Raw genomic sequence first — 42,286 nt, 5'->3', positions numbered from 1 at the left:
CCCACACGGTTCGGCTCAGGAGCGGCCAACGATGTTCTCGAACGACCTGATTTGTCAGTAAGGTCATCGCGTGTCCGGCACGTAGAAGGATCTGTCCCGCAATGCGATCCGAAAATCCCGCTGGTAGCGCATCAGCCACCGCGTCGATAGCAGGCAGATCGACCGGGGCTTCCGGATAGAAGCCATTGTCTTGTTTGCCTCCTTGGGAGGCAGAAAATGAGCTCATTGGGTTTTATGTGTATACACAAGACATTCGCGTTCCGTTTCGGATTTGCGGTAAAGGAGGGGGGCAAAAACACAAACCTCCCATTCACCGCCGTTTACCTGTCTCCATGCTCGGGGGCCTAGACGACGACATTTCCTGTGTACTAACTGTGCAACATGGCCGCACGAAACCAGTTCGTGGACCATAGGAGACTTAAGAATGCCCAATAACGCAGCCACCGCGGCAGCGCGCCTCTCTTCTGCGCCTATGATGGATTGGACCGACCGTCATTGTCGGTACTTCCATCGGCAAATCAGTCGGCAGGCGCTGCTCTATACCGAGATGGTGACGGCTCCGGCGTTGGTACGTGGGGGGGCGGTTCACTTGCTTGATCACAATGCGGCAGAGCATCCGGTTGCGTTGCAATTGGGTGGGTCGGATCCGCAGGAACTGGCTGAGGCGGCGCGGATGGGGGCTGCGGCGGGGTATGACGAGATCAACCTGAATGTGGGATGTCCGTCCGACCGTGTGCAATCGGGCACGTTTGGTGCGGTGCTGATGAAGACGCCCGATCTTGTCGCCGACTGCGTGCGGGCGATGAAAGCTGCTGTTGCTGTGCCGGTGACGGTGAAATGTCGGATCGGGGTGGATGATCAGAACCCGGAGCAGGTGCTGCCCGATTTCATCTCGCGCGTACAAGATGCTGGGTGCGATTACCTGATCATTCATGCCCGCAAGGCCTGGCTTCAGGGGTTGTCACCAAAGGAGAACCGGGACATTCCGCCGCTCGACTATGATCTCGTGCTGCGTATGTCCGAGCGGTTTGGTGATTTGCCGATGTCGATCAATGGCGGGGTTGAAACGCTTGATGATGCAGTGGATTTGATTGCGCGGGGCATGACGGGTGTGATGATCGGGCGGGCCGCTTATCACCGCCCTTGGGACATTCTATCCGATGTCGATGCCCGGATTTTCGATATGCCTCCGCCAGTGCGTACGCGGGTTGCGGTGATAGATGAGATGCGTCCCTATATTGCAGCGCATCTTGCAGATGGCGGGAAATTGCACCAGATCACACGGCACATGCTTGGGCTCTTCTCGGGTCAGCCTGGCGCGCGGATGTGGCGGCGTGTCCTGTCGGAACAGGCGAACCGGCCCGGCGCAGATGTCTCGCTTTTGGATGAGGCTCTGGAGCGGATGCAACAGCCGGATACGGTCACAGGCTGAGCGATGATAGGCAACTGGCCGGACTGCGGATTCATTCGTTTCGCGTGGCATCCCGAAATCTTCCGCTGGGCGCAAGCGGCCCGTGACATTGGGCGCAGTGTGGCCAGTGACCTGTCCATGCGGGCGACGTGGCTTCAATGCGAAGGCACGTGGTTTGTTGGTGTCGATGCGTTGCCCAGCGATCCGTTCGGTTCAGTGAGCGCGGTGCCGTTGCCGGAACCTGTCAAGTCGTGGATCGGTGCACGAGTGGACCTGCATCCGGCGCAGCTGTCCATCACCTATCCGGGGTATCCGCGTCCGCGCGCTGGTGAAAGCGAGGCAGCATTCCGCTACCGACGATACCGCGATGCGGCACATATGGATGGGTTGATTGCGGAAGGCACACCCAAGTGGCGCTTTCTACGCGAGCGTCATGACTGGATCTTGGGATTGCCGTTGACCGAAACAACATCTGGCGCCAGCCCGCTCGTGGTTTGGCCGGGAAGCCATCATATCCTGCAGCAGGCGATGATTGACGCCCTTGGCGGCGTGCCAGACGCAGAATGGTCCGGTGTTGACGTGACCGATGTCTATCAAGCCGCCCGTAAGCGGGTGTTTTCCGAATGCACTCGAACTCCGCTCTTTACACGACCGGGAGAGGGCGTTTTGCTCAACCCTTTCATGCTGCATGGCGTTGCGCCGTGGCAGCCTACGGCACAGGCGTCTGGTGACGGCAGGATGGTGGCGTATCTGCGCCCGGCATCGTGTGAATCAGGCCCCACCTGGTTGCGGCAATAATAAGGCACCGCCATATTCAGTAAGCCGACCTGCGACAATGACAGGCGCACGGACAAAACTGTTGCGAATTTCCTAACAGTTTCGTTCAAAATGTCGATTTTGTTATGAGGCATCGCCGCGTCAGGGGTAGTTTGAATGCCGATCGGTAATCTTGGGATTAACGTAACATGGAATACGCAGCACTTCTTGCATTGACGCTTATCGGCCTGTCGGCTGGCATCTTTGTTGATTTAGAGGACGACGAAGATGATGCGGATAGCCCTGCAGGCGCCGAGAGCGAAACCGATGCTGCCGACACCGAAACTTCTGGAACAGATACGGTCGATACGGATGCTGATGGCGTGGACACCAGTGTAACCACCAATGGATCAGATGATGGTACGACAGTGGACGGCGTGACGTTCGGGACTGAAACCGGCGACACTCTCACAGCTTCAGAAGGGGCCGAAACCGTAGTTGGCGCTGGTGGTGATGATCAGATCACAGGAAATTCCAGCAATAACATTCTTGATGGGCAGATTGGCGACGACAGCGTCTTCGGTGGTGACGGTGCCGATCAGGTTTTCGGCAGCGAGGGTAATGATTCCCTTGATGGCAATTCTGGTGATGACCTCGCTGCAGGTGGCACGGGTAATGACATCATCGCTGGCGGGCTTGGCAACGACACGCTCTTTGGTGATACCGGTGACGATCTTCTGGATGGCCAAGAAGACGATGACGAACTCAATGGTGGCGAAGGCAATGACACGCTGTTCGGCGGTCCAGGCAATGACGTTATTTTCGGTGGCGACGGGAATGACAGCATCCTCGATGGTTTTGGTGACGACTCCCTTTTCGGGGGTGCCGGGGCAGACACGCTTGATGGTGGTGAAGGCGATGACCAGATTTTCGGTGTTTGGGATGGCGATACGGACGATGTGATTTCGGCCCGCGATTTGGACGACCCCGACGTTCTATTGGGCGGGCAGGGTGCCGACGAGATCCAGATGGGCTCTGGCGATGTTGCCTTTGGGGAAGAAGGGACTGACCTCTTCATCACTGGAACGTGGGTCGACCCTGAGAACGCCCCGGAAATCATCGACCTTGAAGAGAGCGAAGTTGTTCTGGTCTCGGTGCCCGAGGGAACTTCGAGTGACGCGTCGATCACCATCGAAACTGACGAACTTACGGGCGACAGCATTGTCCAGTTCAATGGTCAGACTGTGGTTACCGTATCGTCAGGGTCCGGCCCGGTGTCGCTAGACCAGATCCTTGTTGTCGAAGTTGCGGCGCTAGCACAGGCGACTTGACTACATTGAAAACCTTTGTGTCCAAAACTGTGATTGGGCTTGGGCACAAAAAGCTGATATCCACTGCCGCATGAGTAAGCGGTTTTTAAAGGGAAAAGATATGAGACTTGCCCTCGTTTTGTTTTTGGCTTTGCTGAGCGCGCCTGCCTACGCATGCGACCCAGGCGAAGATTGTGATCCGGCACCGGAGCCTCCGACTGTTGAAGAACCGGAGAAGCCGGAAGAACCGGAGAAGCCGGAAGAGCCGGAAGTTCCTCCGCAGCCGCCGGAGAGGCCGCAGACACCGGACGAGCCACGCGAACCGCGTGAAGTCAGAAGCACGCCCAAGCCCGCGCCAGTGTCCTGTCCAAAGGTAAAATGCGTGACGGACGCAAACGGACACCGTCGCGCGATGTTCACTGCTGATGTGCAACCGGATATGTACTATCTCGGTCGCAACTTCTGCGCCGCAGCGCCAAAGGATGTTGAAGTGACGGCGTGCTGCCTTGCGAAACCGGATCACACATATCAGATCCAGTACAACGTGAAGGTCAGCTCGAAGGCGCACAGCAAGGCCAAAGAGTTCTGTATCTGCGTGCTTGGTCTCGACTAAGCCTCACGCATCGACACAAAAACCAAAAAACCGGAGCTGACGCTCCGGTTTTTTTAATTTGGATGTGTTGTTCTAGGCGTGTCTCAGCGTTTGAGCCGCGCCGCCCGTCCGCCGCGCCGTTTGCTCAACTGACCGGCGCGAGACGGGAGCTCTGCCATCACCTGTCGCCGCGCCTCGGGTGCCATTTTCGACCATGCCCCGATTTCGTCTATGGTCCGCAGACAGCCGGTACATAGACGGCTTTCAGGATGCACCACGCATATCTTCACGCAGGGGCTTTCAATCTCGTCGCGGGCCCAGATGTCATCTTTCATCGGCGCAAATTCCTTCATGCCTCGGCTTGGATATGGCGCAGTCGGTCCAGCGCTCCTTGCAGGATATAGCTTGCCGCGACATGATCGATCACCTCTGCGCGACGTTTTCGGGTCGTATCCGCCTCAAGCAGTGCTCTTTCTGCCGCAACGGTCGACAACCGCTCGTCCCAGAACGTGATCGGACGATCCCAAAGCGCCGAAAAGTTCCGTGCAAAGGCACGGGTGGACTGGCATCGCGGCCCTTCGGACCCATCCATGTTGCGAGGCAGCCCCAGCACCAGACCGGCAATGTCACGTTTGGCAAGAATTGCCAGCAAAGCTTCGGCATCCTTGCCAAATTTTGTGCGCTTGATGGTCTCAAGGGGCGTTGCAACGCTGCGCATGCCGTCTGAAACTGCAACCCCGATGGTCTTGGTCCCTAGGTCCAGACCCGCAATCGCGCGCATGGGGGGCAGGATTGCCGCGAACTCGGAGATATCGTCAAGAATCAATGGTCTATAACACCAAGCCTGCGGCGCGCGCGCCTTCGCGGACGATCTCAAGAGCGTCCGGATTGTCGGCGAACACCTCTTGTGCGTTGTTCCAAATGGCAATCGCCTGTGCCTCGTCGCCCAGAATTGCAAGCGAAGAAATCAAACGCGCCCACTCCTCGGGGGTGCCGCCTTCGGTGGCAAGCCTGTCGGACAGACGAGCAACCATACCCCGGATCATGTCCTGCCGATCTTCGGCGTTCATTTCGCCCGCAGCTTCCACATCTTCCGCGCTCGGCCCGGGTATGCCCGCGATCGCTGGCACTTGATAATCCGCAACCCCGGCTCGGAATGCCATCTCTTCGATCTGTGTCAGGATCGGCGGCAGCCAAGCCGCGTTGGGGGGGCTTTGCCGCAGCAAACGATCCCAGAGCCGGAACGCGACATCAGGGCGTCCGGTCTGTGCCATCATCAACCCCATATAGTATAACGCCACACCGTTTTCGGGATCTCGCGTCAACGCCGCTTCCAGCACGCGTTCCGCTTCGGGGGACACATAGCCGCCAGCGGCCAACACCATCATATCGGCAAGATCGGCGTAATCTTTGCCGTTTGCATCATCCCCCTTGATCGACAGAACCTGTTGCTGCGCCTCATAGGCGGCAAGGTAATTGCCCATGGCCGCTTCGGACCGCGCCAGCAGGATATGGCCCTGAAGATCGCCCGGGCGTTCGGCGACCGCCCCGCGCAACCGTTGCACAAGTGCCGCATATTCCGGCTGGATTTCGGTCTCGGAGGTGGCAGGCATTTCTGCTTCCGCTTCGGCCTGCGACGGACGGTTTGCTCGCGCGCTCTCGGCCATTTCCATACGTGCGGCCAGACCCAGATCCCCGTATCCGGGCGCGCCGATCTGCGCGTAAATCCAATAGCTTCCGCCAACAAGAACACCTGCCATCAGCGCAGCAACGACGCTTCCCAGAACCGGCGATTGCGCCCCCGCATCACCATGTGCCTGCGCTTTGGCATCGGCTGTCAGAATGCGCCGGGAAATCTCTGTGCGCAGCCGTTCGGCATCTTCCTCAGAGATCACGCCGCGTGCCAGATCCCGGTCTACTTCTGTCAACTGGTCGCGATACACCTGCAAATCGAAGGCTTCCGCCGGGCCCGTCTGCCGGTGTCCTCTCAAAAGGGCCAGCGCCAACAGGCCCGCCATCGCTGTGGCCAAAAGAAGGGTCGCAGTCCAGAAAAGCGTCATCGTGAGCAATATCCACAAGCTGTTTCAAGGACATCTATAGTCGGAGGCCGCTTGAAAAAAGGGCAAAACCCCGTGACAAAGCGCCATGTCGCAAAATCACGTCAAAAGGGCGCTGTGAGTATCCGCATTATGCTCTGTTCGGTCCACATATCCGTCAAATCACATCAAGCTTCGAGTCGCGCCATATGAAACGCTATTCCGCCTTTGCTGTTGCCCGTGAAGCCCTCCGTTACCAGACCGGATGGGAACGCGCATGGCGCAAGCCCGAGCCGAAAAAGAAATACGATGTGATCATCGTGGGGGCAGGGGGCCACGGCCTTGCAACCGCCTATTACCTTGGCAAGAATTTCGGCATCACCAATGTGGCCGTGATCGAAAAGGGCTGGCTGGGCGGCGGCAACACGGGCCGCAACACCACCATCATCCGCTCCAACTACCTGCAGGATCCGTCGGCCGCGATCTACGAGAAGGCCCGCTCGCTCTACGAGACGCTGTCGCAGGACCTGAACTACAACATCATGTTCTCCCCCCGCGGCGTGATGATGCTGGCCCAGACCGAACACGAGATCCGCGGCTACCAGCGCACCGCGCATGCCAACAACCTGCAGGGCGTCGAGACCCAGTTCATCAGCCCCGCCCGGGTCAAGGAACTGTGCCCGATCATCGAACTCAAAGGCCCGCGCTACCCCGTGCTCGGTGCGCTCTGGCAGCCCCGTGGCGGCACCGCGCGCCATGATGCGGTTGCCTGGGGCTATGCCCGCGCCTGTTCGGACATGGGCATGGACATCATCCAGCAATGCGAAGTCACCGCTGTGCGCCAAGAGGGCGGTCGCGTCACAGGCGTGACCACCACCAAGGGCGAGATCGACTGCGATAAGCTGGGCATCGTCGTTGCCGGGCATTCCGGCGTTCTGGCCGAAATGGCGGGCTTCCGTCTGCCGATTGAATCCGTGGCGCTGCAAGCGCTTGTCTCCGAGCCGATCAAACCCTGCATGGACGTGGTCGTGATGGCCAACACCGTGCACGGCTACATGTCGCAATCCGACAAGGGCGAAATGGTCATCGGCGGTGGTGCCGACGGCTACAACAACTACACCCAGCGCGGGTCCTTCCACCATGTCGAGGAAACCGTCCGCGCGCTGGTCGAGACCTTCCCGATGATCTCGCGCCTCAAGATGCTGCGCTGGTGGGGCGGCATCGTCGACATGACTGGCGACCGCTCACCCATCCTGTCAAAGACGCCGCTCGACGGCTGCTTTATCAACTGCGGCTGGGGCACTGGCGGCTTCAAGGCCATCCCCGGCTCCGGATGGGGCATGGCCGAGCTGATCGCCAAGGGCTACTCGCCGCTGACCGCCGAGTTCGGCCTCAACCGTTTCCGCGAGGGCCGGTTCATTGATGAGAGCGTAGCTGCGGGGGTGGCGCATTGATGAAGACCTCAGTGCCACCAATCGCCGGGCCGGTGCGATCCACCGGCACCTATATCGCCTTTGTCATGAGGCTTTTGTCGCGATCCACGCCGGATCATCCAAATCGCCAGCACAATCAGAATCGCAAGTGGCGCGATCTGAATAATCGGCGTGATGTCGAAATTCTGCTCCATAACCAACAGCCTAGTCTGTGGTTGGGCTGCGTGTCAAAAGGACCAACTCCATGCTCCTGATAACCTGCCCCTATTGCGGCGTGGCTGCCGAAGAAACCGAACTGCATGCCGGCGGCGAAGCGCACCTGACACGCTTCGGCCCCGACAGCTCGGACGAGGATTTCACCGGCTACCTGTTCCACCGCGAAAACCCAAAAGGGGTGCATTTCGAACGCTGGCGGCATGTGAACGGCTGCGGCAAGTGGTTCCACGCGGCGCGCTGCACCAACACGCTCGAAGTGTTCGGCACCTACAGCGCCCAGACGACCGAGCCGCCGAAAGACATCCTCGACACCATCCGCGCCAAACGCCCCGGCTTCACATGGAGGACCATCGCGTGATCCTTCATCTTGCCCAGAAAACTCCCGCCGGAGGCTCCGACGCTTCCGCCAGCGCCAAGGTCTGACTTATGAGCACCCGCGTTCAAACCCAGGGCCGCCTGATCAACCGCGACCGTCCCGTGTCGTTCAAGTTCAACGGCACGCTCCTGAACGGCTATCAGGGCGACACGCTCGCCTCCGCGCTTCTGGCCAATGACCAGATGCTGATGGGCCGCAGCTTCAAATACCACCGCCCGCGCGGCGTTGTGGCCTCCGGTTCCGAAGAGCCCAACGCGATTGTCGGCCTGGGCACCGGCAACCGGTTCGAGCCGAACCAGCGCGCCACAACGACCGAGATTTTCCACGGTCTGACCGCCATCAGCCAGAACCACTGGCCGTCGCTGAACTACGATGTGGGCATCGTGAACAACCTGTTGTCGCGCTTCCTCAGCGCCGGCTTCTACTACAAGATGTTCATCCATCCGCGCCCGTTCTGGAAACACATCTACGAGCCGTTCATCCGCCATTCTGCCGGTCTGGGCAAAGCCCCGGATGCCAAGTCGCGCGATGAAGACCGGTACGAGCATTTCTACGCCTTCACCGATGTGCTGGTGATCGGCGGCGGCGTGGCTGGTCTGCAATCCGCACTGACCGCTGCCCGTGCCGGGGCCAAGGTTCTGCTACTCGAACAGACCGCCCACCTGGGGGGGCGCGCGCCAGTTGACGGTGGCACCATCGACGGGATGGAACCAGACGCCTGGATCGCAAAGGCCCGCGAGGAACTCAATGCACTGCCCAACGCACAGATCCGGACCCGCACCATGGGGGCAGGGGTCTATGACCACGGATATGTTCTTGGCTACGAACGCCTGACCGATCACGCGCCCGAAGCGGCCGGTCCACGCCACCGTCTGTGGCGCATTCGTGCAGCGCAAATCATCACCGCAACCGGCGCCATCGAACGCCCGCTCTCCTTTGCCGGCAACGACATCCCCGGCGTGATGCTGGCCTCTGCCGTGCGCGACTACCTCGTGAACTTCGGCGTCAGCCCCGGCGACCGCACCGTGGTCGTCACCAACAACGACGACGCCTACCGCACCGCTATTGCTCTGGTGCAGGCCGGTCTCAAGGTGCCCGCGATCCTCGACGCCCGTCCCGAAGGTGGAGGCGCTCTGATGGACGAAGCCAAGGCGCTTGGCATCCGCGTCGAAACCGGCGCGGCGGCGGTCAAGGTCAAGGGCGCGAAACGTGTGCATTCCGTTTGCCGCGGTGTTCAGGCGGGCGAAGGTGAAGTGCTCGAGGAGATCTTCTGCGATGCGGTCGCCATGTCCGGCGGCTGGTCTCCGGTGGTGCACCTCTGGTCCCATTGCGGTGGCAAGCTGATTTGGGACGCGTCCCAAGCCGCGTTCCGCCCCGATCATGACCGCGCGCCCACCAGCCATGATGGCAACCCGTTCGTCGTGACCTCCGGTGCCGCCGATGGCGCGTTCCACCTGAACGACGTGCTGCAAAACGCGGCAAACGCAGGCAAAACCGCCGCCGCGCGTGTCGGTGCTGAAAAGGGCGATGCCGCCGCGTCCAGCGGCGAAGCGCCCGATGAAGCCCCGTTGGTTCCGGTTTGGATGATGCCGCAAGGTGCAAAAAAGCAACTGCGCATGAAAGCGTGGCTGGATTACCAGAACGATGTCAAAGTGGCCGATGTGCAACTGGCCGCGCAGGAAGGCTTTGAATCGGTCGAACACACCAAGCGTTACACCACGCTTGGCATGGCCACAGATCAGGGAAAACTGAGCAACATCAACGGCCTTGCAACCCTTGCGAATGCATTGGGTGCAGATATTCCACAGGTCGGCACCACCACCTTCCGCCCGCCCTATACCCCCATTTCGATGGGTGCGATTGCGGGCGAAGCACGCGGCGACATCTTCCAGCCGATCCGCAAGACGCCGATGCATGACCGGCACGAAGCGAACGGCGCGCATTGGGAACCGGTCGGCCATTGGCGCCGCGCCTATGCTTTCCCGCGCAAGGGCGAAAGCGTGCATGATGCGGTCAAACGCGAAGTGCTGGCCACCCGCAACAGCCTCGGCCTGCTCGACGCGTCCACACTGGGCAAGATCATCGTCAAAGGCCCCGACGCGGGCCGCTTCCTCGACATGCTCTACACCAACATGATGAGCACGTTGAAACCGGGCAAATGTCGCTACGGCCTGATGTGCAGCGAAAACGGCTTTCTGTCGGATGACGGCGTGGTCGCGCGCATCGACGAGGACACATTCCTTTGCCACACCACCACCGGCGGCGCGGATCGCATCCACGCCCACATGGAAGAGTGGCTTCAGACCGAATTGTGGGACTGGAAAGTCTGGACCGTCAACGCGACCGAGCAATTCGCGCAGGTCGCCGTGGTTGGCCCGAATGCCCGTAAGCTACTGGAAAAGCTGGGTGGCATGGATGTCAGCAAAGAGGCGCTGGCCTTCATGGAGTGGAAAGACGGCGAATTGGCGGGCTTCCCCGTGCGAGCCTATCGTATCTCGTTCTCGGGCGAACTGAGCTACGAAATCGCCGTACCTGCCAATCTGGGGCGCGCCTTCTGGGACAAACTGATCGAGGCTGGCAAGGAGTGGGACATCACGCCTTACGGCACCGAGGCGCTGCACATCATGCGGGCCGAAAAGGGCTTCATCATGATCGGCGATGAAACCGATGGCACGGTAATCCCTCAGGACCTTGGTCTCGATTGGGCGATTTCCAAGAAGAAAGAGGACTATATCGGCAAGCGTGCGCAGGCACGGTCGCACATGACCGATCCCAAGCGCTGGAAGCTGGTGGGTCTCGAAACGCTGGACGGCTCGGTCCTTCAGGATGGCGCTTATGCCATCGCGGACGGTGTGAACGAGAATGGCCAGACCAATACCGAAGGCCGTGTGACCTCGACATACCATAGCCCAACTCTGAACAAGGGCATCGCCATGGGGCTGGTCCTGAACGGGCCTGACCGTATGGGCGACGTGATCACCTTCACCAATGGCGGCAACCCGCCCAAGAAAGCCCGGATTGTGAACCCGGTGTTCTTTGATCCCGAGGGGGAGAAGCAGAATGTCTGACGTGGCTCTGGCGCTGGGTGGCGCAAATTTTGACGGTCTGGTCGAAATCACCGAATTGGCCGGGCAGGGTATGGTGACCCTGCGTGGCGATCTGACGGATAACACCATCGTCACCGCAGTGAATGACGTTTTCGGTGTCACGCTGCCGGGCACGCGCGAAACCGCATTTTCTGGGGACACTGGCGCTCTCTGGATGTCGCCGGACGAGGCCATGCTGCTATGTTCCTATGACAAGGCGCAAGATCTTGCAGATGATTTGGCGGCCAAATTGGCAGACGCCCATGCGCTGGTGGTTAATGTTTCTGACGCCCGCGCCGTGTTCCAGTTGAAAGGCACTATGTTGCGCGAAGTGATCGCCAAACTGGCACCCGTCGACATGCGCGCAGACGCATTCACCCCCGGTATGGTCCGACGCACGCGCATGGCACAGGTCGCCGCCGCTTTCTGGATGGACGATGCCAGCACGGCACGTGTGGTCTGCTTCCGGTCGGTCGCCGCGTACATGTTCGGTATTCTGTCCATGTCAGCGGATGACTCTTCGGCAGTGAACCATTTCACCCGCTGACGCGTTTATCCCTTGAGAGGCAGGATTATTCCCGGATTGGCGCAGCCGCAGGGCTTGACCTTGGCGGTGCGTCACATCAGGTATGCCTGTGTAATTTGACGCACCAACGAGGGGACACCACCATGGCTTTCGAACTTCCTGATCTGCCCTACGCCCACGACGCGCTGGCCAGCAAAGGCATGTCCAAAGAGACACTCGAGTACCACCACGACCTGCACCACAAGGCCTATGTCGACAACGGCAACAAGCTTATCGCCGGCACCGAATGGGACGGCAAGTCGATGGAAGAGATCATCAAGGGCACCTACAACGCCTCTGCCGTTGCACAGAACGGGATCTTCAACAACATCAGCCAGCTGTGGAACCACAACCAGTTCTGGGAAATGATGGGTCCCGGCGACAACAAAATGCCGGGCGATCTGGAATCCCGCATCGCTGACGCGTTCGGTACAGTCGACAAATTCAAGGAAGAATTCTCAGCCGCTGGTGCAGGCCAATTCGGCTCTGGTTGGGCTTGGCTGGTCGTAGACACCGACGGCACCCTGAAAATCACCAAGACCGAAAACGGCGTGAACCCGGTCTGCTTCGACCAGACAGCGTTGCTGGGTTGCGACGTGTGGGAGCATTCCTATTACATCGACTTCCGCAACAAGCGGCCCGCGTATCTTGCCAACTTCTTGGACAATCTCGTCAACTGGGAAAACGTGGCCGAGCGTTTGTCGAACGCCTGATCGGTTGACATTGATCTTGAAAAGCCCTGTCAGATTGGCAGGGCTTTTTGCATTTCGGACACTCTGATCATGCTGCGCGTCATCACCTCGGATCATTCGCTATACTGTGCCAAGCTCCGCATCCTGTTGCGGCACAAGGGGCTCGCGTTTGAAGAGATGCCGCCCCCCGGTGGCGGTGGGTCGCCGGAATACATGTCCATCGTGCCTTCCGGCAACATCCCGGCGCTGTTGGATGGCGATTTGGTGCTGACCGACAGCGAGGCGATTGCAGAATACCTCGAAGAAAAGCACCCCGACCGCCCAATGCTGCCCAACACAATGATCGGCAGGGCCCTGTCACGCGAGCGGTCGCGGTTTTCCGACACGCGGCTGGAACCGGCGTTGCGATTGACGTTTCCCCATGTCGCTCCGGCGACCCGCGATCCAAAGGCCATCACCGAAGCGCATGCGATGATCACCAAACGTCTCAACGCACTGGCTGTGATGCTCGAGCGGTCGCAGTTGCCCCGCGATCAGCTTTGGATGGGGGATTGCGGTACCATTGTCACTTTGGAATGGATCGCGCTGTTCGAAGGCCCGGTCATTCCCGTGCTGGACTGGCCCAAAGCAGTGATCGCCTATCGTGCGCAGATGCTGGCGCATCCCGCAGTTGCAGACGAAATGACCGCCTACCGTCCTGAAATGCTGCGCTACATGCACGAAAAAGGTGCGCTCTGAGCTGATCTTGACCGGCACATCAGACCCTTGCGCATCCCGGTGCCGCCGGATACCGCTGACGGTGGAGGCCCATCATGACAGACACTCAGAAAGGCGTTGTCGCGCTGATCGCCGCCTGCTGTATCTGGGGGCTGTCCGGCTTGTTCTACAAGGCGTTGAGCGACGTTCCCTCGCACGAAGTGCTGGCGCATCGCACCGTGTGGTCGCTGGTATTCTTCGGGATCGTCATCGGGGTGCAAGGCCGCCTTCATGTTCTCTGGAGTGCCGTGCAGAACCCTGCGTCGCTCAAGGTCATCGTGGCTGCCGCACTTCTGATCTCGGTGAACTGGTTTCTGTTCATCTGGTCGATTCACGCCGGACGCGCGACCGAAGCATCCATGGGCTACTATATCTTCCCGCTCGTTGCCGTTCTGATCGGCCGCTTAGTGCTCAGCGAACGCCTGAGCCGCACGCAATGGGTGGCTATCACGCTGGCTGCAACGGGTGTGATGTCGTTGACCATCGGTCTTCACATCCTGCCGTGGATCTCACTCGTTCTGGCAAGCACCTTTGGCTTGTACGGGTTACTTAAGAAACGTCTTGATCTTGGGCCGGTCATTTCGGTCTCTGCCGAAGTGCTGATCCTCTGCCCGCTTGGACTGGGATGGCTGATCTACCTGCATATGGGGCAGGGCGGCGCATTTGGGCAAGAACTGACGCAATCGCTGTTGCTCATGGCGTCAGGTCCTATCACCGCCATGCCGCTGATCCTGTTTTCTTTTGGCGCGAGGCGGCTGACCATGTCGACGGTGGGGATCGTGCAATACATCAATCCCACGCTTCAGTTCCTTGTGGCCGTGCTGATCTTTGGGGAACCGTTTGGCGTGGTCCACCTGATCGCGTTTGCCCTGATCTGGTCGGCGCTCGCGATCTATTCCAGCAGCGCTTTCACTCAGGACAGGGCGCGGCGCAGGGCGGTGATGGTGTCCGAAGCTGAAGTGGTGGTCTCCACGAACCCCAGTAGCGACGCATCGGCAAAACCCTGATCGACCACATGGTCCAGCAGTGCGGTAAGCGGTGCCCAGTAATCATCGACACTGAGCAATATGATAGGCTTGCCATGCAGGCCCAATTGCCGCCATGTGAGCACTTCGAAAAACTCATCAAGCGATCCGGCGCCACCCGGCAGCACGACGATGGCGTCCGCGTTCATCACCATCACCTTTTTGCGTTCATGCATGGTTTCAGTGATGATAAAGCGGGTGAGATCGGTTTTGCCCACCTCCAGATCCATCAGGTGCGTCGGGATCACCCCGAACGTGTCGCCCCCCGCGTCCTGTGCCGCGCGTGCCACGGTGCCCATCAGCCCGACATCCCCCGCGCCATAGACCAGCCGCCAATGTTCGCCCGCAATCGCACGACCAAGCGCATCTGCTGCATCGGCATAGGCCGGGTTCTGGCCGGGACGTGAGCCGCAATAGACACAGATGGACTTCTTGATCATGGGGGCACATCCTTGACTCTAGGCGAAAAGTTGCCTCGTGATACCTGTGTTGATAGACACGCTCAACTGCGGGATAGGCATATTGCCATTCTGTCACGGACACTTGGGGTAAGATGAGCAAATTCGCTTTGGCAAACGGCAGGTCCGGGCTTGTGCTTGGAGGCGTGGCCGCCGCGGGTGCGGTGGCATTGGCGCTTTATGCCAGTGGCTCGTTGTTTCCCTCAACCACAACTGATGCCCCAAGCGCGCAAGTCGCGCCTCAGCCCGATGCCACCTCGGCGCCTGCACAAGCTGTCGTGGCACCGCAACAAGAGGTGTCTGAACAGGACACGTCCAACACCGATGACGTCGCTGCGTTGGCGCCTGAACCCGACGCGCCAACCGATGTCGCCGAGAGTGCGGCAGACGACACTTCACCGGTCTTGGACGAGGCGGAAGACGTCACAATCGCAGCAGCAGAGCCGCAAGCCACGCCCGCGCCCGAGGCGCCAGCCTTTGACATCGTCCGCGTCGCCCCGGATGGGCAAACGCTGGTCGCAGGACGTGCACCAGGCGCACGCGATGTAACCGTTCTGATCGACGGAGTTGAAGCCGGCCGGGCTGAGGTGGATGGGTCGGGCAAGTTTGTGGCATTCCTCGATCTTCCTCTCAACGACGCACCACGCGTTGTCAGTTTGCTGTCGGATGGCGAACTGGGTCAGGCAGAAAGTTTGGATCAGGTGATCTTGGCCCCCGTAGTGCGCACTGCTGAAGCTCCGGAAGCACAACCAGAGCCAGTGGCCGAAAGCGCGCAAGTCGAGATCGCCGCGCTGCCGGAACAGCCGGACGACGAAAGCGCACAGGTCTCCGAGACACAAGAGCCGCCTAACCCCGCGCAGCAAGACGCCACGGCTCGTGTCGAGACAGCAGAGAGCACCCAAGTCACAGAGATCGCAAACGGGGCCGAAACCGCTGTAGCCAACGTGCCGCCCCCCCCGGTAGAGGACGCCGCAGCGTCAGAGCAGGTCGCAACCGTCACCAACGACCCGGTCGCCCCCCCAACGGTGGCAACCACCGCCAGCGAAGAAACACCCCCGGCGGCAAGCGCGCCAGCGGTGATCCTGTCGACCGAAGCGGGTGTGAATATCCTTCAGACCGGTGGTAGCGCGCCCGAAGCGCTCGACCAGATTGCGCTCGACGCAATCACCTATGAAGACGCGGGCGCAGTGGCGCTCACCGGGCGTGGATCAGCAGAGGAATTCGTTCGGGTCTATCTCGACAACCAGCCGGTGCTGACGACTGACATCGGAACCGACGGCCAATGGCGCGCCGAACTGCCTGACGTAGACACAGGTACCTACACATTGCGGGTCGATGCGGTGGATGCAGCGGGTGAGGTGACATCACGGGTCGAAAGCCCGTTCCGCCGCGAAGATCCGGTCGTTTTGGCGCAAGCGGCAGACCGCGCTGGCGGGCCTTCAGTGATCAAGGTCGTGACGGTTCAGCCGGGCAACACGCTCTGGGCGATTGCGCGGGATCGCTACGGCGAAGGCCCGGCTTATGTCAAACTCTTTGAAGCCAACCGCGACCGCATCCGCGACCCTGATCTGATATACCCCGGACAGGTCTTTTCCATCCCTGACTGACGTGGGTGTCACGCAGCTGTGATTTTATTGCGCTAGCCCTGCGACCATACCGCATATTGCGGGGGTTGTCCGTTGGCGTCCGCGATATATAGTATTGATTATAGATCGGGGCGGGGCTCCCGTCCTGAGGCTGGAACAGGCAGACAGGGCAGGAGACGAGTCCCGCGATGGATGGTAATTTCAGAACGGCTTTTGTACGCGAACCGGGTGCGCTGCGACACCATCCGGCACTTGTGCTGAATGCGGATTACAGGCCTTTGTCCTATTATCCGCTGTCACTTTGGCCGTGGCAGGACGCGGTGAAAGCGGCGTTTCTCGACAGGGTGGACATTGTCGCAGAATACGATGAGGTGGTCCGTAGCCCGTCGATGACGCTTCGAATACCGAGCGTCGTGGTGCTTAAAGATTATGTCAAACCGCAAAAGCGCGTGGCGTTCACGCGCTTTAATCTTTTTCTACGGGATGAATTCCGCTGCCAGTATTGCGGAGCAAAGGGTGAACTGACCTTTGACCACGTCGTGCCGCGTGCCTCTGGCGGTATAACGTCCTGGGAAAATGTGGTCGCGGCATGTGCGCCGTGTAACCTGCGCAAAGGATCCAAAAGCCTTCGTCAGGCGGGTTTGGCGCTGCGCAAGCCGCCCCGACAGCCGGGGGCTCAGGAGTTGTTGAACATGGGGCGTAAGTTTCCGCCCAACCACTTGCATGACAGCTGGATGGACTTTCTGTACTGGGACGCCGAGCTACAGGCGTGACGCAATCGAGCCTACGGGCGGCAAGGCTTGGTTAAACGCCTTGATAAACGGCTTACAAGGCGCTTCCCGGTGCTTACCTCGAAAGCTGCGCCGCCTCGCGCGCCAGCTCTTCAATGGCCTTCCAGTCGCCCTTGGTGACAAGGTCTTTTGGAGCCACCCAGCTTCCCCCGGCGCAGAGCACGTTCGACAGGCCCAAATAATCCGGCGCGTTCTTGAGCGAGACGCCCCCTGTTGGACAGAACCGTACCTGCGGGATCGGTGCGCCAATAGCCTTGAGCGCGGGCGCGCCGCCATTCGCTTCGGCTGGAAAGAATTTCTGAACGGTATAACCGCGCTCCAGCAACGCCATCGCCTCAGACGCGGTGGCAGCCCCTGGCAGAAGCGGCAGATCCGCCGCCTCGCAGGCGTCCAGTAGGCGGTCCGTAGCGCCCGGTGAGACACCGAACCGCGCACCTGCGTCTACAGCGTTCTGAACGTCCTCGGGGGTGAGCAGGGTGCCTGCACCCACAACGCCGCCCTCGACCTGTGCCATCTCGCGGATCACGTCCAAAGCGGCGTCCGTGCGCAATGTTACTTCCAGCACCGGCAATCCACCCGCGACAAGGGCTTCGGCCAAAGCGCGTGCAACGCTGGCATCATCCACCACAAGCACCGGTATGATCGGTGCAAGGCGGCAGAGCTTTTCGCTTTCGACGCTGGCTTGTAGAGGCGTAATCATATTTTATTCCTGTAGCTTGTGGCAGGTTTTTAATGTGATGCGTTAAACCACGACACCCGCGCCGTATTCCGCCAGCCCTACATTGGCGCGGAACGCCGCAAATAGCTCGCGCCCGACACCATGACCATTGCCGCTCAGGTCCGCGGTCACTGGTTCACGCTGAGCAAAGTCGGCTGCCAGACAGTCAATCTTGCCGCTGACCGCATCGACGCGCAACAGATCGCCATCGCGCACCCGTGCCAGCGGGCCACCCTTGGCCGCCTCGGGCGACACATGAATGGCCGACGGCACTTTGCCCGAGGCACCGGACATGCGCCCATCGGTGACCAGAGCCACCTTTAGACCGCGATCCTGAAGCACGGATAGCGTGGGGGTCAGGCTGTGCAACTCCGGCATCCCGTTCGAACTTGGGCCCTGAAAGCGGACAACCACGATGGTGTCCTCGGTGAATTCGCCATTCTTGAACGCGGTTTTCACGTCTTCCTGATCGTGGAACACGCGGGCTTTCGCTTCGATCACATGGCGTTCCGGCGCGACGGCAGAAGTTTTCATCATGCCTTTGCCAAGATTGCCCGCCAGTTGCTTAAGTCCGCCAGTCGGCTGGAACGGATCGCTGGCCGGGCGCAGGATTCTGTCGTTCTGGGTTTCGCCCGCGCCGGGGCCGTAAACCACGCGCCCATCCGCAATCTTCGGTTCCTGCGAATAAAGATGCAGGCCGTCACCGGCAACGGTTTTGACATCTTCGTGCAGCAGGCCTGTCTTGAGCAGTTCACCGATCATGAAGCCCAGACCGCCCGCAGCGTGGAAGTGGTTCACGTCGGCCAATCCATTCGGATACACCTTTGCCATCAGCGGTGTGACGGACGAGATATCCTCAAAGTCCTCAAGCCGCAGTTCAACGCCTGCAGCGCGTGCCATAGCGGGCAGGTGCAGCACAAGGTTCGTTGAACCGCCCGTCGCCATCAATCCCACGATACCATTCACAAAGGCCTTTTCGTCAAGCACATCGCAGACCGGGCGGTAGTCATTGCCCAGCTGCGTGATCTCGAGTGCGCGTTCGGTGCCAGCCACCGTCAGTGCTTCGCGCAGCGGTGTGCCCGGATTGACAAAGCTGCTCCCGGGCAAATGCAGCCCCATGAACTCCATCAGCATCTGGTTTGAATTGGCCGTGCCGTAGAAAGTGCAGGTGCCGGGACTATGATACGAGGCCATTTCCGCCTTCATCAACTCGTCGCGGCCCACTTCACCGGCTGCAAATTTCTGGCGCACTTTGGCCTTTTCATCATTCGGCAGGCCCGAGGGCATGGGACCGGCCGGGATGAAGATGCCCGGAAGATAGCCGAATGTTCCTGCGGCGATCACAAGCCCCGGCACGATCTTGTCACACACACCAAGATACAGCGCAGAATCAAACGTGTTATGGCTGAGCGCCACACCAGCGGCCAAAGCGATCACATCGCGCGAGAAAAGCGACAGTTCCATTCCGACCTGTCCCTGAGTGACGCCGTCACACATGGCGGGTACACCACCTGCGACTTGCGCCGTCCCACCCGCGGCGCGGGCGGCCTCACGGATGATATCGGGATATCTTTCAAAGGGTTGGTGGGCTGACAGCATGTCGTTATAGGCTGTGACGATACCGATGTTCGGGCTGCGCTCGGTGGCGAGCGTGTCTTGATCCTGTCCCATCGCCGCATAGGCATGGGCCTGGTTGCCACAGCTCAGATGAGCGCGCCGAGGCCCTTCGGCTGCGGCCTGTCGCATCCGCTCCATATAGCGACCGCGAGTGGTTTCAGAGCGTTCCTGAACGCGCTCCGTCACCCGTTTGATCGTGTCATTCAGAGAGTGTGCCATGATGCCTCCGCGCAAAATTCGCCTTGGGTTCGTTGGTCATGTAGTGAAGTTAGCGCTAACAGTAAAGGTCTATCGCCTACGCTGCAAGTTTCACGCGCTGCTGTTATTTGCCTTAAATTGTGCCGATTTTGCCGTGATGAGGTCCATATGTCGCGTCAGTATGCCCGCAAAGAAACGATCAAGCCCCAGAAAAGAGGCACGGACATGCGCAAATTTTTCAAACCTCTGATGGCAGTGATTCTCTTGGCGGCGCTTTCAGCCTGCGGTGGCGTCCCAACGGCGACACGATCTGCGATGCCCGATGACACCATGTTGGGGGCGGCGCTGCCACCAGATGTACGGATCGAAAGCTTTACGGTGAACGTGCCGCGATCGCTCAAGGTGAATGACCGCAATCTCTATTATCCGATCGGGGATATCGTATGGCGCGGAGAACCGCGCGGCGATCGCTATGCCCAGGTGCAGGCAATGTTCGAATCCGGACTGCGCGATGCGGCGCAACGTGTTGATGGCCCACGCCCGGTTCGGCTGGACATCCAGGTCACCCGCTTCCATTCGCTGTCCGAAAAAGCCCGCTACACGGTTGGTGGCGTGCATGACATCGATTTCCGATATCGCCTTGTTGATGCCGAAACCGGGATCGCGCTTGGACCATCGAAGCTGGTCAATGCTGACCTGAACGGTTTGGGCGGGCAAGCCGCGCTCGAGGCTGAAGGTCGCGGGGAGACTCAGAAAGTGCGCATCATCGCTCACCTGTCGCGGGTCATTGTCGAAGAACTGACCATTCCGGAAGGGCATGTGACCGCCAAGCTCGGCCTCTTGCAGGCGATCAACGATCTCTGAGCTGAAAAAGACGGCTTCCCCCTGTGAAGCGAGGGGCGTAAAGGGGGCGGTATGACACCATCCCCATTACCTGTGATCCGCCTGTTGCCCAAAACCAAACCGCAAGCCATTCGGCGCGGCTATCCTTGGGTCTATGCCAACGAGGTCGTCACCGACCGCCGCACCCGCGCGATGACGCCCGGCACCATTGCCGTTCTCGAAGATGCCGAGCGCAGTCCGCTGGCCCTTGTGGCGGTGAACCCGAATTCCAAGATTATCGGACGTGTGCTTGATGGCCCAGAGGCCACAGCCCCGGATCAGGACTGGTTTGCGAAGCGGCTTCACAAAGCTCTGTCGCTGCGAGAACGGCTGTTCGACGCGCCGTTCTACCGTCTGATCCATGCCGAAGCAGATGGCCTGCCCGGGGTGATCATCGATCGCTTCGGCGACACCGCCGTGGTGCAGCCCAATTCCGCGTGGGCCGACGTGCTGCTGCCCGAACTGTCGGCGGCCCTGGCCGAAGTGACGGGTGTGACCACGATCCTCAAGAATGCTGGCGGTCGGGGACGATCGCTTGAAGGTCTGGACGATGTGGATGCGGTCCTATTGGGCGATGCGCCCAATGCACCAGTTTCGGTTCACATGAATGGCGCCACCTACATGGCCGATTTGATGGGGGGGCAGAAGACAGGAATCTTCTTCGACCAACGCCCCAACCAAGCATTTGCGGCCGGATTGGCGCAAAACGCGCGTGTCCTCGACGTGTTCTCCCATGTCGGTGGGTTCGGCCTTGCCGCTCTGGCTGGTGGAGCCGTGTCGGCACAGTGTGTGGACGGCTCTGAGCCGGCGTTGGCACTTGCTGCCCAAGGCGCTGAACATATGGGTGCCACGGAGCGCTTCTCGATCACCAAAGGTGATGCGTTTGCCGTCTTGACCACGCTTGGAGAAGAACAGGCAGAGTTCGATCTGGTCGTCTGCGACCCTCCCGCGTTCGCCCCGTCGAATAAGGCGCGCGAGGCGGGTTTGCGTGCCTACGAGCGGGTGGCGAGATTGTCTGCGCCTTTGGTGGCTGAAGACGGGTATCTGGTCCTGTGTTCATGTTCGCATGCCGTTGATCTGACAGCGTTTACTGGCGCGTGTCTGCGCGGCATCGGCCGGGCAGGCCGTCGCGCGCAACTGATCCACACGGGCCAAGCCGGACCAGATCATCCGCTGCTGCCGCAACTGGCGGAATCAGGGTATCTCAAAGCGTTGTTCTTTCGGCTGTGAAGGTCTGCCTCGACACTTGCGTGCTGTATCCCACGGTGATGCGCGAGGTGTTGCTGGGGGTGGCAGCGCAAGGGCTGTATGAACCACTTTGGTCCAAGCGGATTTTGGGCGAATGGTCGCGTGCGGCAGCCAAGCTGGGTCCGGCCGGGCAGGTGCAGGCGGATGCAGAGATTGCAATGGTGTCTGCGCGCTGGCCTCGCGCCACGGTTTCTCCGCCCGCAGGTCTGCTGGATAGGCTCTGGTTGCCCGATGCCAATGATGTGCATGTTCTGGCGGCGGCGATCGCGGGCCATGCGGATGTGATCATAACCGTCAATGCCAAGGATTTCCCGCGCAATATTTTGGCCGAGGAAGGCCTGTCACGCGCTGATCCTGACGCATTCCTTGTCGGTCTGCATGCCAGCGCCCCCGACGCCGTTGCACACGCTGTGTCCAAGGTTCATGCCGAGGCCAACCGCTTGTCAGGGGCTCAGTGGGATCTGCGCAAGCTGATGAAAAAAGCGCGTTTGCCCCGTTTGGGCAAAGCACTGCAGTCGGGCTCAGATTATTCGTACGAATAATCTAAACAACATGAATTTTCGTACGAGAATTCTGCTCCGTCAGCGCAGGTAGTCCATTGGATCTACGCTGTCGAACCCCTTACGCACCTCGAAGTGAACCCGAGACGGTTCGAAATCGGCAACCTTTGCGATCGCTTGTCCGCGACTGACCGCGTCTCCTTTGGCGACAGTAATCCCGTCCACATGCGTGTACACGGTCAGTAGGTTGTCCGGATGGCGGATCACGAGTATGTTGATCCCGTCCGTGTTGCGCGTGATCGCCGCGACCTGACCGCTGGCGGCAGCTTTGACCGTCGTGCCCACGGCAGCGCCGATGTCGATGCCATCGTTCCGGCCCTTGGAATATTCGCGGATGATGCTGCCTTGTACCGGAAAGGCCATGGCAGCAGTCGACGCGCTGGCGGCGGTTTGTGCGCCGACATTTGCGGCGGGCGCGGCTGCGGCGGCCGTGGCTGTTGCAGCGGCAGCCGCGGCGGTGGGTGCGTCAGGCAAAGGTTGTGACGCTGACGGAGGCTCTGGGGTACGGGACCCGGTGCCTGGTGGTGGCGGAGTGTCTTCGTCTATCGGGGCGGCTGCGGTGACCACTGGGATCAGCAAGTATTGGCCTTCGCGCAAAGAAAAACTGCTGTCGAGCCCGTTCCATTCCGCGATCGACCGCACCGAAACATTATAAAGACGGGCAATGGTGAACGCTGTTTCCCCACGCTTGACCTGGTGACGGATCGGCTCGGTGCCAGTCTGTGGTGCGGGACGTGTCGCCGCCGGTGTGGGTTCAGAGCGGTCGATGGCATCGCTGGCCAGTGTCGTGATGTCGATCTCCGAGCTGGGGCGGATCGGTCCTGTGCTGATCGCGCCGGTCTCGGGCGAGGGTTCTGCGACGCGGCGGGGCAGCGCGATGATTTCCCCGGCGCGCAGCGGATCGCCGGTCTGGATGCCATTATAGCGTGCCAGTTCATCGGCGGGCAGACCGACTCGAGCGGCAAGCCGCGCGAGCGTGTCGCCGCGCTGAGCCACCGCGACCTGATAATTGGGATAGGAGATCACGCCGCGATCGTCGGGTGCGGGCCGAGGCGCCGTTGCGGCACGGGCGGCATCGGCAGTGTTGAAACCGCTGTTCATCAATCCGCGCATATCAAGATCAAGCGGTTCGGAGCAGGCCGCCAAGAGCGCCAAGACCGAGAGACTGGTGCTAACTCGAAAACCGGAACGAAGGGAAACTTTGCGTACAGCCATATCGATATCCTCAAATGCGCCGGTTGTGCCCCGGTCGTCATGCGCCACTATGCCTTGATTACCCGTCGCGGGCTACCCCTTCGACCAAGGGCACAAAGCGAACAGGCCTCAATTCATCGTAATCCAGCCCGTCCGGCGTGCGCCTGACCCGGATCAGGTGCTGCACGGCATCCGATTGCCCCACAGGCAGCACCATGATGCCGCCGACTTTAAGTTGTGCCAAAAGCGGCCCCGGCGGGTCTTCAGCGGCGGCGGTCACAAGGATACGATCGAATGGCGCTTGGTCAGGCAGGCCGAAACTGCCATCCGCTGTAAAAGCAGTGACGTTTGTCAGGCCCAACTGGTCGAACACTTCGCGCGCCTCGCGGACAAGCCGGGGATGGCGGTCCACGGTATAGACCCGGCGCGCCAACTGGCTCAGGATCGCAGCTTGGTAGCCTGATCCTGTGCCGACTTCGAGCACCGTATCGCGCGGGCTGATCTCGAGCGCTTGTGTCATCAATCCCACCACTGACGGCTGGCTGATGGTCTGACCGCAGGCAATGGGCAAGGGCATGTCTTCGTAAGCACGTTCAGCGAAATAGCCACGAATGAAGGGCGCGCGGTCGATTTGCTCCATCGCCGTCAACACAGCGGCATTGGTCACACCGCGCGACCGGAGCGCATAAAGGAACTGCATCTTGAGTTCCGCGTCTTCCATCAAAGAAAGGCGTCCTGCATCGCGTCCAGCTGATCGGACGCGGTGAGGTCAGCACGCATTGGAGTAACGCTGATAAAGCCCGCAAGGTTTTCGGACGCATCGCTGCCCGGCGCTGTAGGGGCACGTTGGTCGCCGCCCTTGATCCAGAGAAAGCGGCGGCCCGACGGCGAATTGTGCGGCTCCACAGAAAAGCGCGTGCCCTCGCGAATGCCTTGCGGCGTGATCCGCGTGCCTTTCACGTCCGCTGCAGGCACGGGCGGGAAGTTCACGTTGTAGAACAGGCGGTAGCCGGTCTGGTCTTCAGGGTCGTGGGCAAGAATCCGCCGGACCACCTCGGCGCCATGAATGCGGGCGGCCTCGAACGGGTCATCGATTTGCGCGTTGTCTGGGCCGTAATATTGTGACAGCGCAATCGCCGGGATACCCTGCAGCGCCGCTTCCATCGCGCCACCCAGAGTGCCGGAATAGAGCGCGTTCTCGGCCGAGTTGTTGCCCCGATTGACGCCGGACAGCACAAGGTCGGGAGGGCAATCGACCATCACGTCATGCAGGCCGGCCAAGACGCAATCCGCCGGGCTGCCTTCGGCGGCAAAGCGCCGGTCGCCCATTTCGCTGACCATCATCGGGTGGGTGTAGCTGATGCAGTGCCCAACGCCGGATTGTTCAAAGGCTGGGGCGACTGTCCAGACCTCTCCCGATGGGCCAGCCAGTTCATGGGCGATTTCGCCGAGTACTTTCAGCCCCGGTGCATTGATCCCGTCGTCGTTGGTAATAAGTATGCGCATCTGCTCTGCCTTGCTTTTGTCCTGCATAGGCCAAGCCCCGTCCTGCGGCAAGCATCCGCCGTTTTGGTCGGGGCGCGGGCTTCGCGTTGACGCAAAATCGCGGATGCGGCGACGCATCCGGCTCCCGGATCACCCGGCGAGAATTTCCGGCAGCAATCGCGCAGCTTCATCCTTCGGCAAAGCCAGCGCGCTGCGGTCTTCGCCGGGAAAGAAACGTGCCCGCAGATGGGTGACCATCGGCTGCGGCGTCAGAATCTTTACCTTTGGTCCGATAGACGCGGTTTCTGCCTGCCACGACTTGGCAAGGCTGATCTGTGCATCTTTGGTTGTGCCGTAATGGCCAAAGAATTTTTCTCCGCCATGGCTGTCGTCGAAGAACACCGCACTGCCGTCGCGTTTGAGCAGTGGCGCGATATAAGGAACCAGATGGGACATCGCATCTAGATTGATCGACACCGACTTTTTCCAATCTTTCTGGTCGAGATGATCGACCGGAGACAGCGGGCCGGCATGAATTGCCGTGTGAACCCAAAGTTCGATCTGACCCCAGCGGTCATGCACCGATCGGCAAAGCTGTGCCATCGCGTCCGCCTTGGTGATGTCCATCGGTGCCAGTGTTGCACTGCCGCCTTTCGATTGGATGCGGTCATCCAGCTCTTCGAGCCCGCCCACGGTGCGCGCGACGGCGATGATGTGATGGGTGTCGGCCAGCGCCTCTGCCAATGCAAAGCCAAGACCGCGTGAGGCGCCGGTGACCAGCGCAAGGGGGCGTGATGTGTCCGTCATGTCCCGTCACATGCCTTTTTGCCGCCCCGCCCGCAAGAGGGCAGTGCTTGACTTGATGCTGCATTTGCAGAATTAACAGGGCAAGAAACAGACAAATGAGGGACACTCGCCATGACATTGACGCAAGCTGCCTTGGGCAAGACAACTCTTTTCCGCCAGGCGCTGCTCGCGCTCGGAGGCGCTGCGTTCATCGCGGTTGCCGCGCAGGTGAGCATCGGCTGGCCGGTGCCGATCACCTTGCAGACGCTGGCAATCCTGATCGTTGGCCTGACCTTCGGCTCGCGCCTCGCACTGGTGACAATGATTGCCTACCTTGGCTATGGCGCGATGGGATTGCCGGTGTTTGCCAATGGCGGCTCGGTGGCGTCGTTGGTCGGTCCGACCGCAGGCTTCCTTTACGGTTTTGTCGCGATGGCGTGGCTGGCGGGTCTGGCAGTTGAAAAGGGCATCGCGCGCGGCGTGGTCTCGACTGCGCTTGTAGGCATTGCACTTTCGGCGCTGATCTACCTTCCGGGTCTTGCGTGGCCTGCAGCGATGCTGGGCAAGACAATGCCCGAGCTTTGGGCTGGCTGGATGGCACCGTTCCTGCTGGGTGACGCGATCAAGGCAGTGATTGCTGCGCTGGTTGTAACCGGCGCGTGGAAAGCGCTTTCGGGTCGCAAAGCCTAAGATTTTACCAACCGGTAAAAATTGACCCCCGTCGAGCAATCGGCGGGGGTTTTTCTTTGTGAGAAGGAATTTGGGAGCGCTGCCCCCGTCGCGCAGGCGCGATTCTCCGGAGGTAATTATGAAACGACGAAGATCAGGAGGTCGGTGCAGGCATTTCAAGCCAGTGTGCCGTCCCGTTGCGCGCGAGTGCGACGCGGCCATCTTCGATGGCGACAACAGTCTGGCCGTTCACCGAGTCACCGCGTGACACTGTGGCGGTCGTGCCGCCACGCAGTTTCAGCAGCGCTTGCAAATCGGTTTGGGATCCGAATGTACCAAGCAGGGTTAGCGTGCCACCGAGATCGTTGGTGGTCTGTGTCGCCTCTTGGGCAACGAGTGGTGGGGTGGTCTCTTGTGCCATGGGTCACGGTCTGTTGTTTCGCTCACCCGCCACATGGGCAGGTTTGCGGGCGAAGAACAGAGGGCAGTTCGTGCCTGCGCGGAAGGCTGCCGAGCGTTACTCGGCTGCCTTCATCTGAAACCCTTTTTCCATCATGTCGGACGGTTTCACGGGGTACTCGCCCGAAAAACACGCGTCGCAATATTGCGGCGATTTGGGGTCACGGCCAGACGCTTCGCCCACCGCGCGGTAGAGCCCGTCGAGCGAAATGAACTTCAGGCTGTCGACGCCCAAGTGATCGCGCATTTCGTCTTCGGACATGGTTGCCGCAAGCAGCTTTTCGCGCTGTGGTGTGTCGACACCGTAAAAGCACGGCCATGCTGTCGGGGGCGATGCAATGCGGAAATGCACCTCGGCGGCACCGGCATCAAGGATCATTTCCTTGATCTTGCGGCTGGTGGTGCCGCGCACCACGCTGTCATCGACCAGCACAACGCGCTTGCCCTTGATGAGGGCGCGGTTGACGTTGAGCTTGAGGCGCACACCCATGTTGCGGATCTGCTCTGTCGGCTCAATGAAGGTACGCCCCATATACTGGTTGCGAATGATCCCCATCCCGTAGGGAATACCGCTCTCATGGGCATAGCCGATGGCAGCAGGGGTGCCGCTGTCAGGCACCGGGCAGACCAGATCGGCGTCCACGGGTGTTTCACGGGCCAGTTCCACACCGATCTGGCGGCGGGTCTCATAGACCGAGCGGTCGCCGATGATGCTGTCGGGGCGCGAGAAATAGACATGCTCGAAGATGCAGAAGCGCGATTTCTGTGGACGGAAGGGGCGGATCGATTCGACGCCGTGTTCGGCGGTGATGACGACCATTTCGCCGGGGTCTATCTCGCGTACATATTCCGCACCGATGATGTCGAGTGCACAGGTTTCGGAACTCAGCGCCCAGCCATCGCCGATCTTGCCCAGCACAAGCGGGCGCACACCCAATGGGTCGCGAACGCCGATCAACTTGGTCCGGGTCATCGCCACGACCGAGAAGGCGCCTTCGACACGGCGCAGCGCGTCTTCCATCCGTTCAGGGATATTGCGCTGGAGCGAGCGGGCCATCAGGTGGATGATGCATTCGCTGTCGCTGGAACTCTGGAAGATCGAACCGCGTTCGATCAGTTCTTTGCGCAGGGCGATGGCATTGGTGATGTTGCCGTTGTGGGCGATTGCCGCGCCGCCCATGGAGAATTCACCAAAGAAGGGCTGCACATCGCGGATCTGTGTCTGCCCCTTGGACCCGGCGGTGGAATAGCGCACATGGCCGATGGCCAGTTCGCCGGGGAGGGTCTCCATCAGCTTTTGGCTGGTGAAGTTGTCACGCACATAGCCAAAGCGACGGGCGCTGTTGAAGCCGTGGTCTGGATGGTGGCTGACGATACCGCCAGCCTCTTGTCCGCGATGTTGCAACGCGTGCAGACCTAGGGCGACAAAGTTCGCCGCATCGGTAACACCGACCACGCCGAAGATACCGCATTCTTCTTTCAGCTTGTCGTCGTCAAAGGGATGGGCGGGAGGCATCTGGGTGTCGGACAAATCGGTACTCCGAATCCGTGGCAGCAGAGGATGCCCCCTCTTAAGCGCCATGAACGCCAGTGTCACGAAACTATCATGGTTCCGCGACAGGTTGACTGATGTTTCTCAGGTGTCGCTGTCAGAAGGTGCATCGCAGACGCCGACCAGCGCTTCGTATTGTGCTGTGATCCAGCCCAAGGCCTGTTCTGGGTTCTGATCTTCGATTTGGCCGGTGAAGCGGCTGAACACCACTGCGGACCGGCTGTCGTCGATCATCGTGATGTCCTGCGAGGTCACAACGACCTGATAGACAAAGAACGCCACTGCCACGAGCAGGATGCCACGCGCTACACCGAACAGGAACCCAAGCGCCTGATCGACGCCGCCCAAGGCCGAGCGTTGCACGATTGTGGAAAAGAGCGGGGTGAAGAACGACATTATGACAAGCGCCACGGTGAACACGGCAGCGAACCCACCGATCACACTGAGTTCGCAGCTTCCGGTCATGAATTCGCCGATCACCGGAATTTCGGTCATCAGCGGCCGCACCTGCGGTCCGAACATGAAGCCCAAAACGGCAGCAGCGATCCAGCCGAGAATGGCCATGGCTTCGCGGACGATACCACGCGAATAAGCCAGAAGCGCAGACAGAACGATGACGACGGCAACCACGCCGTCAATAATGGTGAACCCTTCCATCGGTCCCTTGCCCTTCTTTTTCTACGGATGGCGCTACCCTGCGCCGAACACATCACCAACAAAGCTTGCCAAAGCATCAATCTCGGTTGCCGCGATCCCATCGCGGGGCACCGATTTTCCACCCTTTGGCACTATCGCGGCGGTAAAACCAAGTTTTTGTGCTTCTTTCAACCGATTTTCAGTTTGGCCCACGGGGCGGAGCGCTCCGGACAGGCTGATTTCTCCGAAAACCACCGTTTCGGCGGGCAGGGCAATGTCCTCGCGGGCCGAGAGCAAAGCTGCCGCGACGGCAAGGTCAGCTGCGGGTTCGCTGACCTTCATGCCGCCTGCAACATTAAGGTAAACGTCCAATCCTGCAAACGGGATGCCGCAGCGGGCCTCCAACACGGCAAGGATCATCGCGAGGCGTCCACCATCCCAACCGACGACTGACCGCCGCGGTTGGCTGTGTGGCGTGGGGGCCACAAGCGCCTGAAATTCCACCAAAACCGGACGTGTGCCTTCGATCCCGGCAAAAACGGCAGATCCGGGGGATGGATCACCGCGTTCGCTGAGAAACAGAGCCGAGGGATTCGCGACCTCGGCCAATCCACTGCCGGTCATTTCGAACACTCCGATTTCGTCCGCCGGACCGAAGCGGTTCTTGACCGCGCGCAGGATGCGGAACTGGTGGCCGCGTTCGCCTTCGAAATAGAGCACGGTATCAACCATGTGTTCGACCACGCGGGGACCTGCAATCTGACCGTCTTTTGTGACATGGCCGACAAGGATCACAGAGGTGCCACGCCGCTTGGCAAAGCTGGTCAGTTCGTGCGCCGAGGCGCGCACCTGCGACACGCTGCCTGGGGCAGAGGCGACATTGTCCGCCCACATGGTCTGGATCGAGTCGATGATGGCCAGATCCGGCTTTTCGTTTTCAAGTGTCGTCAGGATGTCGCGCAGGTTGGTTTCGGTCGCCAGTTTGACTGGCGCTTCTCGCAGGCCAAGACGAGCGGCGCGCATTCGCACCTGTGCGCTGGCCTCTTCGCCCGAGATATAGATGACCTTGAGGCCTGCGTTGGCAAAGGCCGCAGCCGCTTGCAACAGGAGGGTCGATTTGCCAATGCCGGGATCGCCACCCACCAGAAGCGCGGACGCAGGTACAAGTCCGCCGCCCAGAACGCGGTCCAGCTCATCCAGCTTTGAAATTGTGCGGGGCGGGGGGGCCTCATGGCCGGACAGATCGCTTAAAGGGAGGGACCGGCCTTTGGATGCGCCCAGCGTTTTGGATGCGGGACCGGCGGCCAGAGGCACTTCTTCGACGATAGAATTCCATTCGCCGCACGCATCACATCGGCCCGACCATTTGGTGGTCGTGCTTCCACAGGATTGGCAGACAAAGGTTGCGCTCGATTTCGCCATGACGACGCTTGTGACCCAAGCCGTGCGGGCCTGCAAGCGGCGGCTGCACCGCGTTGGTTATTCGGCAGCGCGCCGCGCGAGCAGGGCCACGATCCGGTTGTCGTCATTGTCGGGGAAGTCAGGCGGTTCGTCCCATTGGTCCGAGATGTTTGGCAGGTTTGCGACCCTGCGGGCAGGCACCGTTGGGGTCGCATCCGCGCTGAAGAGTTCGGGCAGGATGTCGGAAAGTTCTGACTGCAGGCGATCCAGTTGCGCCTTTGCGACGTCTTCCTCCAGTTCGACCTTATCGATCCAGACCCGCATTTCGGCTGCAGTGGCCTTGGCCGCGTCGAGCCTTGTGTTGAAGTCTTCGATTTCTTGCTGCCGCTGGATCAGGAAATCGCGGGCGCGGTTGATGCTGCTGTCGGAATAGGTGGTCGCAAGATCACGGGAGATGTGGCTCATCTGGCTTGCAATCTCAAGAACCGAAGGTTCCAGTTCCGCCAGATCAGGATGGTCGCGCAGGTAGGCCATACGCTCGCGGACCGAATCGAATTCCGATTTCAACTTGAACACGCCTTGGCGGTCAGCGGCATGGGACACACGATAGGCGCGGGTGACGTCCTCCATGCCGATGTGAAACCGGCGATGCGAGGTTTCAAGCGCCATGATACGCGCGTTCGCGGGCAGGAAAACGCACAGTCCAAGCAAAAGCGCAGAAAGACCGATTTGCACAACCTGTCCGGTCTGAGGGTAGTCGACACCCCCAAATGTAGCGGTCATTTCCAACCAAGGCGCATAGCCAAAGCTGCAGGCCAGTGTGTACCCCAATGCCCCAAGTCCAAGCAGGGCCACTGCCATAAACATCAAACGCTGCATCATCCAACCCGTTGAGACAACGAGCGACCGCATCGCACCAATCATCGAAGACCCCCAGTAACCATCTAAACATCGGCAACATCGGCGACTTTATGCCGAACCCTGTTCTGGACATACTGTTTTTTAACGATTTTTCCGACTGGCCCCGCAGATGTGAACAATTGGCATCAATCTACTGGATTGTTTCCGACACGCGATCAATCTGCACTGCGACGTGTTTCTGCGATGCTGATCAGCAATGACGCAAGAATGCAGGCGGTGAACAGGTACAGCCCCCAAGCTGTTTCGATCCGGCCGATCCCGATGCCTTTGACGATGGTGATATAAAGGGCAATCAGGAACACATCGGCCATCGCCAGCTTACCCATCAACGCCAATGCGGGTAGAACGCTTCGGCTGAGCAGGTGGAATTGAACGAGTGCCAGACCAACGGTCTTCAGATATGGGGCGACCAGCGCAAAGCCCGTGACGATCAGGGCCAGAACTATATCGGTTCCCCAAAGCGCCTGCAGACCGGTCAGAACGCTGATTTCGCTGAGGCCGAACAAGGGCAGCAGACCTGCGCGCATCAGCGGTGCCACCCATGCCACCGGGTAAAGCACCAGCAGCATAAGGTTGATCCACTTAAGCGTTGTCATCGCTCAGACGCGGGTCGCAAGCCAGAGGCCAAGAAAGGCCAGAACGCCGACAATGTGCAGCACGTCGATCCACCGCCACCGTCGCTGCGGAAGCACCAAGCTGAGCGCAAAGATTGCCGAGGCAACGAGCGGCAAGATCATCCCACCCCCAGACGCCTGAACACGGGCGATATCCGCATAAAGGGGCAGGGATTGTAGATTCAGGGCTGGAGCAAAACTGGCAAAGATCGCGGCGCTGCTGATGATCAGAGCAATCGCTGCCGGCACCCGCGCCATGCCGCGCCCTGCGATCATGCGCAGGACAGCCAGAAGCCCGAGCACTTCGAAGAAGACGAAGCGCTGGACGAAGATGAAAGCCAGCAGAACGGGAGAGGGTTCGAAAAAGCTCATACCCAGAGCGCCGTCATGCGGCGATATACTTGCGGGCGTAACGCGATCCCAAAGAGGTGAGGATCTCGTAGCCGATGGTGCCTGCCGCCTCGGCCAAGGTGTCGACAGATTGGTGCCGTCCCAAGAGTTCGACCGTTTCCGGAATTTCCTTGGCTGGGCCGACGTCGACACCGATCAGGTCCATCGAAATGCGCCCAACGATCTTGCAGCGGGTCTCAGCCGCCCAAACATGCGCCTTCGGTCCCATTGCGCGGATGATGCCATCTGCATAGCCCGCGGAAATCGTGGCGATTTTACCCGGCACGCGCGCGACCCAGCTGTTGCCGTAGCCAACGGATTCGCCCGGGTTCACGTCTCGCACCTGGATCACCGGGATCGACAGCGACACAACTGGGTGCGCATCGACAAAGGGCAGGCCGCCATAAAGACCGATGCCGGGGCGGGTCATGTCGAAATGATAGTCAGGACCAAGGATCGTACCGCCTGTCGCCGCCAAGCTGCGTGGTGCGTCGATGCCGTCGGTCATCTGACGGAAGGTCTGAAGCTGAAATTCGTTCATGCCGTGGCTGGGCTCGTCGGCGCAGGCCAGATGGCTCATCACAAGCACGGGTTTCTGGCTAAGCGCGATGTCGCGCAGAGCGGACCACTCGGCAGGTTCCATCCCCAGACGATTCATGCCGCTGTCCAATTGGATGCCGAACGGGTGACCTGGCAGCGTCTCGACATGGCGCAGCATTTGGTCGATGGAATTGATCATCGGGACAAGGTTGGCATCACGCAACAGGGCCGCATCGCCTTGCATATGTCCGCCGAAGACGCAGATCGTCGGGCCTGGGCCAAGCGCCTCTCGAACGGTGACGCCTTCTTCGGCCTGCGCGACAAAGAATGTGCGTGCCCCGGCATCTGCCAGCGCTGCCGCCACTTGCGCCGCGCCAAGCCCATAAGCGTTTGCCTTGACCACCGCGGCGGTCTCGCCCGCGTTCATCGCGGCCAATGCTCGCCAGTTGGCGCAAATCGCACCCAAATCAATCGTTAGAACAGACTGTGCCATGCGCGGTGTTTGTGCGTGTCTCAGCGGTGGGTCAAGCGTGAAAAATCCGATGGCGGCGTTTGCCGGTCAACTGAGGCGGAATTGGTAACGCCCGCAGTTCGGCCAAGGCTCCGCGTCAGACGTCTTCCGCGCCCTGTTGCCACGGCTTGATGAGGTTTCCAAAGCGGGTGAAGCGGCCTTCGAAGCTGAGTTCGACTGTGCCGATGGGGCCGTGACGCTGCTTGCCGATGATTACTTCGGCGCGACCATGCAGGCGCTCCATCTCGTCTTGCCAGGCGGCCATCTTTTCCAGATCGTGCTCGCCGGGTTTCTCGCGTTCCTTGTAGTATTCTTCGCGGAACACGAACATGACAACGTCGGCGTCCTGCTCGATGGAGCCCGATTCCCGAAGGTCGGACAATTGCGGGCGTTTGTCTTCGCGGCTTTCCACCTGTCGCGAAAGCTGCGACAGCGCTATCACAGGGATGTCGAGCTCCTTGGCGATGGCCTTGAGCCCCTGTGAGATCTCGGAGATCTCGTTCACACGGTTGTCGCCCTTGCCGGTGCCTTTGACCAGCTGAAGGTAGTCGATGATCAGCACGTCAAGCCCATGCGTCCGCTTAAGACGGCGGGCGCGGGCGGCCAACTGGCTGATCGGCAACGCGGGTGTATCGTCGATGAACAGCGGGCAGGCTTCAAGCGATTTCGCGGCGTCTACAAAGCGACGGAATTCGGTTTCTGTCATGTCGCCGCGGCGGATCTGCTCTGAGGGCACTTCGGCCGCTTCTGACAGAATACGCGCGGCCAACTGCTCGGCGCTCATTTCAAGAGAATAAAACCCCACAACGCCACCTTCGACCGTGCCTTCGGTGCCATCGGGTCGGGTACCTTTGCGATATGCCTTGGCGATGTTGAAGGCGATGTTGGTGGCCAATGAGGTTTTGCCCATCGACGGGCGTCCGGCAAGGATCAGAAGGTCGGATCGGTGCAAGCCACCCAGTTTGCGGTCCATGTCGACCAGTCCGGTGGACACGCCGGCCAACCCGCCTTCGCGCTGGTAGGCCGCATTGGCCACGTTAACTGCGTCGGTGACGGCCTTTAGAAAACTTTGAAACCCGCTTTCGCTGCGCCCTTGTTCGGCCATTTTGTAAAGCGCTTGTTCGGCCTCGACGATCTGTTCACGCGGTCCCGACGTGATATCGACCTTGGCGGCTCGGGCACTGATATCGCGACCCAGAGAGATCAGGTCCCGGCGTACCGCGAGATCGTAGATCATTTGCGCATAGTCGCGCACGGCGAACGAGCTGATCGCCGCTCCTGCGAGGCGCGCAAGATAAGTGGGGCCGCCAAGTTCCTTCAGGCCTTCGTCATCTTCCATGAAGGCCTTGAGCGTCACCGGCGACGCAAGGTTGTTCTTGGCAATCCGCGCAGAGGCGATCTCGAAGATGCGCGCGTGGACCGGGTCAAAGAAATGCTGGGGTCCGATGATCGAAGCAATGCGATCGAACACATCGTTGTTGGTCAGGATCGCACCAAGCAATTGCTGTTCGGCCTCGACCGAGTGCGGCATCGTTTCTGGGTTCTGGATCTCGGCGCCGGTCGGATTGAAAGTTGTGATTTCGTTCATGTCGTTCCCCCATATGCACCCGGGACCGAGGTAGCGATATGTCCGGTGAAGGGCAAAATGTATATCCTGTGGAAAAGCTGTGTGCGGGCTGGGTGTGCCCTATCTTGCGCGATACGCACCTAGTGCGTCAACATCTGGTGGTATTGCCGACTCGCTGTGACCAAGGAAACACGCAGCAAGTTTCTGGTGCATGGCGTTACACAACGTTTACAGACGGGCTTTGCGCGTGCGAGCCTTGATGGGACGCTACAGAAAGGTGCTGCGAACATGAAACCGATTCTAACCGCTTTGGTTGTGTTGGGCGCAGGACTTGTCCCGGCTCATGCACAAGAGACCTGCACACGCGACGCTATGGTGGTGTTCGACGGCTCGGGCTCGATGGCCGAGATGGGTTTCAACCTGTTGGACGAGCCCCGCATCTTCGACGCCCGTCGGGCGGTCCGCACGGTGATGCCGCAGGTGGCCCCGGCGCGGCGCTTGGGGTTGGTGACCTATGGGTTCGGGCGGCGCGAAAGCTGTTCAAGCGTCGTGGTGCGGTTCCCGCCGGAACCCGACGCGGCGGATCGGATCATCTCGGAAATCGACCGGTTGCACCCTGCGGGCGAAACGCCCCTGACCGAGGCCATTGCAGCGGCGGCACAGGTTCTGGATTACGAAAACAAACCCGGCGAAATCGTGCTGGTGACGGATGGCAAGGAAACCTGTGGTGGATCACCGTGCCAGTTGGCTGCCGATCTGGCCGCTGGGGCGGACATGACGGTCCATGTGATCGGCTTTCGAGTGCGAGGGGAGCACTTTGCTTGGCCCGACCAGCCACAGGACAGCTTTATCGAGCCGGTCGCGCGCTGCCTCGCCGACAGGACAGGGGGCATGTATGTCAATGCCGAAACGCTGGACGACCTCATCGGGGCGTTGCGCCAAACGCTGGGCTGTCAGGTTCTAAGCGAGGTTACTTCCGGGCGTCCTGCCATGCGCGGGGTGCTTTGAGGAAAGCTTCGACCTCGGTCAGGGTCTTGTCATCAAATGCACCTTGAGCGCGGGCTTCTGCCAGCACGTCCCACCATGTGCAAAGGTGGTGCAGCTCGACACCATGGTCTCCCAGTGTCTTGGTCGTTTCCGGGAAGATGTCGTAGTAAAAGATCACCGCCGTATGGCCGCAGGTGGCACCGGTTTCGCGGATCGCGTCCACAAAGCTGAGTTTCGATCCACCATCGGTGGTCAGGTCTTCAACGAGCAGTACGCGTTGGCCTTCGGTCATGGCACCTTCGATGCGGGCGTTGCGACCGTATCCCTTGGGCTTTTTGCGGACATAGGTCATGGGCAGCGCCATGCGTTCGGCCACCAGTGCGGCAAAGGGAATGCCTGCTGTTTCACCGCCTGCAATGTTGTCGAAAGCCTCAAAACCAGCGTTACGCATCACCGTGATGGTGAGGAAGTCCATGAGCGTCGACCGGATGCGCGGGAACGAGATCAGCTTGCGGCAGTCGATATAGGTGGCCGAGGGCAAGCCGGAGGCCAGAATGAATGGATCTTCAGGTCGGAAGTTCACCGCACCGATTTCCAAAAGCATCCGCGCTGTCAGGCGGGCGATTTCTTCGGACGACGGATAGGATGACGGGATCATGGCGCGTTTCCTCGGAACGGTTTGCGCCGCTCTAGCGGGTTTTGCCGCAGAGGAAAAGGGCAGGCGCCTGTCATGATTGCCCGCCCTTGTGATGTCTTCGGTGACGCGCCTTAACGGCGAGTGATGGTCGGAAGCCCCAGCATCCTTGAGAAGGTCCAGCCCTGACCTTTGGTCTCTTCCCGACGCACAACAAGCGGCAGGATCATGTTCGCCATATGCGCATGTTTGGGAATTACCGATCCAGTGTAGGGTTTGCGGCGGCTGATCAGGCCGATGGGGAAGTTTGCCATCCGCGCATGCCGCGAGAAGATCGACTTGTCATAGGGTTCCCGGTCGCTGAGTAGCGGAATTGGGAAGTTCGCCATCCGCGGTCCACCCGGCATCAGCGCGTTCGTGCCCTGTTTGCCGTTGATCAGATGTGGGAAGGGCCAGTTGGCCATCCGCATATGGCGCGGGAAGGCGAAGCGATCCCATGGCTTGCGACGGCTGATCAGCGGGATCGGGAAGTTCGCCATCCGCGCATGGCGCGGGAAGATGGAACCGGTGAACGGTTTGCGGCGGCTGATCAGGCCAATCGGGAACGATGCCATACGCGCGTGACGCGGAAAGATCGACCCGGTGTAAGGTTTGCGATTGCTGATCAGGCCGATCGGCCAGTTCGCCATCCGACCATGACGCTCAATCGCCATGTCATCATAAGGTTTGCGGCGGCTGATAAGCGGGATCGGCCAGTCTGCCATGTGGTAATTGGTGTCTGACGGGTCTTTGCGGCGGCTCAACATGTAGGGGTGATCGCTCAGAACGCTCAGCCCACGCCCGTGCTGGTCTTTGACAAAGACGTCCTGATCGAGGTCGCCCATATCGACCGCGCCATAGTCAGCGGCGACGTTGCGGGTGATCTTGGCCACACCCAGTGGTTTGTATTTGCCGCGCACCATAAGAACGGCACCGCCTGATGTCATACGCGACGCATAGGCTTTGGCGGTGTCTGGCAGCACATCTGCTTTCTGCAACCGGTCGGCAACGCCTTTGGGATCATCAAAGATCCGAATGATGTCGGGGGACACCTTGTACGCATAGACCAGTTCGCGTTTTGCGGACTGTGCCTGATCCGTGCTATCGAAGTACCGTGTGATAATCGTCGTCATGGAGCCTCCACCGGGTTGGATTGCTTTGGTGCTGCAGTGCGTGTGGCTTCCGAAAAGCCACCCCGGCCCGCGAGCGGGTAAAGAATGAGAACGGCCATCACAAGGAACGCCATCTCCATCGAGAATACTACGTTGTAGGGTGTTTCGACCGAAAGACCATTGCCGTCAGCGGGCAGGGCAACAATCAGATCTCGGACCCAACCCGCCAAGGCCATGCCGATACCTGCCGCAGTCGCCTGCACGCTGCCCCACGCGCCCAGCGCAAGGCCAACTTTGTCCTTGGGGGCGGCGCGCATGGTGGCGGTCAGGGTGGAATGGCCGAACAGGCCCGCGCCGATGCCAATCATGAGTGTCCCGGCGAGAAAGGCTGCGGTGCCTCCGCCGTAGGCTGAAAAGATGATTGCAGCAAAGCCGGGAATCCCGATCAAAGCGCCGGTCATTGAGGTCACGGACGGCATTCCGCCGTTGCTCAGCGTGCGTGACGCGATTCCGAAGCCAAGCAGCGTGCCACCTGCCAGAAGGGCCGTGAGCTTGGTCGTGCTGGCGACCGAGAGGCCAAGAGCCTCACCACCATAGGGTTCGAGCAAGACATCCGCCATGCCAAAGCCGAAGGTGCCAAGAGCGATCACGATCAAAAGCCGCAGCATACCGGCGTTCTGCATGAGCTGCGCCCAAGCATCGCGGAAAGACGTGTCTGGTGCGCTGGCCATGGCTTGGGCACGAACGCGGTCGCGTGCCTCTTGCTTCCACATGGCAAGAAAGTTGAGAGCGACGGTCACAACCGCCGTCCCTTGGATCACTTGGATCAGACGGCCGGGCGAATAGCTTTCAAGCATTGTGCCATAGATGATTGCGCTAAGGACCATGCCGAACAAAAGCATCACGTACATCAGCCCCACCACTTTGGGCTGATCGGCTTCGTCGACAAGGTCCGTCGCCAAGGCGAGGCCAACGGTCTGCACCATGTGCACGCCCGCGCCGACCAGGAGGAAGGACAGTCCGGCGGAACTATACCCGATCCAGCGCGGGGCATCGAAGGCCTCGCCATAGCCGGACAGAACCAGCAGGGCGAAGGGCATGATGGCAAAGCCACCGAACTGGTACAGCGTGCCTTTCCAGATATAGGGCAGGCGGCGCAGACCCAGCGCGGATTTGTAGGTGTCGGATTTGAAACCGATCAAGGCGCGGAAGGGGGCGAAAATGATGGGAAGGGCCAGCATCGTGCCGACAAGGCTTGCCGGTACTGACAATTCAACGATCATCACGCGGTTCAACGTTCCGACCAACAGAACCAGCGCCATCCCGACGGTCACCTGGAACAGGGACAGCCGCAGCAGGCGCGATAGCGGTACGCGGTCCGACGCCACATCTGCAAACGGCAGATAGCGGGGGCCGATGGTCGCCAATCTGTGCAGAACGATGCGACGGTAGTCGAACATTCCGGAGCACCTTTTTCAAAGCCCCGGCGCCCAGTGTACGCAACGCAGGGATGAAATCCGGGAAATGCGGGCCCGGCACACTTGCCGGGTCCACAGTGCTAGGTTTTGGTCACAACTCGGGTTGCAACTGCGACGGCTGGATCAACGCTTGCGTCGAGGAGCCGTCCGGCAGGATGATTGTCACAGCAAGGCTGCCATCCGTTTGCGGCACAACAAAGCTGGCCTTCGCGGTATTGGCGCCTGGAGCAAGCATCGTTGCCGCTGCCATGTCACCGGAGCCCAGTTCCTGGCCGGACAGGAAGTCCGCAACCCAGGATGTATTGCTGAGCACTGCGACGTGCACTGCGAAAGAGCCTACGGCAACCGCACCGAGAAACACGGGAACGCCCACCGCTGGGGGGACGACGAGCCACATTTTTGCATTATTCATTCTGTGTCTCCCTTATCCGAGCCACGGTGTGGACACGGCAACGAGAAAATGCGCCAGCAGTGCAATCGCACCGAAAACGCGTGTGCCATCAATCAGGTAGCTGTGGACTTCCTCAGCTTCCATCAAGGTCAAACCGGTCGGCCAGACCTTGCCTTCGTCGTCTGCAGACATTTTTGAACTCCTTTTAAGGGTTGGTTCGAGTTGTTTACGGAGCGCTGTGGACAAGAGCGATCTGCCCGTGTCGATCGGCCTGCGCCCCAAGAAAGCCGATCTGGAACCTTTTTGACGTCATTTTGTCCAAGTGTGTAATAAAAAACTGACAGTGGCAATTGTAATGTTAAGTTTACACACCATGCGAATGCCAATGCAGTCGGGCTGACGCTGGGGAAGTTTCGAATAATCAGGGGGTTGTGGGTGTTTGCTGCAGTGCAACTTTGGTTGCGTAAAACGCACAAAGTGACGGCAGATGGTGGAAATTCAGGCAAGAATCACCAAGCCGGAAGATTAATCCGTCTAAATAGGCCCGTTACGGGAGAGTGGCGCGCTATGTGTTGGTGCGATCAACAGCGGCTGTAGATCATGCTCCAGAAATTGCGGTTGGGCATGGGGTCGGTTGCGGCTGATTGGGTCAGGTATCGCGCCCCAAGGCTGTAGGCCTCGCTTTCGCCTTGCGCCGGACACTGCCATGTATCCGCCACGCCGCTTTGCCATTGGACGTGATGCACCAGTTCATGCAGCAAGACTTCGCGCCAAAGAGGGTTTTCAGTGGGCTGATCAAAGAACTCGGCATCTTGATAGACGCCGGCAGCAAGCAGATAGATCGTTCCATGCGGCCCGTCGCCCGCTGCGTAAAGCGCATTGACCCGTTCATCCACGCCGTCATCGGGCATCAGGTGCGGAACACCGGTATAGAATTCACGCGTCAACGCCTCTGGCGTCAGTTGCAGCACAATCGGATGTGGCACGTGACCTATGTCATAGCTGCTGTTGTGATCAATCCAGTCCAGCAGGGCGTCTATCAACTGCTCCATGGGAGGTCCTTTTGCTCTGATCCTCCCGTGACCACATTAGATCACATGCGACTAAAGTCGCACCTTTGTGGCGACTGACCTGTCACAACCCATGAGCTTGCTGATTTTTCGGGCAAAGAGCGACGCGACGCCCGCGTCCTGAGCGGTGGCAGCTCAGATGGACTTCTGTTCCCAGCGGCTCGGGGCGACATTCCGCACTTCCCAGAACGCCTGAGCTTGAACGGGAAGGGTGGACAGCACACGGCTGAAATGCTGCACACGCTTGGAGCGGCGCGGCATTCGCGGCTCGCATGACAACAGCTCCAAGGCCTTGGCATGCTGGCAGGAATGCCTAGTCGGCCACCTGCCAATGCAGCGGCATCATCGGATCAAACACCGTGACCGTGCCGTCACCGGTGTCGATGTGATCGGGATAGGCGACCGGATCCCCTTTGGTCAAAGTGATCGTGCTTTCATTCGCGGGCAGGCCATAGAACTTCGGGCCATTCAGGCTGGTAAAGCTCTCAAGCCGGTCCAACGCCCCGTCCTGTTCGAACACCTCAGCCAGAATGGACATCGTATTGGTCGCGGTAAAGCAGCCCGCACAGCCACAGGGCAGCAGCTTGTTCGCATCGGTATGCGGCGCGCTGTCCGTGCCAAGGAAAAAGGTCGGATCGCCACTGGCCGCGGCACGGCGCAGGGCAAGGCGGTGTTCCTCGCGCTTGGCCACGGGAAGACAGTAATAATGCGGTTTGATCCCACCGGCGAGGATATGGTTGCGGTTGATCACAAGGTGATGCGTCGTGATCGTGGCGCCCAGTTCCGGCCCACCTTCGGCGGCATATTCAACGCCCTGCATGGTCGTGATGTGCTCCATCACCACCCGAAGGCCCGGCGTTGCACGGCGGATTGGATCAAGCACGCGTTCAATGAACACCGCCTCGCGATCGAAAATGTCGATGTCGCTGTCCACCACCTCGCCATGCACACAAAGGGGACAGCCGATCTCGGCCATCTTTTCCAGAACCGGGCGAACCTTGTCGAAATTGGCCACACCTGAGGCTGAATTCGTGGTGGCGCCCGCCGGATAAAGCTTGACCGCTGTGATCAGCCCACTGGCATAGGCGCGTGCCAAATCCTCCGGGTCGGTCTCTTCGGTCAGATACAGCGTCATCAGCGGTGTAAACTGTGACCCTTCGGGCAAAGCTGCCATGATCCGGTCGCGATACGCGGCCGCATCTGCAGCCGTGACAACAGGTGGCACAAGGTTCGGCATGATGATCGCACGGGCGAAATGGCGTGCGGTTTCAGGGGCCACGGCACGCAGCATTGCGCCATCGCGCAGGTGCAGGTGCCAGTCATCGGGTGTGCGAAGGGTCAGCGTGTCTGTCATGCCTGCCGCCTAGCACGCTCGGGGCGTCTATTCTAGGGTCCAGTTCCTAGTCGATCCCGTCTTCCACAGTGGCGTTGGCTTGGCGATATGCCTTGAGCTTGCGACGATATCGGGGAGCGCCGAACTGGTTGACGATATAGGCGCAGACCGCCTCTGCCAGATGCGGGCGATCCTGAGATTCGAG

The 42,286-nt window shown here is 60.0% G+C and carries 47 protein-coding genes (1 of these 47 running past the window's edge); 18 read left to right on the top strand and 29 right to left on the bottom strand.

From position 1 onward, the window contains the following. A partial coding sequence (locus MCRY_RS23245; RefSeq protein ID WP_217808236.1) for a hypothetical protein occupies positions 1–226 on the bottom strand: 226 nt, incomplete at its 3' end. Positions 227–424: 198 nt separating this feature from the next. On the opposite strand from MCRY_RS23245, the gene dusA reads away from it, so the two are divergent. The 4 genes from dusA to MCRY_RS17560 all read left to right on the top strand — a co-directional run bounded on the left by dusA (position 425) and on the right by MCRY_RS17560 (position 4,090). Further along, the gene (dusA, locus tag MCRY_RS17575; protein ID WP_085632268.1) at positions 425–1,432 is read left to right on the top strand and encodes a tRNA dihydrouridine(20/20a) synthase DusA; all 1,008 of its coding nucleotides are present in this window, start codon (positions 425–427) and stop codon (positions 1,430–1,432) included. 3 nt (positions 1,433–1,435) lie between these two features. Further along, complete coding sequence (locus MCRY_RS17570; protein ID WP_085632266.1) at positions 1,436–2,209, top strand: hypothetical protein; 774 nt, start codon at positions 1,436–1,438, stop codon at positions 2,207–2,209. Between the two features lie 167 nt (positions 2,210–2,376). Then, entirely contained in the window at positions 2,377–3,498 is a 1,122-nt protein-coding gene (locus MCRY_RS17565; RefSeq protein ID WP_085632263.1) for a calcium-binding protein, read from the top strand. Positions 3,499–3,568: 70 nt separating this feature from the next. After that, complete coding sequence (locus MCRY_RS17560; protein WP_138487913.1) at positions 3,569–4,090, top strand: hypothetical protein; 522 nt, start codon at positions 3,569–3,571, stop codon at positions 4,088–4,090. Between the two features lie 83 nt (positions 4,091–4,173). Here MCRY_RS17560 and MCRY_RS17555 read toward each other — a convergent pair whose 3' ends face one another. The 3 genes from MCRY_RS17555 to ccmI are packed head-to-tail and all read right to left on the bottom strand — an operon-like array spanning position 4,174 to position 6,129. Then, positions 4,174–4,404 carry a DUF1289 domain-containing protein gene (locus MCRY_RS17555; RefSeq protein ID WP_085632296.1) on the bottom strand — a complete coding sequence of 77 codons (231 nt, stop codon included), beginning with the start codon at positions 4,402–4,404 and terminating at the stop codon, positions 4,174–4,176. A 14-nt stretch (positions 4,405–4,418) separates the two neighbouring features. Further along, the gene (ruvX, locus tag MCRY_RS17550) at positions 4,419–4,850 is read right to left on the bottom strand and encodes a Holliday junction resolvase RuvX (protein ID WP_409644610.1); all 432 of its coding nucleotides are present in this window, start codon (positions 4,848–4,850) and stop codon (positions 4,419–4,421) included. Positions 4,851–4,899: 49 nt separating this feature from the next. Further along, a complete protein-coding gene (ccmI, locus tag MCRY_RS17545; RefSeq protein WP_085632257.1) occupies positions 4,900–6,129 on the bottom strand; it encodes a c-type cytochrome biogenesis protein CcmI in 1,230 nt (409 codons plus the stop codon). 185 nt (positions 6,130–6,314) lie between these two features. On the opposite strand from ccmI, the gene MCRY_RS17540 reads away from it, so the two are divergent. Further along, entirely contained in the window at positions 6,315–7,559 is a 1,245-nt protein-coding gene (locus tag MCRY_RS17540) for a sarcosine oxidase subunit beta family protein (RefSeq protein ID WP_085632255.1), read from the top strand. A gap of 8 nt (positions 7,560–7,567) precedes the next feature. On the opposite strand, the gene MCRY_RS22985 is transcribed toward MCRY_RS17540, so the two are convergent. After that, a complete protein-coding gene (locus tag MCRY_RS22985) occupies positions 7,568–7,732 on the bottom strand; it encodes a hypothetical protein (protein ID WP_171046089.1) in 165 nt (54 codons plus the stop codon). A gap of 50 nt (positions 7,733–7,782) precedes the next feature. Here MCRY_RS22985 and MCRY_RS17535 point away from each other — a divergent pair, with 50 nt between their 5' ends. The 6 genes from MCRY_RS17535 (at position 7,783) to rarD (ending at position 14,236) form a co-directional block, all read left to right on the top strand. Then, positions 7,783–8,112: a sarcosine oxidase subunit delta gene (locus MCRY_RS17535; RefSeq protein WP_085632253.1), complete on the top strand. Its 330-nt coding sequence runs from the start codon at positions 7,783–7,785 to the stop codon at positions 8,110–8,112. A gap of 68 nt (positions 8,113–8,180) precedes the next feature. Continuing rightward, positions 8,181–11,198: a sarcosine oxidase subunit alpha family protein gene (locus MCRY_RS17530; RefSeq protein ID WP_085632251.1), complete on the top strand. Its 3,018-nt coding sequence runs from the start codon at positions 8,181–8,183 to the stop codon at positions 11,196–11,198. Next, entirely contained in the window at positions 11,191–11,763 is a 573-nt protein-coding gene (locus tag MCRY_RS17525) for a sarcosine oxidase subunit gamma (protein WP_085632249.1), read from the top strand. The genes MCRY_RS17530 and MCRY_RS17525 overlap by 8 nt, the downstream gene beginning before the upstream one ends. A gap of 122 nt (positions 11,764–11,885) precedes the next feature. Further along, a complete protein-coding gene (locus MCRY_RS17520; RefSeq protein WP_085632247.1) occupies positions 11,886–12,494 on the top strand; it encodes a superoxide dismutase in 609 nt (202 codons plus the stop codon). 69 nt (positions 12,495–12,563) lie between these two features. After that, complete coding sequence (locus MCRY_RS17515; protein WP_085632245.1) at positions 12,564–13,211, top strand: glutathione S-transferase family protein; 648 nt, start codon at positions 12,564–12,566, stop codon at positions 13,209–13,211. A 74-nt stretch (positions 13,212–13,285) separates the two neighbouring features. Beyond that, positions 13,286–14,236 (top strand): EamA family transporter RarD, encoded by a 951-nt coding sequence (rarD, locus tag MCRY_RS17510; protein ID WP_085632243.1) that lies wholly within the window; start codon positions 13,286–13,288, stop codon positions 14,234–14,236. On the opposite strand, the gene MCRY_RS17505 is transcribed toward rarD, so the two are convergent. Next, the gene (locus MCRY_RS17505) at positions 14,143–14,694 is read right to left on the bottom strand and encodes an LOG family protein (RefSeq protein WP_085632241.1); all 552 of its coding nucleotides are present in this window, start codon (positions 14,692–14,694) and stop codon (positions 14,143–14,145) included. The genes rarD and MCRY_RS17505 overlap by 94 nt on opposite strands. A gap of 113 nt (positions 14,695–14,807) precedes the next feature. Here MCRY_RS17505 and MCRY_RS17500 point away from each other — a divergent pair, with 113 nt between their 5' ends. Together MCRY_RS17500 and MCRY_RS17495 are read left to right on the top strand one after the other, a co-directional pair. Beyond that, positions 14,808–16,319 carry a LysM peptidoglycan-binding domain-containing protein gene (locus MCRY_RS17500; protein ID WP_085632240.1) on the top strand — a complete coding sequence of 504 codons (1,512 nt, stop codon included), beginning with the start codon at positions 14,808–14,810 and terminating at the stop codon, positions 16,317–16,319. A gap of 167 nt (positions 16,320–16,486) precedes the next feature. Then, positions 16,487–17,071, top strand: a complete 585-nt coding sequence (locus MCRY_RS17495; protein WP_085632239.1) for an HNH endonuclease — start codon at positions 16,487–16,489, stop codon at positions 17,069–17,071. A gap of 73 nt (positions 17,072–17,144) precedes the next feature. On the opposite strand, the gene eda is transcribed toward MCRY_RS17495, so the two are convergent. Next, complete coding sequence (gene eda / locus MCRY_RS17490) at positions 17,145–17,789, bottom strand: bifunctional 4-hydroxy-2-oxoglutarate aldolase/2-dehydro-3-deoxy-phosphogluconate aldolase (protein WP_171046090.1); 645 nt, start codon at positions 17,787–17,789, stop codon at positions 17,145–17,147. Between the two features lie 42 nt (positions 17,790–17,831). Beyond that, complete coding sequence (edd, locus tag MCRY_RS17485) at positions 17,832–19,643, bottom strand: phosphogluconate dehydratase (protein WP_085632237.1); 1,812 nt, start codon at positions 19,641–19,643, stop codon at positions 17,832–17,834. A 204-nt stretch (positions 19,644–19,847) separates the two neighbouring features. Here edd and MCRY_RS17480 point away from each other — a divergent pair, with 204 nt between their 5' ends. Genes MCRY_RS17480 through MCRY_RS17470 form a run of 3 tightly spaced genes read left to right on the top strand, consistent with a single transcriptional unit; the run spans position 19,848 to position 22,294 of the window. Next, positions 19,848–20,486, top strand: coding sequence for a DUF6778 family protein (locus tag MCRY_RS17480; protein ID WP_138487914.1), 639 nt, complete (start codon positions 19,848–19,850; stop codon positions 20,484–20,486). Positions 20,487–20,537: 51 nt separating this feature from the next. Beyond that, positions 20,538–21,734, top strand: coding sequence for an RSP_2647 family RNA methyltransferase (locus tag MCRY_RS17475; protein ID WP_085632235.1), 1,197 nt, complete (start codon positions 20,538–20,540; stop codon positions 21,732–21,734). Further along, entirely contained in the window at positions 21,731–22,294 is a 564-nt protein-coding gene (locus MCRY_RS17470) for an RSP_2648 family PIN domain-containing protein (RefSeq protein WP_085632233.1), read from the top strand. Before MCRY_RS17475 ends, MCRY_RS17470 begins: the two co-directional genes overlap by 4 nt. A gap of 39 nt (positions 22,295–22,333) precedes the next feature. On the opposite strand, the gene MCRY_RS17465 is transcribed toward MCRY_RS17470, so the two are convergent. From MCRY_RS17465 to MCRY_RS17450, 4 genes are all read right to left on the bottom strand, one after another. After that, positions 22,334–23,527: a LysM peptidoglycan-binding domain-containing protein gene (locus MCRY_RS17465; protein ID WP_085632291.1), complete on the bottom strand. Its 1,194-nt coding sequence runs from the start codon at positions 23,525–23,527 to the stop codon at positions 22,334–22,336. A 58-nt stretch (positions 23,528–23,585) separates the two neighbouring features. Next, complete coding sequence (locus MCRY_RS17460; protein WP_085632231.1) at positions 23,586–24,227, bottom strand: protein-L-isoaspartate(D-aspartate) O-methyltransferase; 642 nt, start codon at positions 24,225–24,227, stop codon at positions 23,586–23,588. Beyond that, positions 24,227–25,012 (bottom strand): 5'/3'-nucleotidase SurE, encoded by a 786-nt coding sequence (gene surE / locus MCRY_RS17455; protein WP_085632289.1) that lies wholly within the window; start codon positions 25,010–25,012, stop codon positions 24,227–24,229. The genes MCRY_RS17460 and surE overlap by 1 nt, the downstream gene beginning before the upstream one ends. 129 nt (positions 25,013–25,141) lie before the next feature. Beyond that, on the bottom strand, positions 25,142–25,798 hold the full coding sequence (locus MCRY_RS17450) for an SDR family oxidoreductase (RefSeq protein ID WP_085632229.1): 657 nt from the start codon (positions 25,796–25,798) through the stop codon (positions 25,142–25,144). Between the two features lie 111 nt (positions 25,799–25,909). On the opposite strand from MCRY_RS17450, the gene MCRY_RS17445 reads away from it, so the two are divergent. Continuing rightward, positions 25,910–26,467, top strand: a complete 558-nt coding sequence (locus MCRY_RS17445; RefSeq protein ID WP_085632227.1) for a biotin transporter BioY — start codon at positions 25,910–25,912, stop codon at positions 26,465–26,467. 133 nt (positions 26,468–26,600) lie between these two features. Here MCRY_RS17445 and MCRY_RS17440 read toward each other — a convergent pair whose 3' ends face one another. The 9 genes from MCRY_RS17440 to MCRY_RS17400 all read right to left on the bottom strand — a co-directional run bounded on the left by MCRY_RS17440 (position 26,601) and on the right by MCRY_RS17400 (position 35,058). Beyond that, on the bottom strand, positions 26,601–26,867 hold the full coding sequence (locus MCRY_RS17440; RefSeq protein WP_238939668.1) for an amidophosphoribosyltransferase: 267 nt from the start codon (positions 26,865–26,867) through the stop codon (positions 26,601–26,603). Positions 26,868–26,963: 96 nt separating this feature from the next. Then, positions 26,964–28,421, bottom strand: a complete 1,458-nt coding sequence (gene purF, locus MCRY_RS17435) for an amidophosphoribosyltransferase (protein WP_085632225.1) — start codon at positions 28,419–28,421, stop codon at positions 26,964–26,966. Positions 28,422–28,541: 120 nt separating this feature from the next. Further along, positions 28,542–29,114 carry a CvpA family protein gene (locus MCRY_RS17430; RefSeq protein WP_085632223.1) on the bottom strand — a complete coding sequence of 191 codons (573 nt, stop codon included), beginning with the start codon at positions 29,112–29,114 and terminating at the stop codon, positions 28,542–28,544. 33 nt (positions 29,115–29,147) lie between these two features. Then, complete coding sequence (gene radA, locus MCRY_RS17425) at positions 29,148–30,515, bottom strand: DNA repair protein RadA (RefSeq protein WP_085632221.1); 1,368 nt, start codon at positions 30,513–30,515, stop codon at positions 29,148–29,150. Positions 30,516–30,572: 57 nt separating this feature from the next. Next, positions 30,573–31,406, bottom strand: coding sequence for a DNA repair protein (locus MCRY_RS17420; protein ID WP_238940425.1), 834 nt, complete (start codon positions 31,404–31,406; stop codon positions 30,573–30,575). A 164-nt stretch (positions 31,407–31,570) separates the two neighbouring features. After that, positions 31,571–32,011, bottom strand: a complete 441-nt coding sequence (locus MCRY_RS17415) for a paraquat-inducible protein A (protein ID WP_085632217.1) — start codon at positions 32,009–32,011, stop codon at positions 31,571–31,573. A gap of 3 nt (positions 32,012–32,014) precedes the next feature. Beyond that, on the bottom strand, positions 32,015–32,401 hold the full coding sequence (locus MCRY_RS17410; protein WP_085632215.1) for a hypothetical protein: 387 nt from the start codon (positions 32,399–32,401) through the stop codon (positions 32,015–32,017). Positions 32,402–32,414: 13 nt separating this feature from the next. Continuing rightward, positions 32,415–33,452 (bottom strand): alanine racemase, encoded by a 1,038-nt coding sequence (gene alr, locus MCRY_RS17405; RefSeq protein ID WP_085632213.1) that lies wholly within the window; start codon positions 33,450–33,452, stop codon positions 32,415–32,417. Positions 33,453–33,567: 115 nt separating this feature from the next. Next, positions 33,568–35,058 carry a replicative DNA helicase gene (locus MCRY_RS17400; RefSeq protein ID WP_085632211.1) on the bottom strand — a complete coding sequence of 497 codons (1,491 nt, stop codon included), beginning with the start codon at positions 35,056–35,058 and terminating at the stop codon, positions 33,568–33,570. Between the two features lie 267 nt (positions 35,059–35,325). Between MCRY_RS17400 and MCRY_RS17395 the strand changes: the two genes are divergently transcribed. Next, positions 35,326–36,045 carry a vWA domain-containing protein gene (locus tag MCRY_RS17395; protein ID WP_238939667.1) on the top strand — a complete coding sequence of 240 codons (720 nt, stop codon included), beginning with the start codon at positions 35,326–35,328 and terminating at the stop codon, positions 36,043–36,045. Here MCRY_RS17395 and MCRY_RS17390 read toward each other — a convergent pair. From MCRY_RS17390 to MCRY_RS17355, 8 genes are all read right to left on the bottom strand, one after another. Then, the gene (locus tag MCRY_RS17390) at positions 36,008–36,682 is read right to left on the bottom strand and encodes an orotate phosphoribosyltransferase (RefSeq protein WP_085632209.1); all 675 of its coding nucleotides are present in this window, start codon (positions 36,680–36,682) and stop codon (positions 36,008–36,010) included. The genes MCRY_RS17395 and MCRY_RS17390 overlap by 38 nt on opposite strands. A gap of 110 nt (positions 36,683–36,792) precedes the next feature. Further along, a complete protein-coding gene (locus MCRY_RS17385; protein WP_085632207.1) occupies positions 36,793–37,830 on the bottom strand; it encodes a PucR family transcriptional regulator in 1,038 nt (345 codons plus the stop codon). Then, entirely contained in the window at positions 37,827–39,269 is a 1,443-nt protein-coding gene (locus tag MCRY_RS17380) for a PucC family protein (protein WP_085632205.1), read from the bottom strand. Before MCRY_RS17380 ends, MCRY_RS17385 begins: the two co-directional genes overlap by 4 nt. A gap of 109 nt (positions 39,270–39,378) precedes the next feature. Then, positions 39,379–39,699 carry a light-harvesting protein gene (locus MCRY_RS17375; protein WP_085632203.1) on the bottom strand — a complete coding sequence of 107 codons (321 nt, stop codon included), beginning with the start codon at positions 39,697–39,699 and terminating at the stop codon, positions 39,379–39,381. 12 nt (positions 39,700–39,711) lie between these two features. Beyond that, entirely contained in the window at positions 39,712–39,870 is a 159-nt protein-coding gene (gene pufB / locus MCRY_RS17370) for a light-harvesting antenna LH1, beta subunit (RefSeq protein ID WP_085632201.1), read from the bottom strand. Between the two features lie 389 nt (positions 39,871–40,259). Continuing rightward, positions 40,260–40,730, bottom strand: a complete 471-nt coding sequence (locus tag MCRY_RS17365) for a hypothetical protein (protein ID WP_085632199.1) — start codon at positions 40,728–40,730, stop codon at positions 40,260–40,262. A 331-nt stretch (positions 40,731–41,061) separates the two neighbouring features. Beyond that, positions 41,062–42,102, bottom strand: coding sequence for a dihydroorotase (pyrC, locus tag MCRY_RS17360; protein WP_085632197.1), 1,041 nt, complete (start codon positions 42,100–42,102; stop codon positions 41,062–41,064). A 46-nt stretch (positions 42,103–42,148) separates the two neighbouring features. After that, on the bottom strand, positions 42,149–42,286 hold the 3' end of the coding sequence (locus MCRY_RS17355; protein WP_085632282.1) for a phosphoadenosine phosphosulfate reductase. 810 nt of this gene lie beyond the right edge of the window; the window shows 138 of its 948 coding nt (coding positions 811–948); its start codon lies off the right edge, out of view — the gene reads right to left on this strand; the stop codon is at positions 42,149–42,151.

Source organism: Marivita cryptomonadis, from assembly GCF_002115725.1.
GTDB lineage: Bacteria > Pseudomonadota > Alphaproteobacteria > Rhodobacterales > Rhodobacteraceae > Marivita > Marivita cryptomonadis.
The sequence above is the reverse complement of the archived record's forward strand: the minus strand, read 5'-3'. Positions and strand labels throughout refer to the sequence as shown.

Excerpts from the sequence above, each read along its gene's own strand:
- dusA (WP_085632268.1), top strand. The coding sequence starts at position 425 with ATGCCCAATAACGCAGCCACCGCGGCAGCGCGCCTCTCTTCTGCGCCT.
- MCRY_RS17570 (WP_085632266.1), top strand. The coding sequence starts at position 1,436 with ATGATAGGCAACTGGCCGGACTGCGGATTCATTCGTTTCGCGTGGCAT.
- MCRY_RS17565 (WP_085632263.1), top strand. The coding sequence starts at position 2,377 with ATGGAATACGCAGCACTTCTTGCATTGACGCTTATCGGCCTGTCGGCT.
- MCRY_RS17560 (WP_138487913.1), top strand. The coding sequence starts at position 3,569 with ATGAGTAAGCGGTTTTTAAAGGGAAAAGATATGAGACTTGCCCTCGTT.
- MCRY_RS17555 (WP_085632296.1), bottom strand. The coding sequence starts at position 4,404 with ATGAAAGATGACATCTGGGCCCGCGACGAGATTGAAAGCCCCTGCGTG.
- ruvX (WP_409644610.1), bottom strand. The coding sequence starts at position 4,850 with ATGCGCGCGATTGCGGGTCTGGACCTAGGGACCAAGACCATCGGGGTT.
- ccmI (WP_085632257.1), bottom strand. The coding sequence starts at position 6,129 with ATGACGCTTTTCTGGACTGCGACCCTTCTTTTGGCCACAGCGATGGCG.
- MCRY_RS17540 (WP_085632255.1), top strand. The coding sequence starts at position 6,315 with ATGAAACGCTATTCCGCCTTTGCTGTTGCCCGTGAAGCCCTCCGTTAC.
- MCRY_RS22985 (WP_171046089.1), bottom strand. The coding sequence starts at position 7,732 with ATGGAGCAGAATTTCGACATCACGCCGATTATTCAGATCGCGCCACTT.
- MCRY_RS17535 (WP_085632253.1), top strand. The coding sequence starts at position 7,783 with ATGCTCCTGATAACCTGCCCCTATTGCGGCGTGGCTGCCGAAGAAACC.
- MCRY_RS17530 (WP_085632251.1), top strand. The coding sequence starts at position 8,181 with ATGAGCACCCGCGTTCAAACCCAGGGCCGCCTGATCAACCGCGACCGT.
- MCRY_RS17525 (WP_085632249.1), top strand. The coding sequence starts at position 11,191 with ATGTCTGACGTGGCTCTGGCGCTGGGTGGCGCAAATTTTGACGGTCTG.
- MCRY_RS17520 (WP_085632247.1), top strand. The coding sequence starts at position 11,886 with ATGGCTTTCGAACTTCCTGATCTGCCCTACGCCCACGACGCGCTGGCC.
- MCRY_RS17515 (WP_085632245.1), top strand. The coding sequence starts at position 12,564 with ATGCTGCGCGTCATCACCTCGGATCATTCGCTATACTGTGCCAAGCTC.
- rarD (WP_085632243.1), top strand. The coding sequence starts at position 13,286 with ATGACAGACACTCAGAAAGGCGTTGTCGCGCTGATCGCCGCCTGCTGT.
- MCRY_RS17505 (WP_085632241.1), bottom strand. The coding sequence starts at position 14,694 with ATGATCAAGAAGTCCATCTGTGTCTATTGCGGCTCACGTCCCGGCCAG.
- MCRY_RS17500 (WP_085632240.1), top strand. The coding sequence starts at position 14,808 with ATGAGCAAATTCGCTTTGGCAAACGGCAGGTCCGGGCTTGTGCTTGGA.
- MCRY_RS17495 (WP_085632239.1), top strand. The coding sequence starts at position 16,487 with ATGGATGGTAATTTCAGAACGGCTTTTGTACGCGAACCGGGTGCGCTG.
- eda (WP_171046090.1), bottom strand. The coding sequence starts at position 17,789 with ATGATTACGCCTCTACAAGCCAGCGTCGAAAGCGAAAAGCTCTGCCGC.
- edd (WP_085632237.1), bottom strand. The coding sequence starts at position 19,643 with ATGGCACACTCTCTGAATGACACGATCAAACGGGTGACGGAGCGCGTT.
- MCRY_RS17480 (WP_138487914.1), top strand. The coding sequence starts at position 19,848 with ATGCGCAAATTTTTCAAACCTCTGATGGCAGTGATTCTCTTGGCGGCG.
- MCRY_RS17475 (WP_085632235.1), top strand. The coding sequence starts at position 20,538 with ATGACACCATCCCCATTACCTGTGATCCGCCTGTTGCCCAAAACCAAA.
- MCRY_RS17465 (WP_085632291.1), bottom strand. The coding sequence starts at position 23,527 with ATGGCTGTACGCAAAGTTTCCCTTCGTTCCGGTTTTCGAGTTAGCACC.
- MCRY_RS17460 (WP_085632231.1), bottom strand. The coding sequence starts at position 24,227 with ATGGAAGACGCGGAACTCAAGATGCAGTTCCTTTATGCGCTCCGGTCG.
- surE (WP_085632289.1), bottom strand. The coding sequence starts at position 25,012 with ATGCGCATACTTATTACCAACGACGACGGGATCAATGCACCGGGGCTG.
- MCRY_RS17450 (WP_085632229.1), bottom strand. The coding sequence starts at position 25,798 with ATGACGGACACATCACGCCCCCTTGCGCTGGTCACCGGCGCCTCACGC.
- MCRY_RS17445 (WP_085632227.1), top strand. The coding sequence starts at position 25,910 with ATGACATTGACGCAAGCTGCCTTGGGCAAGACAACTCTTTTCCGCCAG.
- MCRY_RS17440 (WP_238939668.1), bottom strand. The coding sequence starts at position 26,867 with ATGGCACAAGAGACCACCCCACCACTCGTTGCCCAAGAGGCGACACAG.
- purF (WP_085632225.1), bottom strand. The coding sequence starts at position 28,421 with ATGCCTCCCGCCCATCCCTTTGACGACGACAAGCTGAAAGAAGAATGC.
- MCRY_RS17430 (WP_085632223.1), bottom strand. The coding sequence starts at position 29,114 with ATGGAAGGGTTCACCATTATTGACGGCGTGGTTGCCGTCGTCATCGTT.
- radA (WP_085632221.1), bottom strand. The coding sequence starts at position 30,515 with ATGGCGAAATCGAGCGCAACCTTTGTCTGCCAATCCTGTGGAAGCACG.
- MCRY_RS17420 (WP_238940425.1), bottom strand. The coding sequence starts at position 31,406 with ATGCGGTCGCTCGTTGTCTCAACGGGTTGGATGATGCAGCGTTTGATG.
- MCRY_RS17415 (WP_085632217.1), bottom strand. The coding sequence starts at position 32,011 with ATGACAACGCTTAAGTGGATCAACCTTATGCTGCTGGTGCTTTACCCG.
- MCRY_RS17410 (WP_085632215.1), bottom strand. The coding sequence starts at position 32,401 with ATGAGCTTTTTCGAACCCTCTCCCGTTCTGCTGGCTTTCATCTTCGTC.
- alr (WP_085632213.1), bottom strand. The coding sequence starts at position 33,452 with ATGGCACAGTCTGTTCTAACGATTGATTTGGGTGCGATTTGCGCCAAC.
- MCRY_RS17400 (WP_085632211.1), bottom strand. The coding sequence starts at position 35,058 with ATGAACGAAATCACAACTTTCAATCCGACCGGCGCCGAGATCCAGAAC.
- MCRY_RS17395 (WP_238939667.1), top strand. The coding sequence starts at position 35,326 with ATGAAACCGATTCTAACCGCTTTGGTTGTGTTGGGCGCAGGACTTGTC.
- MCRY_RS17390 (WP_085632209.1), bottom strand. The coding sequence starts at position 36,682 with ATGATCCCGTCATCCTATCCGTCGTCCGAAGAAATCGCCCGCCTGACA.
- MCRY_RS17385 (WP_085632207.1), bottom strand. The coding sequence starts at position 37,830 with ATGACGACGATTATCACACGGTACTTCGATAGCACGGATCAGGCACAG.
- MCRY_RS17380 (WP_085632205.1), bottom strand. The coding sequence starts at position 39,269 with ATGTTCGACTACCGTCGCATCGTTCTGCACAGATTGGCGACCATCGGC.
- MCRY_RS17375 (WP_085632203.1), bottom strand. The coding sequence starts at position 39,699 with ATGAATAATGCAAAAATGTGGCTCGTCGTCCCCCCAGCGGTGGGCGTT.
- pufB (WP_085632201.1), bottom strand. The coding sequence starts at position 39,870 with ATGTCTGCAGACGACGAAGGCAAGGTCTGGCCGACCGGTTTGACCTTG.
- MCRY_RS17365 (WP_085632199.1), bottom strand. The coding sequence starts at position 40,730 with ATGGAGCAGTTGATAGACGCCCTGCTGGACTGGATTGATCACAACAGC.
- pyrC (WP_085632197.1), bottom strand. The coding sequence starts at position 42,102 with ATGACAGACACGCTGACCCTTCGCACACCCGATGACTGGCACCTGCAC.